Annotated in this window: 48 protein-coding genes (2 of these 48 running past the window's edge); 24 read left to right on the forward strand and 24 right to left on the reverse strand. The window is 69.3% G+C overall.

Annotated elements, in window-relative coordinates; all coding sequences use genetic code 11:
- The 5 genes from HRL51_RS00235 to HRL51_RS00255 form a co-directional block, all read left to right on the forward strand.
- A protein-coding gene (locus HRL51_RS00235) for a carbohydrate ABC transporter permease (protein WP_172192946.1) crosses the window boundary here: on the forward strand, positions 1-803 show its 3' portion. Its footprint begins 94 nt before the window's first position; only the last 803 of its 897 coding nucleotides appear in the window; its start codon lies off the left edge, out of view; the stop codon is at positions 801-803.
- A 14-nt stretch (positions 804-817) separates the two neighbouring features.
- Positions 818-2278, forward strand: coding sequence for an FGGY-family carbohydrate kinase (locus HRL51_RS00240; protein ID WP_218957639.1), 1461 nt, complete (start codon positions 818-820; stop codon positions 2276-2278).
- 133 nt (positions 2279-2411) lie between these two features.
- The gene (locus HRL51_RS00245) at positions 2412-3395 is read left to right on the forward strand and encodes a sugar phosphate isomerase/epimerase family protein (protein WP_172192942.1); all 984 of its coding nucleotides are present in this window, start codon (positions 2412-2414) and stop codon (positions 3393-3395) included.
- A 24-nt stretch (positions 3396-3419) separates the two neighbouring features.
- Positions 3420-4298, forward strand: coding sequence for a transketolase (locus HRL51_RS00250; RefSeq protein WP_172120641.1), 879 nt, complete (start codon positions 3420-3422; stop codon positions 4296-4298).
- A complete protein-coding gene (locus HRL51_RS00255; protein ID WP_172192940.1) occupies positions 4295-5224 on the forward strand; it encodes a transketolase family protein in 930 nt (309 codons plus the stop codon). The genes HRL51_RS00250 and HRL51_RS00255 overlap by 4 nt, the downstream gene beginning before the upstream one ends.
- A 90-nt stretch (positions 5225-5314) precedes the next feature.
- Here the strand turns inward: HRL51_RS00255 and HRL51_RS00260 are convergent, their stop codons facing one another.
- The 5 genes from HRL51_RS00260 to HRL51_RS00280 form a co-directional block, all read right to left on the reverse strand.
- Positions 5315-6310, reverse strand: a complete 996-nt coding sequence (locus HRL51_RS00260) for a nucleoside hydrolase (protein ID WP_172120623.1) — start codon at positions 6308-6310, stop codon at positions 5315-5317.
- 41 nt (positions 6311-6351) lie between these two features.
- Positions 6352-7785, reverse strand: coding sequence for an MFS transporter (locus HRL51_RS00265; protein WP_172192917.1), 1434 nt, complete (start codon positions 7783-7785; stop codon positions 6352-6354).
- 347 nt (positions 7786-8132) lie between these two features.
- Entirely contained in the window at positions 8133-8591 is a 459-nt protein-coding gene (locus HRL51_RS00270) for a fluoride efflux transporter FluC (protein ID WP_172120621.1), read from the reverse strand.
- The gene (locus tag HRL51_RS00275; RefSeq protein WP_172120620.1) at positions 8588-9085 is read right to left on the reverse strand and encodes a fluoride efflux transporter FluC; all 498 of its coding nucleotides are present in this window, start codon (positions 9083-9085) and stop codon (positions 8588-8590) included. Before HRL51_RS00275 ends, HRL51_RS00270 begins: the two co-directional genes overlap by 4 nt.
- Entirely contained in the window at positions 9033-10604 is a 1572-nt protein-coding gene (locus HRL51_RS00280) for a DUF2079 domain-containing protein (RefSeq protein ID WP_244960190.1), read from the reverse strand. Before HRL51_RS00280 ends, HRL51_RS00275 begins: the two co-directional genes overlap by 53 nt.
- 55 nt (positions 10605-10659) lie before the next feature.
- Between HRL51_RS00280 and HRL51_RS00285 the strand changes: the two genes are divergently transcribed.
- The gene (locus HRL51_RS00285; RefSeq protein WP_172120619.1) at positions 10660-12081 is read left to right on the forward strand and encodes an amino acid permease; all 1422 of its coding nucleotides are present in this window, start codon (positions 10660-10662) and stop codon (positions 12079-12081) included.
- Between the two features lie 171 nt (positions 12082-12252).
- Positions 12253-13095, forward strand: a complete 843-nt coding sequence (locus HRL51_RS00290; protein WP_172120618.1) for a hypothetical protein — start codon at positions 12253-12255, stop codon at positions 13093-13095.
- A gap of 94 nt (positions 13096-13189) precedes the next feature.
- Here the strand turns inward: HRL51_RS00290 and HRL51_RS00295 are convergent, their stop codons facing one another.
- The gene (locus HRL51_RS00295) at positions 13190-14377 is read right to left on the reverse strand and encodes a glycine C-acetyltransferase (protein WP_172192915.1); all 1188 of its coding nucleotides are present in this window, start codon (positions 14375-14377) and stop codon (positions 13190-13192) included.
- Positions 14378-14389: 12 nt separating this feature from the next.
- Positions 14390-15460: an L-threonine 3-dehydrogenase gene (gene tdh / locus HRL51_RS00300; protein ID WP_172192913.1), complete on the reverse strand. Its 1071-nt coding sequence runs from the start codon at positions 15458-15460 to the stop codon at positions 14390-14392.
- A gap of 126 nt (positions 15461-15586) precedes the next feature.
- Here tdh and HRL51_RS00305 point away from each other — a divergent pair, with 126 nt between their 5' ends.
- Positions 15587-16465 carry an inositol monophosphatase family protein gene (locus HRL51_RS00305; protein ID WP_172192911.1) on the forward strand — a complete coding sequence of 293 codons (879 nt, stop codon included), beginning with the start codon at positions 15587-15589 and terminating at the stop codon, positions 16463-16465.
- Positions 16466-16504: 39 nt separating this feature from the next.
- On the opposite strand, the gene HRL51_RS00310 is transcribed toward HRL51_RS00305, so the two are convergent.
- Together HRL51_RS00310 and HRL51_RS00315 are read right to left on the reverse strand one after the other, a co-directional pair.
- On the reverse strand, positions 16505-19249 hold the full coding sequence (locus tag HRL51_RS00310; RefSeq protein ID WP_172192909.1) for a lysylphosphatidylglycerol synthase transmembrane domain-containing protein: 2745 nt from the start codon (positions 19247-19249) through the stop codon (positions 16505-16507).
- A gap of 9 nt (positions 19250-19258) precedes the next feature.
- Positions 19259-20323 (reverse strand): LacI family DNA-binding transcriptional regulator, encoded by a 1065-nt coding sequence (locus tag HRL51_RS00315; RefSeq protein WP_172192907.1) that lies wholly within the window; start codon positions 20321-20323, stop codon positions 19259-19261.
- A 161-nt stretch (positions 20324-20484) separates the two neighbouring features.
- On the opposite strand from HRL51_RS00315, the gene HRL51_RS00320 reads away from it, so the two are divergent.
- The 3 genes from HRL51_RS00320 (at position 20485) to HRL51_RS00330 (ending at position 23553) form a co-directional block, all read left to right on the forward strand.
- Positions 20485-21360 (forward strand): carbohydrate ABC transporter permease, encoded by an 876-nt coding sequence (locus HRL51_RS00320; protein WP_172192935.1) that lies wholly within the window; start codon positions 20485-20487, stop codon positions 21358-21360.
- A gap of 1 nt (position 21361) precedes the next feature.
- Positions 21362-22159 (forward strand): carbohydrate ABC transporter permease, encoded by a 798-nt coding sequence (locus HRL51_RS00325; protein WP_172192905.1) that lies wholly within the window; start codon positions 21362-21364, stop codon positions 22157-22159.
- An 86-nt stretch (positions 22160-22245) separates the two neighbouring features.
- Positions 22246-23553, forward strand: a complete 1308-nt coding sequence (locus tag HRL51_RS00330; RefSeq protein ID WP_172192903.1) for an ABC transporter substrate-binding protein — start codon at positions 22246-22248, stop codon at positions 23551-23553.
- A 36-nt stretch (positions 23554-23589) separates the two neighbouring features.
- Here HRL51_RS00330 and HRL51_RS00335 read toward each other — a convergent pair whose 3' ends face one another.
- The 3 genes from HRL51_RS00335 to HRL51_RS00345 form a co-directional block, all read right to left on the reverse strand.
- On the reverse strand, positions 23590-26181 hold the full coding sequence (locus HRL51_RS00335) for a heavy metal translocating P-type ATPase (RefSeq protein WP_172192901.1): 2592 nt from the start codon (positions 26179-26181) through the stop codon (positions 23590-23592).
- Positions 26182-26346: 165 nt separating this feature from the next.
- On the reverse strand, positions 26347-26610 hold the full coding sequence (locus HRL51_RS00340; RefSeq protein WP_172192899.1) for a heavy-metal-associated domain-containing protein: 264 nt from the start codon (positions 26608-26610) through the stop codon (positions 26347-26349).
- 44 nt (positions 26611-26654) lie between these two features.
- Entirely contained in the window at positions 26655-26936 is a 282-nt protein-coding gene (locus HRL51_RS00345; protein WP_024034560.1) for a metal-sensitive transcriptional regulator, read from the reverse strand.
- A 563-nt stretch (positions 26937-27499) separates the two neighbouring features.
- Here HRL51_RS00345 and HRL51_RS00350 point away from each other — a divergent pair.
- Positions 27500-27712 carry a hypothetical protein gene (locus tag HRL51_RS00350; RefSeq protein ID WP_194256527.1) on the forward strand — a complete coding sequence of 71 codons (213 nt, stop codon included), beginning with the start codon at positions 27500-27502 and terminating at the stop codon, positions 27710-27712.
- 45 nt (positions 27713-27757) lie between these two features.
- Here the strand turns inward: HRL51_RS00350 and purB are convergent, their stop codons facing one another.
- From purB to HRL51_RS00365, 3 genes are all read right to left on the reverse strand, one after another.
- Entirely contained in the window at positions 27758-29185 is a 1428-nt protein-coding gene (gene purB / locus HRL51_RS00355; protein WP_172192895.1) for an adenylosuccinate lyase, read from the reverse strand.
- A gap of 464 nt (positions 29186-29649) precedes the next feature.
- The gene (locus HRL51_RS00360; protein WP_172120610.1) at positions 29650-30966 is read right to left on the reverse strand and encodes a C1 family peptidase; all 1317 of its coding nucleotides are present in this window, start codon (positions 30964-30966) and stop codon (positions 29650-29652) included.
- A gap of 45 nt (positions 30967-31011) precedes the next feature.
- Positions 31012-31419 (reverse strand): phage holin family protein, encoded by a 408-nt coding sequence (locus HRL51_RS00365; protein WP_172192893.1) that lies wholly within the window; start codon positions 31417-31419, stop codon positions 31012-31014.
- 112 nt (positions 31420-31531) lie between these two features.
- Between HRL51_RS00365 and HRL51_RS00370 the strand changes: the two genes are divergently transcribed.
- From HRL51_RS00370 to hisC, 4 genes are all read left to right on the forward strand, one after another.
- Entirely contained in the window at positions 31532-32221 is a 690-nt protein-coding gene (locus HRL51_RS00370; RefSeq protein ID WP_172192891.1) for a hypothetical protein, read from the forward strand.
- Positions 32222-32324: 103 nt separating this feature from the next.
- The gene (locus tag HRL51_RS00375; protein ID WP_172120607.1) at positions 32325-32549 is read left to right on the forward strand and encodes a hypothetical protein; all 225 of its coding nucleotides are present in this window, start codon (positions 32325-32327) and stop codon (positions 32547-32549) included.
- A gap of 47 nt (positions 32550-32596) precedes the next feature.
- Complete coding sequence (locus HRL51_RS00380) at positions 32597-34465, forward strand: hypothetical protein (protein ID WP_172192889.1); 1869 nt, start codon at positions 32597-32599, stop codon at positions 34463-34465.
- Between the two features lie 104 nt (positions 34466-34569).
- A complete protein-coding gene (gene hisC / locus HRL51_RS00385) occupies positions 34570-35694 on the forward strand; it encodes a histidinol-phosphate transaminase (RefSeq protein ID WP_172192887.1) in 1125 nt (374 codons plus the stop codon).
- 47 nt (positions 35695-35741) lie between these two features.
- Here hisC and HRL51_RS00390 read toward each other — a convergent pair whose 3' ends face one another.
- Both HRL51_RS00390 and pgm read right to left on the reverse strand, forming a co-directional pair.
- Positions 35742-36917: a YwiC-like family protein gene (locus HRL51_RS00390; protein ID WP_172192885.1), complete on the reverse strand. Its 1176-nt coding sequence runs from the start codon at positions 36915-36917 to the stop codon at positions 35742-35744.
- 176 nt (positions 36918-37093) lie between these two features.
- Positions 37094-38773: a phosphoglucomutase (alpha-D-glucose-1,6-bisphosphate-dependent) gene (gene pgm, locus HRL51_RS00395; RefSeq protein ID WP_172192883.1), complete on the reverse strand. Its 1680-nt coding sequence runs from the start codon at positions 38771-38773 to the stop codon at positions 37094-37096.
- A 259-nt stretch (positions 38774-39032) separates the two neighbouring features.
- Between pgm and HRL51_RS00400 the strand changes: the two genes are divergently transcribed.
- The 3 genes from HRL51_RS00400 to HRL51_RS00410 all read left to right on the forward strand — a co-directional run bounded on the left by HRL51_RS00400 (position 39033) and on the right by HRL51_RS00410 (position 41580).
- A complete protein-coding gene (locus tag HRL51_RS00400; protein ID WP_172192881.1) occupies positions 39033-39431 on the forward strand; it encodes a RidA family protein in 399 nt (132 codons plus the stop codon).
- Positions 39432-39493: 62 nt separating this feature from the next.
- Complete coding sequence (locus HRL51_RS00405; RefSeq protein ID WP_172120601.1) at positions 39494-40363, forward strand: DUF5926 family protein; 870 nt, start codon at positions 39494-39496, stop codon at positions 40361-40363.
- Between the two features lie 353 nt (positions 40364-40716).
- Complete coding sequence (locus tag HRL51_RS00410) at positions 40717-41580, forward strand: SMP-30/gluconolactonase/LRE family protein (protein WP_172192879.1); 864 nt, start codon at positions 40717-40719, stop codon at positions 41578-41580.
- On the opposite strand, the gene HRL51_RS00415 is transcribed toward HRL51_RS00410, so the two are convergent.
- Genes HRL51_RS00415 through HRL51_RS00425 form a run of 3 tightly spaced genes read right to left on the reverse strand, consistent with a single transcriptional unit; the run spans position 41570 to position 44837 of the window.
- Positions 41570-42082 carry a very short patch repair endonuclease gene (locus HRL51_RS00415; RefSeq protein WP_244960191.1) on the reverse strand — a complete coding sequence of 171 codons (513 nt, stop codon included), beginning with the start codon at positions 42080-42082 and terminating at the stop codon, positions 41570-41572. The genes HRL51_RS00410 and HRL51_RS00415 overlap by 11 nt on opposite strands.
- The gene (gene dcm / locus HRL51_RS00420; protein ID WP_172192877.1) at positions 42069-43427 is read right to left on the reverse strand and encodes a DNA (cytosine-5-)-methyltransferase; all 1359 of its coding nucleotides are present in this window, start codon (positions 43425-43427) and stop codon (positions 42069-42071) included. Before dcm ends, HRL51_RS00415 begins: the two co-directional genes overlap by 14 nt.
- Before the next feature lie 9 nt (positions 43428-43436).
- Positions 43437-44837, reverse strand: a complete 1401-nt coding sequence (locus tag HRL51_RS00425; protein ID WP_172192875.1) for a hypothetical protein — start codon at positions 44835-44837, stop codon at positions 43437-43439.
- Between the two features lie 1342 nt (positions 44838-46179).
- Between HRL51_RS00425 and HRL51_RS11845 the strand changes: the two genes are divergently transcribed.
- The 3 genes from HRL51_RS11845 (at position 46180) to HRL51_RS00440 (ending at position 49547) form a co-directional block, all read left to right on the forward strand.
- Entirely contained in the window at positions 46180-46452 is a 273-nt protein-coding gene (locus HRL51_RS11845; RefSeq protein WP_280528702.1) for a DapH/DapD/GlmU-related protein, read from the forward strand.
- A gap of 403 nt (positions 46453-46855) precedes the next feature.
- Positions 46856-48514, forward strand: a complete 1659-nt coding sequence (locus tag HRL51_RS00435) for an MFS transporter (RefSeq protein WP_172192873.1) — start codon at positions 46856-46858, stop codon at positions 48512-48514.
- A gap of 151 nt (positions 48515-48665) precedes the next feature.
- On the forward strand, positions 48666-49547 hold the full coding sequence (locus HRL51_RS00440; protein WP_172192933.1) for a glycosyltransferase family 2 protein: 882 nt from the start codon (positions 48666-48668) through the stop codon (positions 49545-49547).
- Between the two features lie 56 nt (positions 49548-49603).
- Here the strand turns inward: HRL51_RS00440 and HRL51_RS00445 are convergent, their stop codons facing one another.
- Together HRL51_RS00445 and HRL51_RS00450 are read right to left on the reverse strand one after the other, a co-directional pair.
- Complete coding sequence (locus HRL51_RS00445) at positions 49604-51940, reverse strand: hypothetical protein (protein WP_172192871.1); 2337 nt, start codon at positions 51938-51940, stop codon at positions 49604-49606.
- Between the two features lie 157 nt (positions 51941-52097).
- A complete protein-coding gene (locus HRL51_RS00450; protein WP_244960192.1) occupies positions 52098-52994 on the reverse strand; it encodes a fructosamine kinase family protein in 897 nt (298 codons plus the stop codon).
- 50 nt (positions 52995-53044) lie between these two features.
- Here HRL51_RS00450 and pheA point away from each other — a divergent pair, with 50 nt between their 5' ends.
- Positions 53045-54007 carry a prephenate dehydratase gene (gene pheA / locus HRL51_RS00455; protein ID WP_172120587.1) on the forward strand — a complete coding sequence of 321 codons (963 nt, stop codon included), beginning with the start codon at positions 53045-53047 and terminating at the stop codon, positions 54005-54007.
- A 28-nt stretch (positions 54008-54035) separates the two neighbouring features.
- Here the strand turns inward: pheA and HRL51_RS00460 are convergent, their stop codons facing one another.
- Both HRL51_RS00460 and HRL51_RS00465 read right to left on the reverse strand, forming a co-directional pair.
- A complete protein-coding gene (locus tag HRL51_RS00460; RefSeq protein WP_172120586.1) occupies positions 54036-55145 on the reverse strand; it encodes a diacylglycerol/lipid kinase family protein in 1110 nt (369 codons plus the stop codon).
- A 9-nt stretch (positions 55146-55154) separates the two neighbouring features.
- On the reverse strand, positions 55155-56099 hold the full coding sequence (locus HRL51_RS00465; RefSeq protein ID WP_172120585.1) for a LysR substrate-binding domain-containing protein: 945 nt from the start codon (positions 56097-56099) through the stop codon (positions 55155-55157).
- A gap of 219 nt (positions 56100-56318) precedes the next feature.
- Here HRL51_RS00465 and serS point away from each other — a divergent pair, with 219 nt between their 5' ends.
- Positions 56319-57120, forward strand: partial view of a serine--tRNA ligase gene (serS, locus tag HRL51_RS00470; RefSeq protein WP_172120584.1) — the 5' portion only. It continues 473 nt past the right edge of the window; 802 of the gene's 1275 nt are visible here — the first part of the coding sequence; its start codon is at positions 56319-56321; its stop codon lies beyond the right edge, outside the window.

The raw sequence follows: 57120 nt of genomic DNA on the forward strand, positions 1-57120 counted from the left end.
GGCTGTGGATCGCCCTGCTCGTCACGGCACTGTTCTGGCTCGTGCCCTTCTTGGTCATGGTGCTCACCTCCTTCAAGAGCCAGGCTGACCTTGCCAACGGCTCGACGCTGGGCCTGCCGGCCTCGTGGCTGTGGGAGAACTACGCCAGTGCCGCGCAGACCGGCGACCTGTGGATCACGGGGAGCAACTCGCTGCTCGTAGCCGTCATCAAGGTGCCGCTCGGCCTCTTCCTCGCGGCGCTGGCGGCCTATGCCCTGGCACGGATCCGCATGAAGAGGGCCAGGCTCGTCGTCGCCTTCTTCGCCGTCGGCTCGATGGTGCCTATCCAGGTCGCCCTGGGACCGATGTTCCAGCTGCTGCTCAAGGCGGGCATGCTGGACACCTACGTTGGTCTCATCATTCCCTACCTGGCCTTCGGCGTGCCCTACCAGATCTTCATGATGTACGGGTCGTTCCGGGCGATCCCGGACTCGGTGGAGGAGTCGGCCCGACTCGACGGTGCCTCGACCTTCCGCATCTTCTGGCAGATCTGTCTTCCGCTCGTCAAGCCGACGCTGGCGGCGCTCTTCGTCCTTGACTTCGTGGCGACATGGAACGAGTACGCGATGGCGTCCACGATCCTGCAGTCCAGCACGATGTCGACCATCCCGCTCGCGGTGCAGAGCTTCTCCTCCCAGCACGGCACGGACTACGGTCCGCTCAACGCCTTCATCATCATGACGGCGATCCCGGTGCTCATCGTCTACCTGCTCTTCCAGCGCTACTTCGTCTCCGGTGCCTTCACCGGTGCGGTGAAGGGCTGAGAAAGGACCTCATGATGACTGCCTCGCCCACCTCCTACGTCCTGGCTCTGGACGAGGGGACCACGAACGCCAAGGCCTTCGCGGTCGCTCCGGACGGGACGATCCTGTCCTCAGGCTCGGCCCCGGTGCCTGTGAGCTATCCCCAGCCCGGGTGGGTCGAGCAGGACGCCGAGGCCATCTGGGCGGCCCAGGCCCAGGCGATCCGTGACTGCCTGGCCGGAGTCAAGGGGGCGCCGTCGGGCATCACGATCTCCAACCAGCGGGAGTCGGTCGTGTGCTGGGACGCGCGTACGGGACAGGCGCTGGCGCCGGTGCTGGGCTGGCAGGACTCGAGGACCGCGGAGTTCTGTGACTGGCTGCGCTCGCCGGAGCGGGAGTTCGCCGTCGCCGCGACCACCGGCCTCAGCCTCGACCCGATGTTCTCCGCGCCCAAGATGCGTTACCTGCTCGATCGTGTCTCGGCGGCGGGGCAGGCGGACCGCGCCCGCATCGGCACGGTGGACTCCTGGCTCGTGGCGCGGCTGACCGGGCAGGACTCCTACGTCATCGAGGCCGGCAACGCCTCGCGTACGCTGCTGCTCGACCTGGCCACGCTGGGATGGTCGGAGCAGATGTGCGACCTCTTCGGCGTCGCCCGTGACGTGCTGCCGCGGGTGGTGGCCTCCAACGCGGACTTCGGCCGCACGCGCGGACTCGACCTCCTGCCCGACGGCGTGCCGGTCGTGGGCGTGCTCGGTGACTCCCACGCCGCGCTCTTCGGGCACGGCTGCCGTTCTCCCCAGGAGGGCAAGGCCACCTACGGCACGGGCTCGTCGGTCATGGTGCCCTCGGGTGCGGACCGCTCGGTGCGCCCCGGGGTCTCGACCACCCTGGCCTGGCTCACCGAGGAACCGATGTACGGCCACGAAGGCAATATCGTCGCCTCGGGCACGGCGATGGACTGGACGGCGCGCCTGCTGGGGATGGCCCCGGGACGCGAGCTCGACGACCTGGCTGCTACGGTTCCGGACAGCGGGGGAGTCACGCTGGTGCCGGCCTTCACGGGGCTTGGTGCGCCGTGGTGGGACCGCCAGGCCGTGGGCCTGGTCTCGGGAGTCACGGCGGGGACCGAGCGGGGTCACGTGGCGCGTGCCGCGCTGGAGGCGGTGGCGCACCAGATCGCGGACGTCCTGGAGGCCCTGGGGAGCGAGGACCTTGAGGTCCTGCACGCAGACGGCGGTGCGACGGCCTCGCGCCTGCTCATGCAGTGCCAGGCAGACCTGCTGGGTCGCAGCGTCGTCGTCTCCTCCAATGCCGAGGTCTCGGCTCTGGGGGCGGCGCTCATGGGATTCAGCCACCTGGGCTGGCCGCTGCCGGACCTGGAGTCCGACGGCGGGCATCGCTACGAGCCGGTGATGGAGCCTGCCGCTCGGGCGGCGGTTCGCTCGCAGTGGGCCAAGGCCCTGTCGCGCTCGCGGATGACCTCGGTCGGGTGAGCGTCGCGAGCCAGCTCTGAACCACGCGCCTAGCCGGGGCGCGAACCAGTCCGAGCCGTAGGCCTCGAGCCCTTGCGGACCGGCATCCCGGCGCATACCATCTGAGTGAATCAACGATCGGAGTTGAATAAACATGAGCAACGAACCAGTTTTCGGCGCAGGCCTGTGGAACTTCGCCACCTACGTGGACCGCTACGCCATCGACGGCTACGGTGAGCCGCGCTCCACCATCGAGCAGATCGAGCTGGCCGCCCAGGTCGGTGACATCTCCTACGTCGACCTCAACTTCCCCTGGACCGCCGGCCTGAGCACCCAGGACGTCAAGGCGGCGCTGGAGCGCACGGGCCTGAAGGCCATCGGCGTCACCCCGGACATCTACCTGCGCGAGCACCAGCTCGGCGCCTTCACCAACCCTGACCCGGCCAAGCGCGAGTCCGCCCGCGTCATCATGCAGGGCGCGGCCGACGCCGTGCGCGAGCTCGGTGCCCGCTACGTCAAGATCTGGCCCGGCCAGGACGGCTTCGACTACCCCTTCCAGGTCGACTACAAGGAGCTCAACCGCCTGGCGGTCGAGGGAATGCGGGAGCTGGCCAAGGCCAACCCCGACCTGAAGTTTGTCATTGAGTACAAGCCGCGCGAGCCTCGCACCCACATGTTCTGGTCCTCAGCGGCCAAGACGGTCCTGGGCATCCAGGAGATGGGTGTGGACAACGTCGGTGTCCTGCTCGACTTCGGTCACGCCCTCTTCGGTGGCGAGTCCCCGGCCGAGTCCGCCCAGTTGCTCATTGACCACGGTCTGCTGTGGGGCATGGACGTCAACGACAACTACCGCGGCTGGGACGACGACATGGTCGTGGGCACGGTCCACATCACCGAGGTCTTCGAGTTCTTCTACACGCTGAGGAAGAACGGCTGGGAGGGCGTGTGGCAGCTCGATCAGTTCCCCTTCCGTGAGGACGTCGTCGACAACGCCCGCACCTCCGTCCGCTTCCTCAAGGCCCTGCACAAGGCCCTCGACCGCCTCGACGAGGAGGCCCTGGCCGACGCCCAGCGCCGTCAGGACCCGCTGGCCGCCCAGCGTGTGGTCCAGGACGCCCTGCTGACCTGCATGGCCTGAGCCCTCGGTACCCAAGGAGCTGACATGACCGTCACGGTCGATCTCCCCGTCATCGGGCGCACGCGTCCTGGTGCCAGCCGCGAGGAGGTGGTGGCCCACCTCAAGGAGGCTGCGCGCCGCATCCGCATGAAGGACCTGGCTACCGTCATGCGGGCGGGTCAGGGACACATCGGTGGGGAGTTCTCCATCATCGACGTGCTGACCACCCTGTACCTGCACACCGCTAACGTCACCGTGGACAACCTTGATGACCCGGACCACGACCGTGTCATCCTGTCCAAGGGACACGCAGCCAATGCCCTGTACACCGTCTTCGCCGCTGCCGGCCTGCTGGAGCCGGCCGAGCTGGACACCTTCGTCCAACCGGACTCCCGGCTCAACGGGCACCCCGCGCGCACGAAGGTGCGTGGCGTGGAGGCCAATACCGGCCCGCTCGGGCACGGCCTGCCCGTCGCCGTCGGCGACGCCATCGCCGCCAAGATCGACGGCTCGCCCCGACGCGTCTTCGTCCTGACCGGCGACGGCGAGCTACAGGAGGGCTCGAACTGGGAGGCGCTCATGGCGGCCGCCCAGTTCAAGCTGGACAACCTCGTGGTCGTGGCGGACCGCAACCACCTTCAGCAGGGTGCCACGACGGAGGACACCAACGATCTCAGCCCGCTGGACGAGAAGGCGCGTGCCTTCGGTGCCCACGTGGTCGACGTCGACGCCCACGACTTCGACCAGCTCCTCGACGCCTTCGAGGCTGCCCCGGTCGAGCCCGGCAAGCCGACCTTCGTCATCGCCCACTCCCACAAGGGGCACCCGATCTCCTTCATGAGTGACAACGTGCCATGGCACCACAAGCTGCCCAGCCCTGAGCAGGCCGAGGCGGCATTAGCAGAGCTGGAGGCCCTTAAGTGAGCGAGAACCTGTACGACTGCCGCAACGCCTACGCTGAGACGCTGGCGGACATCGCCCGTCAGGACGGCCGGCTCGTCGTCGTCGTCAACGACTCGGTGGGCTCGTCCAACCTCGGCGGCTTTCGCGACGAGTTCCCCGCCCGCCTCATCAACGTCGGCATCGCCGAGCAGAACCAGGTGGGTGTGGCAGCGGGCCTGGAGAACGGCGGGAAGATCCCTGTGGTCTCCTGCGCCGGGTCCTTCCTCTCGGCACGTGCGACCGAGCAGGTCAAGATCGACGCCGGCTACTCCCACCGCCACATGCTGCTGTGCGCCCAGTCCCCGGGACTGGCCTACGGCGCGCTCGGCTCGACCCACCACAGCGCCGAGGACGTCACCATCATGAGGTCCTTCCCCGGCATGACCGTCATCGTCCCGGCCGATCCTGCCGAGACCGAGGGCGCGATCCGCTGGGCCTACTCCGAGCTGGACGGCCCCGCCTACATCCGCATCTCGCGGATGAAGGTGCCTGCGGTCCACGGTGAGGGCTACGCCTTCACTCCCAAGGCCACGGTGCTGCGCGAGGGTGAGGACCTGACGGTCATCGCCAACGGCGTGACCGTGCACCGGGCGCTGGAGGCGGTTGACCGCCTGGAGGCTGAGGGCGTGCACGCCCGGCTGCTGTCCATGCCCGTGGTCAAGCCCTTGGACGAGGAGGCTGTGCTGGCTGCTGCTCGTGAGACCGGGCGGATCATCACGGTCGAGGAGGGCACGGTCAACGGTGGGCTTGGTGGCGCCGTCGCCGAGCTGACCAGCGAGAAGTGCCCGGTGCCGGTCAAGAGGATCGGTGTGCCGGACCAGTGGGCCCCCACGGGCTCTGAGGCCTGGCTCATGGACCACTGGGGCATCAGTGCCGACGGTATCGTCTCCGCTGCCCTACATCGCTGAGATCGCGGAAACGGCGTCGTCACGGGCACCATGGTGCCCGTGACGACGCCGTTTCCGCGATCAGGTCCCCAGGACGCGATCTCAGCGTGCTCAGCTTTCCTGCCACTGGCTGAAGGCCTCGAAGGAGGCGAACATGTCCGCGAACAGCATGGTGTTGTCCACCTGCGTGTAGCGGCGCATGGGCCGGGTTCCCTCGGGGTAGCGGTACGTGCCGTCCTCGGCCAGCGACACCCGGGGGATGACGTCGTAGGACGAGGAGGCGGTGTCCGGCTCGAAGGTGGTCTGCAGGCTGGACAGAAGCACCAGCGGCTGGTCCCCGAGCACGTAGGTGGCCCCGGCGTGACCTGCGAAGGGCTGGATCATGCGCTGGACGTCCTCGAGCTGGGACAGCAGGAAGGCGCCCAGCCTGCCGGCCCGCTGGCAGCCGCGGCGGATGACGGACATCGGCACCAGGCTGGAGCGGTAGACGTCGCGCGGCATCTGCCACACGCGGGCGTTGGTGTCGTTGAAGACGTACATGGCGGCAGGCACGTCCAGCGCCATGTTGTACTCCAGCGTCGTCGCGCCGGCCGGCACGTAGGCCAGCCCCGCGTGCTCGGACCCGCCGATCCAGATGAGCGTGAGACGGTCGGCGATCGCCGGCTCCGCCTTGTAGGCGCGAGCGACGTCGCCTAAGGACCCGCCGGCCACGAGGTAGAGCGGCCGGTCGTCCTCGCGCATAGCCTCCTCGACGATGAAGCGCGAGGCGGCCGTCGGCCCGTCGTGATCGGCGAAGCCGTGGTCGTCGCCCTCGTAGAGGTCGACCCCGTCTACGCCCATGAGCTCAAGCAGGTGCTCGACCTTCTCGCGCCCGGCCTGGACCGAGTGGCCGGTACGGTTCCAGCCGTCGTCCTCACGCAGGCGGGAGACGACGACGCCGCGTACCTCCGTCCCCTCCACCAGCAGGTGGTGGGCGAGCTGGAAGAGGTCGTCCGGGTCCCCGGCGAAGTCGTTGTCGATGATGACCCGGGTGCGGCCCGGCACACCCGCGAGCGGGTGGTCCTGGCCGAGCCACGGCGTCGTGCCGTAGGTCCAGCGTGCTGTCATAGTCTGTCAGCCTTTCCCTCAGGTGCCTGGCGGCGCCGTCGTCACTTGATCTTGCGCACCGGGATGATGGCGAGGGCGGCGATGACCACGGAGACCACGCTCATGATGAACAGGGCGTCGTAGCCGGCGGTGATGGCCACGACCTGGCCTGCCACCACCGGGGCGAGCATCTGGCCGATGTTGGTGGCCACGTTGGCCACGCCGAGGTCACGGCCGGCAGCCTCGGGGTCGGGTAGGACGTCGATGAACAGGGCGGTGTCCACAGCCATGTACATGCCGTAGGCGGCAGCCATGCCGACGTAGAAGACGTAGAAGACCGGCAGGGTCGGGAAGAGCAGCGGTAGGGCCATGAGGGCCGCGATGACGATCGAGGAGCCGATGACGAAGGGCTTGCGGCGCCCCACCTTGTCCGACCAGCGACCGGCCACGAGCATCATGAGCAGCTGACCAGGCAGAGCGGCAGAGGACAGCGTGGCGAAGGTCGTGTTGGCCTGGGAGGCGGACAGGGCCGGCTGGAGGTGGGACTGGAGGATGTAGAGGACGAAGTTCGAGATAGCGGTGTAGCCGAAGAACATGAAGAAGCGAGCGATCCAGGTCCAGCGGAAGTCGTGGTCACGCAGCGGGATGGCGTAGCCCTTGAAGAAGGAGATCCAGTCAAGCTTCTCCACCTCCAGGTCCTTGGAGGAGCGGTCCTTGGCGAAGGTGACGAACAGGAGCGCACCGATGACCACACCCAGGGCGAAGACGAAGTAGGTGTCCAGGCCAAGGGTGTTGAACAGGGTGCCGGCGATAATGCTGCCGCCGGTGAAGCCGAGCATCATGCCGATGCCGGACAGGCCGGAGACCAGACCCACCTTGTCCTGGGGGACGCGGTCAGCCACGGTGGTGGACAGCGGGGCCTGCATGATGTTGAGGGAGACCTGACCCGCGGTCCAGAAGAGCGTGAGCATCGCGATGGTCGAGGAGTAGCGCAGGCCGACCATGAAGACCGCCCCGCCGATGGCGCCCATGACGATCCACATGGCGCGGCGGCCGAGCCGTGAGCGCCAGCGGTCAGAGATGACGCCGATGACGGGCTGGGCGAAGAGGGTGAACAGCGAGCCGATCGACATCATGAGGGAGATCGACTTGGCGCGGGCACCCTCGTACTGAGCCAGGAGGTCGAGCAGGTGCTGCTCCTCACCGGTTGCCGTCGCGTTCCCGGCGTCCACGGCCTGGCGCAGCTGGGTGAGCTGCTGGACGTCGTTGACGGACTGCATGGTGGTGCCGTCGAAGTAGTGCTGGAACTCGATGGTCTGGACCGAGTTCGGCAGGAGGATACCCGCCATCGCCGCGTAGCAGGCGAAGAGGAAGAGGGAGGAGATGATGAAGGAGATGACGTACTGGATGAAGGGGCGTCCACCCAGGTACTTGGCAGAGGTGCCAGGACGCGTCGGCTCTTCCAGCCGGGGATCCGTTGCGGCGGCGCTGGTCATGAGGCCTCCTTTGGCCGTGCGGACGGATTAACCGTCCGGTTATTTTCATTCGACGACGATTGAAGCAGCGTTGTGAGAGTTCGTCAATGACCGCTGGGTGACGGTATTCCAGGGTGTCCCGCAAGTCCTTCGATCTCGGCCCTGAACAGTCGATCCCTGCGGCCGCCGCAGCGAAACCGACTGTTCAGGGCCTCAAGCGATGATCCGCCGCCGCAGCACCTGCGTGAGCGGACGCGTGCTGCCGCACGGGCTGGCTCCAGGCTAGGAGGGGGTCTCAGGGACCTGGCTGGGTTGCACTATGTTGCCGGTCGGGGCAGGTGGGCGGCTGATGGCGCGAAGCCGGTGCCTCACGCCGTGGCTAGTGCGGCCCCCAGGGCCAGGCCGCCGGCCGCAGCCACCAGGCTGCTGCCTGCCATGGCTGTGGCGTGCACGATCCCCGCCCACGGCCGGCCGGCGAGCACGAGTCGCGCTGACTCGACGCAGGCGGTGGAGAAGGTGGAGTAGCCGCCGAGGAACCCGGTCCCCAGGGTCGCGATGAGGGCTGGCGCCAGCGATGGCGAGGCGCCTGTCAGGATGCCGAGCAGAAGGCACGCGCTGACGTTGACCACGACCGTCCCGAGCGGAACGGCCACGGTCAGCCGGCGGCCCGAGCCTGTGGCGGTGGCCGAGGCCGCGACAGCCGCTCGCCTTCGCTCTCGCTCACGTCGTGCCGCGACGGCGGCCCCTACGTGAGAGTCGACCTCGAAGCGCGTCACCGCGCCCACCCCGCCCGCCAGCGCCAGCAGGACCCAGGTTGCCGTGGTCACGACCGGCCTCCCGCTCGGCAGGACCTGCCGCGCACCTGCTGACCCGCTGCACGACCTCGTGCACCGAGCCCGGACAGCCACAGGCCGACGGCGGCCAGAGCGACCCCGGCCACCAGCGACCCGCCGAGGTAGACCATCGACCTGACGAGGTTGCCGCTGCCAGCCAGGTGCTCGACCTCCAGCAGGAAGGTGGAGTAGGTCGTGAGCCCGCCCATGAAGCCGGTCCCCAGCCCGAGGCGCAGTGTGCGTCGCCACCCGGCATCAGGGCGCAGGGCGAGACGGCCCAGGAGAAGACCGAGAGCGAGGGCGCCGACGAGGTTGACGAGCAGAGTCGCCGTCGGCAGGCCCCCAGCGGAGTGGGGCCAGGCGCGGGCCAGCCCGGCGCGAGCCAGCGTGCCCAGGGCCCCGCCGGCAAAGACGGCGGACAGGGTCCCGTACCTCCTAGCCCACGTGCTTGGCGACCTGGTAGCTGTCGCGGTCGAAGACGAGCTCATAGCGGGCTCCAGTCTGCTCCTCGGCCCACGCGGCCGCATCCTGTGGCGCGGTGGCACCCCAGCTGCCTGAGAGCGGGTCGATGACGACGTAGTCGGGAACCACGCCCTGCGCGGTACCTACCCAGTAGACGGTGTGCTCCGGCACGAGGTAGGGCAGCAGACCCAGGTCGCTCTCCACCGTGGCGCCAGAGGGGATCAGGTCCAGGACCTCGCGTGCGGAGGCTGCGCGCGCGCTCTCCTGACCCCAGCCCGGATCCGTCATCTGTGCCAGCGGGAGGCCCGGTGCGGCCCACAGGGTGGTGGCGGTCGAGATGACGACGGCGACCAGGGCCAGCCCCTGGAGCCACGCCGGGGTGCTGGGACGCCACAGAGAGAGGTCGGAGGCCGGGCCCCGTGGGCGAGTCTCCGGGCGGAGGCGGGCGACGTCGTCAGGTGACTGGGCGTGCTGCTGTAAGCGGATGAGCACCTCCAGCAGCGCTCCCAGGGCGATAGGCATGAGGACGGCGTTGTAGTGCCACTGCGACCACTCCCAGTAGGTGCTCTTGGTCGACAGGAAGCGCCAGGCCAGCGTGGGCAGCATGACCGCCGCCCAGGGTGAGGCCAGACCGATACCGCCTGCGGTCAGGGCCAGCAGGAGGAGGGTGACCAGCTTGACCGGGGGCCACAGGGCGCGTACCAGCGGGTTGGCGGCCGTGGGGCCCGAGAAGCCACCGCCGTCGGAGGTGTTGCCGCTCAGCCCGTACTCCCAGCCTCCCGAGGGGGAGAGCGCCGGAAGGACGAGCCCCACCGTCACCAGGAAGGCCACGACTCCGAAAGCCGCCAGACCCAGGCCCAGCTGCGTCGTCGTCGGTTCCAGGACCCGGCGGCCCAGCCGCAGCCGGGCACGGTCCGGGGCGCCAGCGGGGCCATCGTGACGGCCTCGCCAGACGACGGCCAGCCCGATCATGAGGACCGTGAGCCCCAGGTCCTCCTTGACGAGGACAAGAGGCGCGGACCATCCCGCCACTGCCCACCAGCGGCCCTCAGCAAAGGCGGCCGAGGCCCAGGCCAGCAGCGGTACTGCGAAGGCGATCTCGTGGAACTGGGCGGCGACCGCCGTCTGCAGGCCCCAGGACAGGACGTAGGACAGGCCGAGCACCGTGCCGCCGACCGCGCCGAGGTAGCGGGTGGCCAGGCGAGTCAGCGGCCAAGCGGACAGCGCCAGGAGCAGGTCCTGCACGATAAGCAGCGTCAGCGGGCTGGGGGCGAGCCGCCAGGCAGGGGCCAGCAGCACGAGGACCGGGTGGAAGTGGTCGCCCAGGAGGTTGAAGCCCTCGCCCTTGATCGGGACGATCGGGGCCTGGAGGCTGGCGTAGTCCTTGGCTAGCTGGGAGAAGATCGCCAGGTCCCAGCTGGGGACCTGGTAGGAGCGCCACTGGCCCACGGACAGGGCGATGAAGACGGCGGCGCCGACCACTGTCACGGCGGCTGCCGGCAGGATGCGGCCACGCTCAGGAAGACGGGCTGCACGCGTGAACATCGGTGCCGAGCCTATCGGGGGCTAAGATGCCCGGGACCCGCCCCTAGGAGAGACGATGGATGCGCAGCAGGAAGAGGCCCAGCTCCAGCGACGCCTGACGAACCGTCACGTCCAGCTCATCGCCATCGGCGGAGCGATCGGCACGGGCCTGTTCATGGGGTCGGGCAAGACGATCTCCCTGGCCGGGCCTGGCGTCCTCCTGGTGTACGCCGTCATCGGGGCCGTGCTGTTCCTCGTGATGCGGGCGCTGGGCGAGGTCATGCTCTCCAACCTGGAGTACCGATCCTTCGCGGACGTCGCTCATGATCTCATCGGGCCCTGGGCGGGCTACATGACCGGGTGGACCTACTACTTCTGCTGGCTGGTGACCGCAGTGGCCGAGGTCGTGGTCATCACCGGGTACGCACGCTTCTGGTGGCCCACCCTTCCGCTGTGGGTCCCGCCGGTCCTCGCCGTCGTCGTGCTGCTCGGGCTCAACCTGGCCACGGTCAAGGCCTTCGGCGAGATCGAGTTCTGGTTCTCCATCGTCAAGATCGTGGCGATCATCGCCCTGGTGGCCGTGGGCGCCTACATGGTGGTGATCGGTTTCCAGGCACCGAACGGCGCCCGGGCCGACCTGGCCAACCTGTGGAACGACGGCGGGCTGTTCCCCCACGGCTTCCACGGCTTCGCCGGGGCCTTCCAGATCGCTGTCTTCGCCTTCGTCGGCACTGAGCTCATCGGCACGGCCGCGGCCGAGGCCAAGGACCCCCACGTCACCCTGCCCAGGGCCATTAACGCCATCCCCCTGAGGATCGTCCTGTTCTACCTCGGTGCGCTCGCGGCCATCATGGCAGTGACCCCGTGGCGAGAGGTCTCACCCGATGACTCGCCCTTTGTCGCGATGTTCTCTCTGGCCGGCCTCGGCGTGGCTGCCAGCGTGGTCAATTTCGTGGTGCTGACGGCTGCGGCCTCCAGCGCGAACTCGGGCATCTACTCCACCTCCCGGATGCTCTACGGCCTGGCGATGGCTGACCAGGCGCCAGCGGTCTTCCGCAGGCTCACCGCACGCAGCGTGCCGGGTGCCTCGCTGCTGGTGACCTGTGGCGGGCTGCTGTGCGCGATCCCGCTGCTCTACCTGTCGGGCTCCATCATGGACGCCTTCACCCTGGTGACTACCGTGGCCAGCGTGCTGTTCATCCTCGTGTGGTGCGTCATCGTGGTCTCCTACCTGCGCTACCGCAGGATCTACCCCGACAGGCACGCGGCCAGCACCTTCACGGTGCCCGGGGGCCGGGTGGCGGCCTGGGCGAGCCTGGTCTTCTTCGTGTTCGTGACCTGGACGCTAACCCTGGCCCAGGACACGCGCATGGCCGTGGCGATCTCGCCGCTGTGGCTGGTGGCGCTGGGGGCAGCCTGGTGGCTGCGTGGACGACGGCTGGCGTCGCGGGAGGGCCAGAGCCCGAGGCAGTCCTTACCCGACCAAGCCAGGTATTGAGAACACGCGGATCTGGTACCGACCGCCTGCCGGTCGGATCTTCTTACCCTCCCAGCACGCCAACGGTTGGGGTCGCAGCCCGGGCTCCACAGGTTGGGCCGGCGACAAGGGAGGTGAGGTCCGTCCACAGGCGGACAACAGCCTGATGGACCGGTCTGTCAGCCTGGTCCCATGGGTTGGCACAGGCAGATCCTCGATGCGGTCTCACGTGTAGGTGCTGTCCGGCTCTCTGCTCTCGGGCTGGACACCTCGGGGCGACGTGCGCTGAGCAGCCTGGTGGCGCAGGGATACCTTGAGCGCAGCGGGAAGGTCGTCTGCTCCCCGGATGTGAGTGAACCTGTCAAGGCGGCTGTGCGTGTGGGAGGGCTTGTGACCTGCGGTGAGGCGATGAGCTTCTACGGCCTTCCCGACCTGGTTCACAATGACGTCCCCCATGTGGCGGTGCCTGCGAACCGTGGACGGACCTCCTTCGAGGGCGTGGTCGTCCACCGGGAGCAGGGCCTCGTGCCCGGGCAGGACCTGGTCGTGTCGCCGGCCCGGCTGGCAGCACGGCTTCTGCGGTGCGCTCCGGCGAAGGAGGCTATCGCCGTCGTCGACAGGATCCTTCACCAGGAGCTTGCCACTCGTGAGGAGATTGCCGTGCACCTGCGAGGGAACCGGTACTGCGCGAAGGCCCGGCGGCTCCTGGCTCGGTGCTCGGAGCGTTCGCGCTCGATCCTGGAGTCCTTCGCCAGGATCGAGCTGGAGGACGCAGGGATGCAGGCAGTGCCAGGTGTGGATGTGCCGGGCGTCGGCGAGATCGACCTGTTGGTTGAGGGGCGAGTTGACGTGGAGACGGACGGCTACGCCTTTCACTCCGAGAGGTCGGCATGGCGCAAGGACCGGTGGCGGGACCAGCAGCTGCTCGCCAGGGGACTGATCCCTCTGCGGCTGACCTATGACGACGTCATGACCGGGCAGACGGTGCCCATCGTGACGGCAGTGCTGGCGTCGTGGGAGGACAAGAGGCGCTAGCCCTCGGTAGAACGGGGAGAAGATCCGCGCTATCACGCGGATCTTCTCCCCGTCACTCCTGCTGGGAGGTCTTCTTGCCCTCCCGTCGCGCCGCTCAGGCTGCGAGCTCGTCCCTGGCCTGGACGAAGGCCTCCACGCACCGGCGGATGTCGTCGGTGGAGTGCGCGGCGGAGAGCTGGACCCGGATCCGGGCCCTGCCCTTGGGCACCACGGGGTAGGAGAAGGCGATGACGTACACGCCGAGCTCCAGCATCCTGTCAGCGATCTGCGCGGCGAGCCGGGCACCGTCCTCGCCCGGGAACATAACCGGCACGATCGCGTGGGACCCAGGTAGCAGCTCGAAGCCAGCCTGCGCCATCAGGGAGCGGAACAGCTCAGCGTTGCGTGCCAGCGCCGCCCGGGACTCGTCGGCGTGCCGGGCGATGCGCACGGCACGCAGGCTTCCGCCCACCACCGCAGGTGCCACGGTGTTGGAGAACAGGTACGGCCGGGCGCGCTGGCGCAGGATGTCGACAACGGCCTGCGGGCCGGCGATGTAGCCGCCGCTCGCCCCGCCCAGGGCCTTGCCCAGGGTCCCGGAGAGCACGTCGACCGTGACCCCGAGCAGCTCGGGCGTGCCAGCCCCCGTGGCACCGACGAAGCCGGTGGCGTGGGAGTCGTCCACCATGACCAGCGCGCCGAACTCCTCGGCGACCTCCACGATCTCGGGCAGCGGCGCGTAGCAGCCGTCCATGGAGAACACCCCGTCGGTCACGATCATGATCCGCTCCGACCCGGCCTCACGGGCCGCCTCCAGCTGGCGGCGCAGGTCGGTCACGTCCCCGTTGGCGTAGCGGTAGCGCGTGGCCTTGCACAGGCGCACACCGTCGATGATCGAGGCGTGGTTGAGGGCGTCGGAGACGATCGCGTCCCCAGCGCGCAGCAGCACGTCGAAGATCGCCCCGTTGGCGTCAAAGCAGCTGGAGAAGAGGATGGCGTCATCCGTACCCAGCCAGTCGGCCAGCTCCCGCTCCAGCTCACGGTGGGGGGACTGGGTGCCGCAGATGAAGCGCACCGAGCTCATCCCGAAGCCCCACTGCTCCAGGGCGTCCTGGGCCGCCTCGCGCACGCGCGAGTCGTCCGCCAACCCTAGGTAGTTGTTGGCGCAGAAGTTCAGCGCCGACCCGGACTCGGTCTCCACCTCGCTGCCCTGGGCGGAGGTGATGACGCGCTCGCGCTTGGTCAGGCCGGCCTCCTCGATGTCAGCCAGCTCCTGGATGATCTCGTCCTTGAAGGTGAACACGCTCAGCTCCTGTCAGTCTTCCCAGTTGATGATGACCTTGCCGCACTCGCCCGAGCGAGCGGCCTCGAAGGCCTCGCTCCACTGCTCAGGTGCGAAGCGGTGGGTGATGACGCCGCGGACATGGTCCCGCAGCTCGCGGGAGGACCCCAGCATGAAGCTCCCCTTGTACCAGGTGTCGTACATCTCGCGGCCGTAGACGCCCTGGATCGTGAGCATGTGGGTGATGACCTGGTTCCAGTCGACCTCGTAGCCGGCCTTGGGCAGGCCCAGCATCGCGATCTTCGCGCCGTGGTTGCACACCTGGATCATCTGACGAGTGGCTGCCGGAGCTCCCGACAGCTCCAGGCCGACGTCGAAGCCCTCGGTCATCCCCAGGCTCGCCATGACCTCACGCAGGTCCTGCGTCGCGGTGTTGACCGTCACGGCCCCCGTCTGGGCGGCCAGGGACAGGCGGTAGTCGGACAGGTCGGTGATGACGACGTTGCGTGCCCCGCAGTGGCGGGCGATCGCCGCGCACATGACGCCGATCGGCCCCGCGCCGGTGACCAGCACGTCCTCCCCGGCCAGCGGGAACTGCAGGGCGGTGTGGACGGCGTTGCCGAAGGGGTCGAACAACGCGCCCAGGTCCGGGTCGATCTCGTCAGCCTGAGGCCAGACGTTGCGCGCAGGCACCACGACGTAGTCAGCGAAGGCTCCGTCGCGGTTGACGCCGATGGAGTTGGTGCGGATGCACAGGTGACGGCGTCCCGCACGGCAGTTGCGGCACCGGCCGCAGGTGATGTGGCCCTCCACGCTGACGCGCTGGCCGATGGAGAGGTAGTCGGTGTCGTCGTCGGCTGTGGTGTCGTCCGTGGCGGTGCCGCGACCGATCTCGACGATCTCGCCGTAGAACTCGTGCCCGAGCGTCATGGGCGGGTTGAGCTGAGCCTCGGCGAACTCGTCCCACCCGGCCAGGTGAAGATCGGTGCCGCACAGTCCTGTACGCAGGACGCGGATCTTGACCTCACGGAACCCGGGACTGGGCTCCGGGACGTCCTGGAGCTCAAGCCCTGGCCCAGGGGCCGGCTTGCGTAGTGCGCGCATCGGGATCTCCTCATGCTGTGTGGGGCGCCTCGTCGCGCCGTGGTCTGGGCGGCGCGCGGGTAGCGTGCGCCCAGGTCCTAGGCTACTGAGGTCGAGGCCACTTCACCGACGTGAGAGGAAGCGATCATGGACGAGCTGCTGGCACAGGGACTTCAAGCCGTGCGTGCGGGGGCGCGTGTGGCGCTGGACCCGGGCGAGAGCCTGCGGATCGGCACCAAGCGCAACCGCAACGACGTCGTCACGCAGGTTGACCGCGAGGTCGAGGCGCTGGTCGCCGAGATGCTCGCCCCGACCGGCTACGCGTTCGTGGGCGAGGAGGCGCACGCCGCACGCTCCTGGGACGGTCGTGTGTGGGTGCTTGACCCCATCGACGGCACCCTCAACTACGTGGCCGTCCACCGTGGCTGGGCGATCTCCCTCGCCCTGGTCGAGGACGGGCGGCCGCTGCTGGGCATCGTGGCCGACCCGGTTGATGACAGGCTCTACGTCGCGCTCGCGGGCCGTGGTGCCTGGGAGGGTCGGCTCGGGGTGCGCGACGACGGCGCGGCCGGCTGCCCGTCCGTGGCTGGCAGCAAGGCTGGAGACGACGACGGCGTGGCTGGCCCAGGCGCTGGGGTGCCGGAGGTGGTGGCTCGTCTCGTTCCCGGAGCCCGGCCTCTGGTGGTCGAGGACGGCGAGCTGGCTGACGGCGTCGTCATCGCCCACCTCCACGCGCTGGCAGCGCTGCGTCACCTTCCGGAGATCATCGAGAGCTCGCGAGGACTGCGCGTCTACGGCGCTGCGGCGCTGGAGCTGGCGGAGGTCGCTGCCGGACGCGCTGGGTGCCTGGTGCACACACGGCTGCAGCCCTGGGACGTGGCTGCGGGCGTGCTGCTGTGCCAGGAGGCGGGCGCCGTCGTCACCCGCGTGGACGGTACGCACCTGGACGTGCGGGAGGCGGGGTCGGTGCTGGCAGGGCCGGCAAGCACGCACGCCACGATGGCGCGTCGGCTCGTGGAGGGCTGAGGACCGGAAGCGGTCCCTTGCCCGGCCACGGAGAGGGCGCTACAGGTCGCCCTTCTTCTGTAGACGCTGCAGGCTCAGCCAGCCCACCGGGATCGGGATCCAGAAGGTGACCAGACGGTAGACGATCGCCGTGGACAGGGCCACGCCGCTGGGTACGCCCGCGGCCACCAGGCCCGCTGTCAGTGCGATCTCGACCGGCCCGATACCACCGGGGGAGGGGACCACTGAGCCGACCGTGTTGGAGGCGAGGTAGGTGATAGCCAGGACCGAGAAGGGCAGCGTGTAGCCGAAGGCCCACAGGCTCGCCCCGAAGGCGAGGATGTAGCTGACGCTGAGCAGGAGGGTGCCCCCGATCCCCAGGGCCAGGCGCCCAGGGTTGGACATCACCCATACCAGGCGTGGCCACACCTGTCGGTAGGTCGGCTCGATCTTGGCCCACAGGAAGGTGCGGACCTGAGGGATGAACAGGGAGACGGCTACCAGGGCCACCAGCACCGCAGCGGCTAGCATGACCCAGCCGGAGGGCAGGGACAGGCCGGTGGACTGCCCTGTCGTGGCTGCCAGGACCACGAGCAGGACGACGGTGACGACGAACTGGACCACCTGGACCAGGGCCACTGTTGCCACGCCGATGGCGGTGGGCACCCCCTTGCGGGACAGGAAGCGCAGATTGATCGCCGCCCCACCCACGCCGGCCGGGGCCACGAGGGAGACCACGGAGGAGGCCAGGTGCACCTCGGTGGAGCGCCACACGCTCAGGCGCACCGGGGAGAAGGCCACCAGCGCCAGGCCCGCGCCCAGGTACGTGGCCAGCGAGAAGACCAGCGCCCCGATGATCCACCAGACATTGGCCTCGGCCACGGCCTGGCTGATCTGCTCGAAGTTCATCCGCGCCAGCAGCGTCCACAGCGCCACCAGGCCGATGACCGCCATGATGACGGTGCGCCAGGAGAAGCGGGTGACCTTGGCGGCCTCGGCGTGGGCGGTGGGGGTCAGCTCGACCAGCGCGTCTCGTAGCTCCTGGAGCAAGGTGCCGCGTCGGCCCATGACCTCGCGGGTCGAGGAGGGCAGGACCACCCGCTGCAGCATGGGGGCGATCGAGGCGAGCTGCTCGGTGGACAGCGTGCGTGAGGCGGACCTGATGGCGCGTTCCGCCCCGACGGTTGTGGCGACGAGGGCCAGTGTCTGGGCGAGGTCCACGCGGCGGGAGAGCTCGTTGGAGATCGTCTCACCGGAGTCCCAGTCCAGCAGCCAGACCTGGTTCTCGGCGTCGAGCACGACGCTGGAGGCGGCGATCTCGCGGTGGGCCAGGCCTGCGGCGTGACCCCGGCGGACCTGGTCCCACAGCTGCTCCAGCACGGAGTCGGACAGCGCGGAGGGATCGACCTCGTCGAAGGAGCGGGCGCCGACGACGTGCTCAGTCACCAGCAGCATCGACTCGCTCGCCTCGGCCAGGCCGAAGAGCGCGGGGGTACGCACTCCTGCGCGCGAGGCCTCCAGGGCCATGAGGGCGGCGTGCTCGGCGGCCGGTCGCACGGACATGTCGCGCGTGGGGGACAGGCCCTTGACGCGCAGGCGGTCCCAGACGGTGGAGAGGAACCCGGCGACCTGCCGGTCGGCGTCGAGCACGGTGACGTCACGGCGCACGCCGGAGGTGTCCCAGACCGCGTACAGGCGGTGGACAGCGGGACGGCCCTCGCTCAGGGCGGCAGAGCGGGCCTGTGCCATGACGGCGGCGAGGTCGACGTCGTCGGCCGGGGTGATCGTGTTGGCTCCGGGGGTCTCCTGGGCCTGGGAGGCAGGGGTGAGCTCCTCGAGGGCCTCCTCCTCAGCCTGCCCCTCCTCGGGAGAACCGGGAGCGGCCAGAGGAGTCTCTCGTACCTGCTCGGTGTAGCCCAGGGGGGCGTCGGTGGTGACGTTCCAGGCCGAGGCCTGCGGCGCTGAGTCCATACGCACCACGCGCACGGCGTCGACTCCGGCGCGGCGCAGCGCCCGCACGAGCGCGACCCCGTGGGCCCGTTGGTCCTCCACCCCGAAGGCGTAGCGCACGGCCAGGCCCACGACGCGTCCCAGGAGGACGGACAGCAGCGCGCCGGGCAGGGTCAGGGCACTGCGCAGCACGGCCAGGCCCACGACGACCCACACCGCGGCCCACCCGTAGCGCACCGCTGCGGTCGAGCGGCGCTCGCCGGCGCCGGTGAGCAGGCCAGCCAGGGCGGCGAAGGTCGCGGAGACGCCCAGCTGGGCCGAGCCTGACCCAGAGACCGTCAGCCCTGAGATCACGGAGCCCGGCCCCCAGGTCTCCAGCAGTGAGTAGGCCAGGAGCCCCAGGCCCCACCCTGCTACCGCGGCCAGGGCCGCCTGACCGGCGCTGCGCCACGAGCCTCGCAGGAGGCGCTCAAGGAGGACGGCCAGGGGGACGGCGAAGGTCACCAGTCCCTCCGCGGCCTGCAGGGGGAAGACGAGGACCTGACGGAGCACGACGGCCAGGGCGTTCTGGACGTCCTGGGTGACTCCGGTGGTCGTCTCGTGGGCGTAGGCCGCCAGGATGAGCATGCTCAGCGCTCCCAGGAGGCTGAGGCTGAGGTCCAGCAGGTCCTCGGCGCGGCGCAGGCGGGTAGGGGCTGAGTCGACGAGCAGCGTGCGGGAGCGGATGACCGGGGGCCGGGGCGGCGCGGGCTCGGTGGCAGGGGTGATGCCGATGCGGGGGATGCCGACCGGCGAGGTCGCCGGGGCGTCAGAGTCTGCGGGCTGCGTGGCTGGCCCGGGGACGGCGTCGGTCATAGGGGAAGTTTATGCGGAGGCTGTCTGGACGGGATCGGCCGAGAGGATGACGGCGGGCTCATCCGGACGCACTACGCGGCTGACGATTGTGGAGGGGATGATCGCCTGTGTCGTCGTACGGTCCTCGATGATGCGCAGGCACTGTGTGGCCAGCACAGTGGTTGACGGGTCGACCGTGTCGAAGGGGGGTATCGAGAACCGGCCCTCCTCGATGTTGTCGAAACCGATGAGACGGACGTCTGCCGGTACTGACAGGCCGTGGGTGGATAGCGCGTAGACGGCGCCGAAAGCCAGTGAGTCGGAGAAGCAGAACAGGCCGTCGAAGCGGCTCTGACGTGCCAGGATCTGAAGAACAGCACGGGACCCGGCTGCGCGTGTGAACACGTCCACGGTACCGACGAGCTGCTCGTCGAAGCTGATGCGTGCGGCGCGGAGGGCCTGGCGGTAGCCGGTGTACCGCTGGAGCGAGGTCTGGCGAGTCTGGTCCTCCTGGTAGCCGACCACGGCGATGGACCGGCAGCCCTGGTCGATGAGGTGCTGGGTGGCGGCCCGTGCGGCGGCCACGTTGTCGATGCCGACGTGGGAGGCGCCCGAGCCGTAGAGCTCGCCGCCGAACTCCCCGACTGTGACCACCGGGGTGGCGGACCGGCGCTCACGAATGTCCTGCGGCTGGAGAGCGAGTGGAGAGATGATGATGCCGTCGAGGTCAGGCAGGCCCAGGCCCTCGATCGCATCGATCTCTCGACTCCGGTCTCCTCGGGTCTGGGAGATGAGGGCGCGTTGGCCCCGACGCTCGGCCTCGTCGACGATCGCCGCGGCCATCTCCGCGAAGTAGGGTTCCTTGAGGTCGGGAACGGCGAGCGAGATTAGTCCGGAGGAGCCGGTGCGCAGCTGGCGGGCTGCGAGGTTGGGGCGGTAGCCGAGTTCCTCGATCGCCTGCAGGACCTTGGTGCGTACCTCGTCGCTGACCCATCCGCTGCCGTTGACGACGTTGGAGACGGTCTTGGCGCTGACGCCGACGGCGCGTCCGACGTCTGCCAGCGTCGTGCGTCGTCGGTGGGAAGGGGGTGCCATGCGGTGATCGGTCATCTGCGTCTTTCTCGGTGTGTTGGCGACATGCTACGCTGTACTTGCTTCCAACGTTCAACGTTGAATGTGAGCCGCGACGCATCCTTGTCACCGAGTGGGCCCGCCTTCGACGCACCTGCCCGCACGGCCTTGAGAGAGGAGCTGAGGTGAATCAGCTAGCACGAGGGATCCGCCCGTACCTGTACATCCTTCCGGTGGTACTGATCTCGGGTGTTCTCATCTACTACTTCATCGGCTTCACTGTTTACGCGAGCCTGACAGACTGGAACGGTCTGAAGCGCATGGACTTCGTCGGCTTGGACAACTACCGGAGACTGGTGCGCGACCCGGTGTTCTGGACGGCGCTGAAAAACAACATGGTCTTCATGGTCGTCGTCATCGCCGTTCAGGCGGCGCTCGGCCTGCTGGTCGCGGTGATCTGTGCGGACAGGCTGCCAGGATCCAGTTTTTTCAAAGCGGTATTCTTCCTGCCAATCTCCATGGCGCCCTCGATCGTGGCCACGGTGTTCAAGTACATGCTTGAGGCCAACTACGGCACGCTCAACGAGTCGTTACGGTCTCTGGGGCTGCTGGGCAAGGGCGAGGTCATCGAGTGGCTGGGGGCCGACCTCGGCGTGTGGTCGCTGGTGGCGATCAACGTGTTCCAGTGGATGGGTTTTTCGATGATGATCTACTTCGCCGGGATCATGTCCATTCCCCACGAGCTCTACGAGGCAGCCATGATCGATGGGGCTGGCTGGTGGCGTCGCCTGTTCTCTGTCACGATCCCCTCGCTCAGTGGCGTGACCAAGACCCTGATCATCCTGGGGATCGTCGGTAACCTCAAGACCTTCGACATCGTGTGGCTGACCACCCAGGGGGGACCGGGCAACGCCACCCACTTCCTGACCACGATGCTGTATCAGGAGCGTTCAAACCGCGAAGCCGGTTACGCCTCGGCAATCGGAACCGTTCTGCTGGTGCTGGCCTTTGTCCTCACCCTGGCGCAGACCGCGTGGAGCGCACGGAAGGACCGACGCTGACATGAAGGCAACTCATATCGCGTGGATCGCCAAGTATGCGACGCTGATCTTCCTGGTCTCTATCTGGCTCTATCCCATCGGTCTGGCGATCTGGAAGTCGACCGCCGTGGGTGGGTGGGGGAACTACAAGGAGGTCCTCACCCACGACCAGTTCAATTACTGGCAGGCGGTAGGTAACTCCTTCCTCATGGCTGGTGCCTCCACCATCCTGGTCATCGTGATCTCGTCCCTGGGCGGGTACGCCTTCTCCAAGATGCAGTTCCGGGGCCGCACGTTGATCTACAACATGCTCATGGCCTGCATGGCGGTGTCGATCGCCTCCGTGGTGACACCGTTGTTCGCCTCGGTCAACCGCCTCGGTCTTCGAGACACCCAGCTGGGCGTCATTATCCCGATGGTCGCCTTCAACACGCTGATGATGCTCATGATTATGAAGACCCACTTCGACTCCCTTCCTGACGAGCTCATTGAGGCGGCACTGATCGACGGGTGCGGCTCCTTCAAGATCTTCCGCTCCGTGCTGCTGCCTCTGTCGGGGTCTCCTATGGCGACCGTGGGCGTCCTGACCTTCGTCTACACCTGGAACGAGTACCTGCTGCCGCTGCTGCTGATGAAGAGCGAGAACATCTTCCCGGTCACGCGCGCAATCTCCCTGCTCCAGTTCGACAAGATGAGCCAGCATGACATCTCGGTGCTCTACGCCGGCCTCATCCTCATGACTCTGCCGACGCTTGTTGTCTACCTCTTCAGCCAGAAGTACCTGCAGGCTGGCATCACGGCAGGTGCAGTCAAGAGCTGAGCCTTCCATGCCTCTCACCATGACCATTCCTGGTGCCCTCATCGGCTGACTCGATCAACCCCAACCGTGTTCGAAGGAGATTACCCATGCCACTATCACGCAAGCAGTTCCTGACTGCCGCTGCCCTGTCCGTTCCCGCTGCGGTCGCTCTGGCTGCCTGCTCCGGGGACCAGCGGAAGGCGGAGGAGGACTCCTCGGAGAACGTGACGATCGCCGTCATGAGCTGGCTTCCGACCACCGTGCAGTGGGACGAGATCTACGCCGCCTTCCAGAAGGAGAACCCCGGCGTCACGATCGACTTCACCAACGGTGAGGACCAGGACCAGTTCGAGACCCTCCTGGGCAATGAGATCGTCGCCGGCACCATCCCTGAGGTCTATGGCATCCGGACGGGTGCGGTCTTCGAGGACTTCGCTCAGTACGCCATGCCGGTGGAGGAGTACGCCTCGGAGTGGATCGGCAAGGTCCGCGCCACCCCCAAGGAGGAGACGACTACCGCTGATGGTGTCCTGGCCGCAGTTCCAGTGCTCACTGCTGGCTCGGAGTACTACCTGTACAACAAGACTCTGATGGACGAGCTCGGGTTGTCGGTCCCTGCCACCTATGACCAGCTTGTCTCCGTGGCCAAGGCGGCGACGGAGGCGGGTTACTCGCCGTTCGCGATGGGAGGCTCTGACACCTGGCACGTGTCCGACTTCTTCGTGTGGATGTCCAACCAGTTCGGAGAGGGCGGTACGGTCTACAAGGCTGCTGCTGGTGAGGTTCCGTGGGACGACGACGCGCTTGTCGAGGCGGCGACTGCGTGGCAGAAGCTGTTTGGCGACGGCGTCTTCCAGCAGGCGTCTCTGACTACCACGACCTACCCCTCGGCGCGAGATGACTTCTTCCTCTCGCGCAAGGCCATTGCGATGCCGACGGGCTCGTGGCACGTGGGCATGACCCTCGTTGGTCCTGACAAGGAGCAGCCTGGAAGCGCTGCTGAGAACGATGAGATCGGCATGGCGGTCTTCCCGACGATCGGCCCGAAGGATGCTGGGGTCACCTCGGGGGTGGACTTCGCCCTGGCTGTGTCCGCCGAGGCTGAGGGAGCCAAGCTGGAGGCTGCGGCCAAGTTCGTTGAGTTCATGTCTACGGGCACGGGCCAGCAGATGTACGTCAACATGCTGCAGGGCTTCCCGGTGGCTGAGGGCGTCGAGGTGGAGGTCGCTGACGATGAGCCCGAGCTCGGCAAGGAGTCGGTCAAGCTCGTCACTGACACGCTGGCAGAGTCGGTCTACGCACGTAAGCTCCTCTCCCCGGGCAACGACTCCCTGGAGTCGGACCTGGGCGCGGTGCTCCAGGCGATCGCTGGCGGGGCTGACCCGAGGACCGAGCTGGCCAAGCTCAACAAGTAGCCTCGTCATCCTCGATGACGCGCAGGGGTATGAGCGCTACCGTCCCGCCCGGCGCAGCCGCAGGGAGTTGGTCACCACGATGACGCTGGAGGCGGCCATGGCGGCGCCGGCGATCATGGGGTTGAGCAGCCCGGCGGCCGCCAGCGGGATCGCGGCGACGTTGTAGGCGAAGGCCCAGAACAGGTTCTGCTTGATGATCGCGAGCGTGCGTCGCGAGACGCGGATCGCGTCCACGGCTGCCATCAGGTCCGCGCGCACGAGCGTGACGTCGGCGGCCTCGATGGCGACGTCCGTGCCCGTTCCCATCGCCAGGCCCAGTCCCTGGGTACCGGCCTGCGCCAGCGCAGCGGCGTCGTTGACGCCGTCGCCGACCATCGCCACGTTGTGCCCCTCGGCCTGCAGCTGAGCGACGACGTCGCGCTTGTCCCCGGGGAGGACCTCCGCGCGCACGTCCTCCTGCGGGATCCCGACCTGCGCGGCCACGTAGGCGGCCGCCCGGGCGTTGTCGCCGGTCAGCAGCACCGGGCGCACGCCGAGCTCGCGCAGCCGCGCGATCGCCTCGGCGGAGGAGGGACGCAGAGTGTCCCGCACAGCGAGGACCGCTACGACGGGCTGCACCTGCACGGCGCTGTGAGCGCCGTCAGCCACGGTCTCGATCGGCAGCGGCCTCGCGTGCAGGACGACGGCGGTGGCGCCGGAGTCCTGGAAGGAGGCGACGGCGTCGCTCACACGGGCGGGAAGCTCCAGCCCCTGCGCGGCGAGCCATACCGGCCGGCCGACGGCGACGGCGTAGGAGACGCCGTCCAGCGTGACGGTGCCGCTTACGCCGCGGCCGGAGTGGCTGGAGAAGCCAGTGACCGGGGGCAGGGAGCCCGTCTGCGCCGTCGCCGCCTCGACGATCGCCGTGGCCACCGGGTGCTCCGAGGCTGCCTCGACGGCGCCGGCCAGGGCCAGGGCCTGGGCCGGGGTGCCGGCCAGGGCAGCGAGGTCCGCGTCGGCGTCCAGGCTCATACGACCCTGCGTGACGGTGCCGGTCTTGTCCAGGACGATCGTGTCCAGGGAGCGCGTGGACTCCAGGACCTCCGGGCCCTTGATGACCACGCCCAGCTGGGCGGCGCGGCCCGAGCCCACGAGGATCGCCGTCGGTGTGGCCAGCCCCAGGGCGCAGGGGCAGGCGATGACGAGGACCGAGACCCCGGCCATGAAGGCCTGCTGCAGCGGGTGGCCGAGGGCGAGCCAGGTGAGCACCGTGCCCAGGGCCAGGGCGATGACCACCGGGACGAAGACGCTGGAGATCCTGTCTGCCAGCCGCTGGACCGGGGCCTTGCCGGCCTGGGCGGCGGTCACCATGGCGCCGATCCGGGCGAGGGTGGTGCCCTCCCCCACGCGGGTGGCGCGTACCAGCAGCACCCCGGAGGTGTTGACGGTGGCGCCGGTGACCTCGTCGCCCGCGCCGACCTCGACCGGCACGGACTCGCCGGTGAGCATCGAGGCGTCCACGGCCGAGCGGCCCTCGATGACGACGCCGTCGGTCGCGATCTTCTCGCCCGGCCGCACGGAGAACAGGTCACCGGCACGTAGGTCGTCGACGGCGATGGTGGCCTGGCTGCGTACGGCGCCCGGCCGCGGTGCGCCGGAGTCGTCCAGGACGTCGACGGCGTCCGTCGAGCCGGTCGGGGAGGTGAGGGTCACGCGGGTGACCTCCTTGGCGCCCAGCTCCAGCAGCGAGCGTAGCGCGTCTCCGGAACGGTACTTGGCGCGGGCCTCCGCCCAGCGGCCGAGCAGCAGGAAGGCGGTGACCCAGGCGGCGGACTCGAAGTACATGTGCGCCGTGTGCCCGGCTGAGCGGGGCAGCAGCTCCATCTCCATCCTCGTGCCCAGCTCGCCGGCCCCGCCCCAGACCAGGGCCCACAGGCTCCAGCCGGTAGCGGCGATGACACCGAGGGAGACGAGGGTGTCCATGGTGAACGCGCCGTGGCGAAGGGCCTGGAAGGCGGCCTTGTGGAAGGGCCAGGCGCCCCAGGTGGCCACGGGCAGCGCCATGGCGGCGACCGCCCACTGCCAGCCGGTGAGCTGGAGGGCGGGGGCCATGGACAAGGCCATGACAGGCACCGAGAGCACGAGGCTGACGACGAGCCGCTTCCTCAGGTCGGCGGCCCGAGCGACCTGGGAGGCGCCGATACGCGGCGCGGCGGATACCTGGGCATCCGGCCGTGCGGTAGCCGACGCCTGGGTCTCGTCGGCTACCGGGGCGACGGCGGGGCCTGGGTCTGCAGGCGCGGACGGGGCCGGGTCCTGGTCCTCAGCGGCTGGTACCCCTGCCCGGGGCGAGGCTGCGTCGTCGGTGCTGTCCGTGGCGGCACCTGCCTCCTGGCGGCCGGTGACCTGTGCTGTGTAGCCGGCGCGGGCGACGGCGGCGACCAGCTCGTCGTCGGAGACCTCCTTGGTCAGGGTGACGTGCGCGGACTCGGTGGCGAGGTTGACGGTTGCCTGGACTCCGTCGAGCTTGCTCAGCTTCTTCTCCACGCGCGCCACGCAGGAGGCGCAGGTCATCCCGCCGACGGCGAGGTCGACCGTCCCCAGTGGTGCGGTGGTGGTTCCGGTAAGCGGCGTGGGTGGCTGAGTCATATGGTGAGGTCCTGGTTGCAGGTGTGTCGGACTGGTGCCCGGCGGGCGCGCTGACGGCGGCGGACGGGTGTCCGCCGCCGTCAGGTACCGGGGAAGGAGACGAGGCTCCGGTTGCGCAGGTGGGGGCGTGGCGTCGCCAGTCCTGCTGACAGCGCCACGCCTCGCTCAGGCCTCGTCGCGCTCGATGGCGTCGACGGTGTAGGAGCCGGCCTCGTCAACGGCCTCCTTGAGGGCGTCGTCGTCCAGGACGACGTCGGAGACCACGGTGGCCACGGACTGGCCGCCCTTGTTGAGGATGACGGAGACGTTCTTGACGCCCTCCAGGGCCTCCAGCTCCTCGGTGACGTGGGCGACGCAGTGGCCGCAGGTCAGCCCGGAGAGCCTGAGGGTGGTGGTGCGGTCGATGCCGGTGGGGGTGAAGGTGGACATGGTGTGCTCCTTGGATACGTGCTTGCTGGGAGTGGTCGTGGGCGTCAGGACCGCACAAGGCGGGCGATGGCGTCTGAGGCCTCGCGGATCTTGGCCTGCCCCTCCTCGTCGGAGGACTGGGCGGCGTGGATGACGCAGTGGCTCATGTGGTCTTCCAGCAGCCCGAGGCTGACGGCCTGGAGGGCCTTGGTGGCGGCCGAGATCTGCGTGAGGACGTCGATGCAGTAGGTGTCCTCCTCCACCATGCGGGAGATGCCGCGGACCTGCCCCTCGATGCGGCGCAGGCGCTTGAGGTAGTCCTCCTTGGTGCCCGTGTATCCGGCCACGGCATGCCTCCCGGTGGGTGAGCCCTTGCTGGTAGAGGCGACGATACCCCTAGGGGGTAGGGGTGTCAAGTACCCCGAGGGGGTATCGGGGGAGCGAGGTGCTCGCTCGAGCATGGCGCGGGTGAGATGCTGAGGCTATGGCTGCCATGCGCGGGCCCGGTCCCGACCCCGCTCCTGCCCCTTCTCCGGCGTTGTCGGCGCGGGAGGGGGCCAGTTCGCTGTCCTGGGCACCGCTGGGCTGGGAGCCATCAGTGCCAAGCATGGACGATGCGCCCTTCGGTTCGGTCCTGGGGGACCCACTACCCGGTCCTTTCATGTTCGATGACTCGGGTCTGGAGCCAGGTGGTGCCGCCCAGGCTGCGGGTGAGGTGCGGAACGCAAGCCCGGGGGCGACGTCGTCCTACGGCCTGATACCCGGCTCGCCGCGGGCTCACGGTGGTCGGCGTTCTGTGGCTCCGGGAGCAACGAGGGGGCGTGTCAGCTCCCGCGAGGTGGTTGTGGGGCCTGCCCCAACCAGTGGCCAGCCGGCGGCATCCGGGCAGGCGCAAGGTACTTCGCGGCGGGTGGAGGGGATGCGCCTGGGTACTCAGGGGGCTACGCGCGAGAATGCGCAGGAGGTTGCGCATCAGGCACCTCAGGAGGACGTGCGCACGGTTGCGCAAGAGCCTGAGCACGAGGCGGCCGAGAAGGAACGCACGACGAAGCGAACCGGTGCCAGCTTCTGGTACTGGATCGCGTTGATGGCAGGCATCGTCCTGTTGCGTGGCTGTATCTGACGCCTCCCGCGCCAGGCGTACACGCTCGGCGCGGGAGGGTGAGGACTAGTCGTCCAGATGGGCGACCAGCTGCTCAGCCAGCCCCGTGTAGGAGGCGGGAGTGAGGGCGAGAAGGCGGGCCTCGACGTCGGCCGGCATCCCCAGGCCCCCGATGAACTCGCGCATCGCCTCAGGTGTGACCTTCTTACCGCGCGTCAGCTCCTTAAGACGCTCGTAGGGGTCGGCCATCCCGGTGGCACCGGCCACGGAGGCGGCGCGCATGGCCTGCTGGACGGGCTCGCCCAGCACCTCCCAGGTGGCGTCGAGGTCCTCGTCCAGGCGGCTGCGGTCCACGTCCAGACCGGCCAGGCCGCGGCGGATGTTGTCCAGCGCAAGCAGGGAGTGGCCGAAGGCGACTCCGATGTTGCGCTGGGTGGTGGAGTCGGTGAGGTCGCGCTGAAGACGGGAGGTCACCAGGGTCGCCGCCAGGGTGTCCAGCAGCGAGCAGGAGATCTCCAGGTTCGCCTCGCCGTTCTCGAAGCGGATGGGGTTGACCTTGTGCGGCATCGTTGACGAGCCCGTCGAGCCCTGGGCGCTGAGCCTCTGGTGGAAGTAGCCCAGTGAGATGTAGGTCCACACGTCAGTGGCCAGGTTGTGGGTGATCCGGTTGAAGCGGGCGATATCGGAGTAGAGCTCGGCCTGCCAGTCGTGGGACTCGATCTGCGTGGTCAGGGGGTTCCAGGTCAGGCCCAGGTCCTCGACGAAGCTGCGTGAGACAGCCTCCCAGTGCGCGCCGGGCACGGAGACCACGTGCGCACCATAGGTGCCGGTAGCGCCGTTGATCTTGCCCAGGTACTCGGTGGCCTCGATGCGGCGGACCTGACGGGACAGGCGCCAGGCGAGGACGGCCATCTCCTTGCCGAGCGTGGTCGGTGTCGCGGCCTGGCCGTGGGTGCGCGAGAGCATGGCGGCGTCGGCGTTGTCGCGGGCCAGGGCAGTGAGGTCGGCGACCAGCCCGCGCGCGGCCGGCAGCCAGACGTTCTGAACGGCGTCGCGGATGGTAAGTGCGTAGGACAGGTTGTTGATGTCCTCAGAGGTGCAGAAGATGTGGACGATCTCGTGGACGGTGGGCAGGACGGTGTCCTCACCCAGCGTGGCGGGGGCGGCGTCCAGACGACGCTTGAGCAGGTACTCCACAGCCTTGACGTCGTGGCGGGTCACTGCCTCGATCTCTGCCAGCTCGGTGATCTCCTCGGCACCGAAGGAGGCGACGACGTTGCGCAGGTAGGCCTTCTCGGCCTCGGACAGGACCGGGGCGCCGGGAAGGACGTGGCCGTCAGTGAGGTGGATGAGCCACTCGACCTCCACCTGGAGACGTGCCCGGTTGAGCGCGGCCTCGGACAGGTAGTTGGTCAGGGGGGCAGTGACCGAGCGGTAGCGGCCGTCGAGCGGACCGAGGGCGATGGGTGGGGCGAGCGAGGACAGATCGACCATAGGGCTGATTGTGCCAGGCCTGGGCAGTGTCAGCCTGACAGCCGACGCGCGTAGGTGGTGTACCGACTTCCCTGACCTCCTTCGACCATGACGTACCTCTCCTGTGTGAGCGGAGCCAGTGCATAGGAGACCTGGCGCCTGGTCAGGCCGGTTGCCTGTGCGAGCTCAGAGAGGGAGCACGGTCCTCGTCCGAGAGCGGCCCCGACCGGAGCAGTGTTTCGGCCAAGGGAGCGGATGATCTCTGACACGTCCTGTCTTGCTGTGGCAGGTGCTGGCGGGAGCGCTGTTCGTGGCAAGAGAGCGGTGAAGCGGACACCCGTGTCCTGGAAACGGACAGGTTCGAGATCAGCCTGTGCCAGTGCCTTTCTCACTGCACGGATCCCGGTGCCCAGACCCTCGATGACCCTGCGCCCCTCCTGGTCCGAGACGTCCGCCGGATTACTGGTTCGGGCGCTGCCTTCGCCTCAGAGCATCGGGTCCCAGTGTGGCAGCAGAGTCACCTCACCGGTGAGTGCTGCGGTGATCTCCTGCGGCAGGCCGGCGACGGGGACAACTGCCTCGTAGACGTACTCGTCGAACCAGGAGTCGTTCATGGTCCAGAAGCCCTTCTCCCCGAGCTTGTCACCCCAGGAGTTCTCCACGCGCCAGCGGCGCGGGACGCCGTCGACCAGGTCAACGCCGGTCAGGCACATGGCGTGGGTAAGCATGGACTCGCGGCTGACCAGGCGCTCAGCCTTGGTCATGCTCAGGTCGACGCCGTACAGGCCCTCGTAGTCGTGCAGAGCGGCGTCCCAGGTCCCGGTCTCCTTGTCCCGCTGCTTGGCGACGTCGCAGGCGAACCACACCGGGGTGCCCGCCTGGATCGTGGTGATGCACGCAGCCTTGATCTCATCGATGGTGGCGGTGACGTGCTCCTGGGTGGCCTCGCCGATCATGAGGTCCGTGCGCTCGATACCGTAGCGGTGATGGAGCCTGGTCTGCGGGCGTGGGTCATGGGCCAGGACCACGAAGTCCATGACGCCAGCCGCGTAACGGGATCCGAACTCCTGCGGAGTCATCTCGCCGACGCGGTGGAAGACCTTGTCCTTGTCCCGGTACTGCCACACGAAGCGCTCGGGCGGGGTGCCCAGGTGGATCGACAGCACGCGGTGCACGTCAGCCATGACGGACTGGTGGATGGCCTCGGTGTCCTCTCCCGCCGCCACCGCCGCCCGCAGACGCAGGCCCCCGCGGCGCAGGACCGTGGCCAGGGAGCCGTTCATGGCGTCCGAGGAGGTGGCGGAAAAGGAGTCCGGCATGGCGTAGTGCGGCACCGCACCGTACTTGGCCACCAGGCGTGCCAGCTCAGGCCAGTAGCCGCCGTCCCCGATAGGAGCCTCGAAGGAGGCGGTGACCTCACGGTCCATAAGGTCCGCTCCGGCCCGGGCGTCGGTGACAGCGTGGGCGAGGAAGGTGTTGGCCTTCTCCAGCTTGTCGTGGAAGTAGACGAAGGACTGGCTGAACTCGAAGGACTCCAGGTTCAGCTCCTTGATCACCGCGGCGCGCAGCACGTTGAGCCCGGCGAAGGCCCAGCAGCGGCCGGAGTGCTTCTGGTCCGTGACCGAGGCGTCCGGGATGAGGTCCGAGACCGAGGAATCGATGGAGGTCAGGACCTCGCGGTCCAGGCTCAGCCTCTCCACGTCCGTGGTGGCGACGGCGTTGCCGACCACGCGGGCGGCACGGTCTGATCGGAAGGCGGCGTTGCGCGCGGCGACCCAGGCGGGGCTGACAGGTGTGCTCATGGAGCCAGGTTAGACCTGGCCTGTGACACGAGCCGGCGTCGTTGGTCAGTACTCCTCGCGGGGGCCGAGAAGGCCCACGATAACGGCTGAGGCGATCGAGACGATGACGGAGCCCAGGACCGCGGAACCGAAACCCGCCACGTGCAGACCCAGCGGTGTGCCGGAGCTGACGACGTCGGCGACCCAGTCCGTCACGTGGGAGGTCAGGACGAGCATGAGGCCGTTGACCACCAGGGCGAAGAGCCCGAAGGTGACAATGTAGAGGGGGAAGGCGACGAATCGCGCCACCGGCTTGACCACGGAGTTGACCAGCGCGAGAACCAGACCGACGACGAGGAAGTTGACCACGGCCGTGCCGGTAGAGGGCGAGCCGGGGACGCTCAGGCCCCCGACGACAGCCACCGCCAGCCACAGGCCGGCTGCGTTTCCCAGGGTGCGTGCGACGAGCTCCATAAGGACAGTGTCCCATCGGCGCCTTGGAGCTCCCTGGGGAGCGTGCCGGCGGCGTCGTTACGCTCCTGAAGGTGGCTTGGTGGCTGCGTCAGGCAGGTGTGAGACTGAGGCTATGAACGAGCTCGCGCCCGAGGACGGCTCTTCCCGGGCTCATCCGGCAGGTGGGGAGGTCGAGGTCCCGCAGTGGGTTAACGACCTGGTGCCGGTGGCTGAACGCGCACGTCCCGTCCTCCTGGGCGAGCTGGTCTACCTGGTGATGGCTCTCGTCCTGCTCGCCCTCATCTGGGACGCTGACCCGCTCAGGCTCGGTCTCCCGCAGGTCGTGCTCCTGGCGCTGGTGGGATATGCCTACGCGCTGCGTCGCGGCAGTGCCCGCCGTGAGCTGGGAGGAGAGAAGGACGAGACGTCGGCCCGGCTTCGAGCGGGCGCCTACACCACCATGCTCGTGCTCGTGGCGGACCTGGTGTGCAGCGCCCTGGGTCTGGCCGTGTGGGCCATGGGTGCGATCAGGGGCTCCGAGCACCCCCTCCTGGCCGGTGCGCTGGCGGCGGCTGTCGCGATGACGACGGCGGTTACCGGGGTCCTGGCCTGCGAGGCGCCGTCCGGGGCGCCGCGGTCGCTGGTGCCGGCTGCCCAGCTGGCCGGCCTGCTCGCCGTCGTCTGCCTGACGCTGGCGGTCCTGCGGTCCGCAGCCTTCAGCCCGTGGTGGTGGGTGGTGGCTCTGGCGGTCGTGGCTGACGTCCTCGGTCTCATGGCGGTGAGGTCCGGTCGGCGGCGGGACCGGGCGGACTCGCCCACCTGAGCACGCTGTCCCCGGGCTCCACAGGAACCCCTCGTGACACCCTGAGGACTGTCCGTCCACAGGCGTTGAGCAGGCAGGGGCGAGGCCGTCCTAGCGTCGAGGCATGGACCTTCTCTCGCTGTCGCTGGCCGAGGAGCGTGTCGCCAGCGCAACCGCCTTCGTCCCCTCCACGGTGCCGGCCACCTGGGCCGGGCCGGCGGCTACGGCCTGCCAGGCGAGGCTGGACGCGCTGCGACTCGTCCTGGCCGGCCTGCCGGCGCGCCTGGAGGAAGCGCGTGCGGCTGCGGCCGTCGTCGACGACCCGCTGCTCCAGTGCGTCGTGCCATGAGGTCGGTCCTGCAGGCCGGTCACCGGCACAGCGGGAGCGGTGGGGCCGTGCCTCCTCCTCCGCTGCCTGATGACACCGCCTCGCGTGAGCTGCGCTGGGCCTCTCCCTCAGGTGGGCAGGTCCGCGCCCTGGTCTTCGGCGGCGCCTTCACCGTGGACCTTGACGAGCTGGACGTCCTGGCCGAGGGGCTGACGCGCGGTGCCGACCTCCTGCGCGAGGCTCTGGCTCACCTGGGGACGGCTCTCGCCCAGGTCGAGGCCACAGGCCACCCGCTGTCCTTCTCGACGGTCCCCTGGGAGCCCGTCGACCCCTTCGTGGCCGAGCAGAGGCGTGCCCAGGCGGTCCAGGCCATCGAGTCGCTGCAATCGGGGCCCGGCTCGCTACGCGAGGCAGCCGACCTGGTCCAGGCGCTGAGCGAGGACGTCACGACCAGCGCCCAGACCTATGCCGACGCCGAGGCCGGTAGCACGCGTGACTGGACGTCCTCGATCCACGTGCTCGGCCAGGTCTCGCTCCTCCATGCGCTCGGCAGGGGCTCTGGCCTTGCAGCCGCGCTGCTCAGGCTCCTGGAGACCAGCCCGAGTCTGAGTGGGTCGGCCAGGGCGACCGTGGGCCGAGGGATCCAGGACCTCATCGATCAGCTGCCTGAGGGAGCCGTCAAGGACGGGTTGGCAGACCTCCTCATCGTCATGTCGGACGCGGAGCTGGCGCACTGGGTCCGCACCGACCTCCTGGCTGTCCTGGTCCTGGGTGGCCAGGCCGTCCGCGCTGCCACGAGCCAGGAGGCCGCGCGCCTGGAGACCTACTTGTCCCAGGCGGCCAGACGGCTGGATCCGGTCATCACCCCACGGCTTCCGCGATCGCTGCCGGTAGGGAGCCGTACCGTGCCGACGGCGAGCCTGACGCCTATGCAGCGGGTGACCGCCTACCTCGCGATCCTCTCCTCACAGGCCGGTGCTGAACGTTATGGCTCTCGCAGGGCGCTCAGGCTGACGCCGCACGGAGCAGATCCCTTCACCGTGCCGACGGCGCTGGCCGACCCTCTAGGACTGGCGACGGCGATCAGCCCTCTCGCGGTCTCCTGGCCACATGCGGGCCCCGGCCTGGCGGGCCGTGAGACGGCGGCTGACCGGGCTTCCGCGGGCGCGGCGGCCTCCGACGCCGTGGTACCGGGAAGGTGCCTGGCGCCTCTGGCGACGCCCAGCGACGTCATGCGCTACTCCGACGGGCTCAAGCAGATGGACTCCGACGAGACCACCGGAGTCATCTCGCTGGTGCGTACGGACCACGCTGACGGCACCCGTTCCTGGCTTGTCGTCGTCCCAGGAACGACCAGCTGGGGCATGGGAGGGCCTAACCCGCAGGACATGCTGACCAACCTGGAGGCAGTGGCCGGCATGCCCACGGACATGGAGAGCGTGGTCGTCAGCGCCATGCGGGCTGCTGGGGTCGGTCCGCAGGAGCCGGTGGCCCTCTACGGCCACTCCCAGGGAGCGATCACGGCTACCAACATCGCAGCGGACCCGGCGGTGGCCGAGCGCTTCACGGTGACGACGCTGCTGACGGTCGGTGGACCGGTGGCTGGTGCCGTGGTCCCGGAGACGGTGAGCACCTTGCACGTGGAGAACGGTGCCGACGCCGTTCCTGCCCTTGACGCGAGAGCCAACCCGGTGGGCCCCACACGCCTGACCGTGCGTATCGACACGACGGACTCCGGCCTAGAGGGATACCCTCACGGCTCGCTCGTCTACGCCGACGCGCTGGAGGGAATGCCGTCGGCCCCCGCGACTGACCGCTGGGTCGCTCAGCTACGCGGCATCACCGGAGCCGGGGAGGAGGGGGCAGTCACCAGTGAGCTGGTCTTCGACGTCGAGCGCCTGCCGGACCCTGAGGCGCCAGGCCGTCCGGAGGGCTGAGACAGCGGCAGGAGCCTGGGTGTTCGGGGCGGTTGGCTGGCTGCTCTCCACCCACCAGGTGACCGCTGCGGACCTGCCGGGCTCACGAGTGCGAGGATGCGTGCATGAGCGCCTCACAGCCTGCACGGCCCGGTACCTCCCCGGGTGCCGCGGCCACCCGTGTCCACGTTCGTCAGGCTGTTGCCACCCTTCCGGCCTACGTCCCGGGAGCGCGCCCAGGCAGCGAGCAGGTCGCCAAGCTCTCCTCCAACGAGCTGCCCTATCCCGTTCAGGACTCAGTGCTCCGGGCCCTGACCCAGGCGGTTGGTGCTGCCAACCGCTACCCCGAGATGACGGGGGACTCTCTCATGGCTGCGCTGGCGCGCCGTTACGACGTCGATCCCGCCCAGGTCGTGGTCGGCAACGGCTCGGTGGCGCTCATCCAGCACCTCCTGGACACCGTGTGCGACGAGGGGGACGACGTCGTCCTGCCGTGGCGCTCCTTCGAGGCCTACCCCATCTGTATCGCCGTGGCCGGGGCACGCGCGGTCAAGGTGCCGCTGACCCTGGACGGGCGTCATGACGTCCACGCCATGATCAAGGCAGTCACTGAGCGGACTCGCGTGGTCATGGCCTGCACTCCCAACAACCCCACCGGCCCGGCCCTCACGCGCGAGGAGCTGCGCACCCTGCTTGACGGCGTGCCCTCGGGCGTCCTGGTCCTCGTGGACGAGGCCTACCTCGACTTCGTCACCGACCCTGCGGTAGGCGACGCGATGGAGCTGTTGGGCGCTTGTCCGAACCTGGTGGTCTCGCGGACCTTCTCCAAGGCGCACGCGCTGGCTGGCATGCGCGTGGGCTACCTCGTGGCGCAGGCGGAGGTCGCGAGTGCGGTGCGCAGCGTGGCCACGCCCTTCGGTGTCAGCCTCCCGGCCCAGGCCGCGGCGATCGCCGCCCTGGAGCCGAAGGCGCTGGTCGAGACAGCCCGGCGCGCAGGCCTGGTGGCCGCTGAGCGTGACCGGGTGGTGGACGCGCTGCGGGAGCAGGGGTGGAACGTCCCTGATGCTCAGGGCAACTTCTTCTGGCTGGGCGTCGGGGAGGGGACGTCGCGGCTCGCCGAGCACTTCAAGGCGGCCGGCATCCTCGTACGTCCCTTCGCGGGCGAGGGCGTGCGGGTGAGCCTCGGGCTCCCTGAGGACAATGACCGGGTCCTGGCGGCGGCCCGCACCTGGGACGGTCCGCGCGGCTGAGCCCTCCCGCCCGAGCCGGGTCCTCGATCGGTAGCGGGATCAGGGGGTCAGCTGGCGACCGTGACCAGGAAGGCCAGGCAGAAGACCAGCTCGACGACCCCCATCGTCCCCGGCCGCAGACCCTTGTGCGTCCGCCGCACCAGGCTCCACTGCCAGCACACCATGGCAAAGGACCTCACGGCGAGCAGCACCCACAGCGCTGCGTGGGCCCACGGCAGGTACCCGGCGCCAGCGCCGATGAGCGTGAGCGCCGCGACCCCGGTGTGCCAGGCCACCGTGCCGGCCAGCAGGCGGTTGTTGAAGCGCTCGCGGATCATAGCCTTGATATACGGCACGGTGCCGCAGAAGTAGGCGGCCGTCAGCGCCGTGACCACCCACATCCAGCCCCAGCCCACAAGCTCGCCGTTGGGGCTGGAACCGGGCAGCGGTGACGATGTGGCGCCGGTCCCGAGGAAACCGCCCGCGCCGCCGACGGCCAGCGAGTACGTGACCGCAGCCATGACGCTGGCGGCCGCTGTCGTCGCCAGCCCGGACAGGAGTGAGCGCTCCCGTCCTGCCCACACCTCCCACAGCGCGATCGCGAACAGTGGTGCCAGGGGGACGGCAAACTGCAGCAGGTAGGGAGCGGTGGCCAGCGTGATGAGTCCGAGCAGCGCCGTCGCCCCGGTATAGGCCGTGAGAGGGAGGAGGATAAGCGCCCGCTTGCGGGGCGAGCGTGTGCGCAGCCACTGGGACCAGGCCCAGTAGGTGAGGTAGGCCCCCCACCAGGCCGGCAGGAACAGGAGGTTCTTCCAGCTCACGCCACCGACCACCCAGCCCACCAGGGGCGGGAGGACCAGCATGGACCAGGCGCCGTGCTGGTTGGGGATCCAGGCCCGGCGACCGGGCTGACGACGGATCCGCTCCTGACGCTCTTTGGCGGCCTCGACCCGTTCGCGCACGGGGGTGGGCTCAGCTGCCCCGCGAGGCCGGCCGGTGGCCAGCATGATGTCGTCCTCGGGGCCGGGGCGCGACTGGTGGGAGGGGATCGGTGAGGGACGTCGGTCTGCTGCCCCACTGCCCTCACTGGTCGCCGACGACGGAGAGGCGGCCTGGGTGGGACCCTGAGCCTCCGTCGGGTTGCCGACCAGGACCTCGTCCACCGCTCCCGCGCCAGCCTCGTTCGGTGCAGGGGCGGTGGCACCGTCGTACTCGTGAGGCTTGGAGGGACGCTGCTGAGTCATGGAATTACCCTAACCGGGCCTGCGTGAGCACTTGGTGAGCGGAGGTCGGCCGCACCGTCTTGCGTCGCTTTCGCCCCTGAACAGTCGATTACCGTGCTGGGCGCATGGGAATCGACTGTTCAGGGGCGAAAGCGACGGGACGCCAACCGCGCCTGGGCTCAGCTGACGTACCGGGCTCAGTCAGCTAGCGCCGCGGCGACAACCTTCTTGGCCTCCTCCTGGACCTGGGCTAGGTGCTCAGCGCCCTTGAAGGACTCGGCGTAGATCTTGTACACGTCCTCGGTGCCGGAGGGGCGCGCGGCGAACCAGGCGTTCTGCGTGGTCACCTTCAGCCCGCCGATGGGCGCGTTGTTGCCGGGTGCCCGCACCAGGCGGTCCACGATGGGCTCGCCAGCCAGCTCGGTGGCCGTGACGTCCTCAGGGGACAGGGCGGCCAGCTTCGCCTTCTCAGCCTTGGTGGCTGCGGCGTCGATACGGGCGTAGGCCGAGGCGCCGAAGCGTGACACCTGCTCCTCGTGCAGCTGCGAGGGCGTCTTGCCGGTGACGGCGATGATCTCGCTGGCCAGCAGCGCCAGGATGATGCCGTCCTTGTCCGTGGACCACACGGTGCCGTCCTTGCGCAGGAAGGAGGCGCCTGCGCTCTCCTCGCCACCGAAGCCGACCGAGCCGTCGATGAGGCCGGGAACGAAGTGCTTGAACCCCACCGGGACCTCGACCAGCGCCCGCCCCGTGGCTGCCACGACACGGTCGATGAGGCTGGAGGAGACCAGGGTCTTGCCCACGGCAGCAGCGGCAGGCCACTGGGGGCGGTGGGTGAAGAGGTACTCGATGGCCACGGCTAGGTAGTGGTTGGGGTTCATCAGGCCGTCGGGGGTGACGATGCCGTGGCGGTCGGAGTCCGCGTCGTTGCCGGTGGCGACGTCGTAGGGCGTCTTGCCGTCAGCGTCCGGCGTCATGACGGCGCGCAGGGAGGCCATGGCGTTGGGGGAGGAGCAGTCCATGCGGATCTTGCCGTCCCAGTCCAGGGTCATGAAGCTCCACGCAGGGTCCACGGTGGGGTTGACCACCGTCAGGTCCAGGCCGTAGCGCTCAGCGATAGCGCCCCAGTAGTCCACGGAGGCGCCGCCCAGCGGGTCTGCCCCGATCCGGACCCCGGCCTCACGGATCGCCTCGACGTCGATGACGTTCTCCAGGTCCGCGACGTAGGACTCCAGGTAGTCGTGCTTGATGACGTAGTTGGAGTCCAGCGCCTCGGCGATGGGGAGACGCGTGACACGGTCCCAGCCGTCAGCGAGCAGCTCGTTGGCCCGGGTCGCGATCCAGCTGGTCGCGTCAGAGTCGGCAGGTCCGCCGTGCGGGGGGTTGTACTTGAAGCCGCCGTCACGAGGCGGGTTGTGCGAGGGGGTGACGACGATGCCGTCGGCCAGGCCTGGACCGCTGGTGCGCACACCGGACTCGGTGCCGGCTCCGTTGGCCAGCAGGATGGAGTGGGAGACGGCCGGGGTCGGGGTGTAGGCGCCGCGGGCGTCGACGGCGGTGGTCACGCCCGCACCGGCGAGCACCTCGATCGCGGTGCGCCAGGCCGGCTCGGACAGGGCGTGGGTGTCGCGTCCGATGTAGAGCACACCGTCGGTCCCCTGGGCGCGGCGGTACTCTACGATTGCCGCCGTCGTGGCGATGATGTGGGCCTCGTTGAAGGCGGTGTCCAGGGAGGAGCCGCGGTGGCCGGAGGTGCCGAAGACGACGCGCTGCTCAGGGACAGCCGGGTCAGGGACGAGGTCGTAGTAGGCGTTGATGACCTCGTCGACGTCGATCAGGTCCTCGGGACGTGCAGGTTGTCCAGCTCGTGCGTGCATGGCTCCGAGTCTGTCACGCTGGCTCGTCGCTGTCCGCCGATCATCCCGAAAGGTGGACGACGCCGACTCAGCCCATGGAGGAAAACGCGCGGGCCTGCCGGACGGCAGGGACGATACTGGCGGTGGCACATCTGGTCAGGGTCTGGCGTGGAGCGATGGCGGGGCGTCGTACGGCACTCCAGCCAGGGCGCACATCTATCGTGGTGCTCTCACAGTAACGAGGCGGTGCGCTGGTGCCGCCCGCCAGGAAGGACTGCCCATGAGCGCAACCGCCATCTCCACGCCCAAGGCGCCGGCTGCCGTCGGCCCCTACTCCCAGGCGGTCTCGGCCGGAGAGGGCGCCGGCTCCACCGTCTACGTCTCCGGCCAGATCCCGCTGGATCCTGCCACCGGAACGCTTGTGGACGGGGACGTCCAGGCTCAGGCTGAGCGCGTGCTCACCAGCATCGGTGAGATCCTCTCGGCCGCAGGGCTGGGCTACGAGCACGTCGTCAAGACCACCGTGCTGCTGGCTGACATCAACGACTTTGTCCCGGTCAACGAGGTCTACGCCCGCTTCTTCACCGGACCGGTGCTGCCGGCACGCGCGGCCTTCCAGGTCGCAGCCTTGCCCAAGGGAGCTAGCGTCGAGATCGAGGCGATCGCCGTCCGCCCCTGACGGAGCCTGCGGCCCCGTCGCGTCGGCCTAGTCCGGTGCGGTGGGGCCGCTACCCTGACGCCATGTCGAAGAAGAAGCGCCAGGCGCGCAAGGCCGCCGACGCGGCGCCGAAGAAGCAGAAGATCGCCTACGTCGCCCGTCCCTTCGAGGGGCTGCCCGGCGAGGAGGACCTCGTCGCCATGATGCAGATCCTCCCGGCGGCAACCGCCACCGTGAGGCTCAATGAGGCCCACGGCGGCCGCACGGTCCAGCTGGTCACCCTCCTGCCCGAGCTGGCTCAGGCGCTCAAGCGTGCTGACGGTGAGGTCCTCGTCGCGCTGCAGACGACCCTCCACTCGGGCGACGCCAGCCGCGACGTGGCTGCCGCTCTCCTGGAGGCCCTGGACCTGGAGGAGGGGCACGGGCTGGCCGTCAACGGGCTGCCCGAGCCGGGTGAGCGTCTGCAGGATGTCCTGGACCTGGAGGTCGCCCCGCAGGTCAGCGTGCGCGAGACCTTTGACTTCTGGCTCGACGCCGAGGCCGCCAAGGACCCGCAGGCCCAGCGTCAGCTGGAGGAGGCCAAGGGTGAGATCGCCGAGGCCAAGGCGGTGCCGGGTGTGGAGCACGCCTACTGGTTCCGCATGGGTGGCAAGGAGTTCGTGCGCTGGGTGCGTGGGGAGGATGAGGACGACTTCTTCAACGCCTTCGCCCGCGTGCACGCCGCGCGTCAGTCTGACCTGGAGGAGGGAGCCCGCTTCATCGGTGCCTTCCGGGCCTGCGGCCTGGCCATCCCCGTGTGGGAGCTCGTGCCCGGGACCGAGGCTGAGGAGCTGACCGGTCCGATGCAGGCGATGGCCACGCGCCTGGAGGAGGCGCTGGCCGCCGAGGGGCCGCTGGACTCCGCGGCCCGCCGTGCCAAGGCCGGCATCATCTCCCGTCAGGTCAATCTCTGACCTCTGTACCTCTTCGGTGCGTGGCGCCGTCGCGTGCGCTGATCCTGTGCATGCGACGGCGTCGTCGTCTGCGCGACAGCATCGTCGCTGACCGGGGCGCGCCTTCGCCCTGGCGGCGTGCATCCCACCTGTAGGAGCGTGTTTACCTTGTGAAGGCGTGCCCTACGACGTCTCCACGCACGTTCTCATTCGCGGAGCACGCCGCCTGCAGGTGGAAGCACGCCGTCATGACATGGAGGTACGCCTCCAGACCAAGCCCGCACCCACCTCGCACGACCTGCCTCACACGTGATGAGGCGCAGGGGCCTCACCTGCCATGAGACGTGACAGGTGCCCACAGGTACGGTGGAGCCATGAAGGCACAGCGCGTCACGGACTCGATCTCCTACCACGGCGAGGGACCGGTGTGGTGGCCGGCCACGGGACGGCTGCGCTTTGTGGACATGCTGGCCGGCAGCGTCATCGAGCTGGACGAGGCCGCCGAGGGCGGCTACCGCCGTCTGGAGGTGCCCTCGAAGGTGGCCAGCGTCATCCGTCCGCGTACGGGCGGGGGTGCGATTGTGGCCACGGAGCGGGGTATCGCCGTCGGGCGCGCCGAGGACCTGAGCGACCTGACGCAGGCCGTTGAGCTGTACTCAGACCCGACTATCCGCACGAACGAGGGCAGCTGCGACCCGGACGGGCGCTTCTGGATCGGGACCATGTCCTACGAGCGCGTCGAAGGAGCCGCGGAGGTCTACCGCTGGGACGGCGCCAGCGAGCCGGTGCGCGCCTGGGGCGGGGCCACGATCGCCAACGGCCTGGGCTTCAGTCCGGACGGCTCGCGGGGCTACTGGATCGACACCCCCACCGGGCGGGTCACCGTTTGTGACTACGACGCCGCAGCCGGCCTGGTCGAGCCACGCACCTTCGTGGAGATCCCGCCTGAGCAGGGGCACCCGGACGGGCTGACCGTGGACTGTGAGGGCGGGGTGTGGGTGGCCATGCACCGCGGCGGCGCCGTGCGACGGTTCGATGAGGACGGTCGTCTCAGCGAGGTGGTCGAGGTGCCGGTGTCGAAGGTGACAGCCTGCGCCTTCGGCGGGGAGGACCTGGGGACGCTGTTCATCACGACCTCGCGCGAGAACCTGCCCGACGACGTCGAGCCGGCCTCCGGCAGCGTCTACGCCGTGGAGCCCGGGGTGCGAGGCCTGGAGCCGCTGGCGTTCAGGGGGTGACGAGGCGGGAGCCGTTCTCGTCACGGTCGGTCCGTGGCAGGGGGGTCTGGCTCAGAAGGGTGCCGACTCTGGCGGCGGCCTCGGCGACGTCGTCGTGCTCCCACACGTGGATGACGGTCCAGCCTAGTGCTGTCAGCTTGTCGTCAGTGTCGCGGTCGCGAGCCTGGTTCCTGGCGATCTTCCACTGCCACCACTCGGAGTTGCGTCCGGGGACCGTGCCGTGCTCCGGGCACCCGTGCCAGAAGCAGCCGTCCACCTGGACAGCGACCTTGCGGCGGGTGAAGGCGATGTCGACCTTGCGACGTGGAAGGCCGGGAACCTTGTACTGGACCCGGTAGCGGTACCCCGCCCGCCACAGCGCCTGTCTCAGCTCTACCTCAGGGGTGGTGTCGCGGCGGGCCAGTCCGGCGTAGCGAGCGGAGGTCCGCTGGTCCTGTGGTGCGAGCCGAGGCGGCTCAGGACTGTGGAGGGGGTCGGCCCCCTCCGGCTCAGGCGCTGTCACGAGCGTGCTGGGCCAGTGCGTCGGCCACGGCGGAGTCCGGGCTGGCCGGGGCGGCATCGACCGCCTCCAGGATCCGGCGTCCCGAGGCCGTGGTCGACAGGACATCACGGTCGCGCTCGCAGTGCAGCTTCAGGACGTTCCACACGGCCCCGACGTTGACGCCGTTGCCGAGCTGCTTGTAGGTCCTGGCGTCGGGCTGGCCGGCGAAGGAGAACTCCTTCGGCAGGCCCTGGAGCGTGGCGGCCTCGTGCGGTGTGAGGCGGCGTCGACGAGGACCGATGATGCTGGTCTGCGTGATGGCGACCAGCGCCGGGACGTAGGTGGGTGCCTTAGCGCGCAGGCCGGAGGGCCGGAAGTGCATGAGGCAGTCCCACAGTGAGCCGAGGTCCTGGGCCTGCCACTCCAGCTTACGGCGCGAGGGCGGGAAGGACCGGACGCCGGAGGTGGTCAGCCAGGCCCTGATCCAGGGCTCGTTCCTCGTGTACAGCTCGGCGTTCTTGCGCAGGAAGCCCATCTTCCAGGCAGGGACGTCGTCAAGGTCTCCCGAGTCGATCTGTGCCTCGAGGTCCTCAGTGGTCTGCCAGGCGTCCACCCAGATCGGGAAGCCGGGGAGCCTGGCGCCGGGATTGTGTCGGCGGAAGCGCTGGATCCAGTCGTCCCAGGCGTCGATCCACTCGACCTCGCTGGGGGTGAGGTCGTAGCCGGTGACGTCGTCGTCGAGATAGTCCTCGATGCTCCACTCCACCGCGTCGCCGTAGTGCTGCCGTGCACGGGTGACGGGCTGAGGGTCGGCGTCACCGATGCCCTCAGGGTTGTAGGTAGCGGTGATGAACACGCGCTCGCGGACCTGGGGACGCCCGCCGATCTCAGGAGAGAGCTGGTGAGGGGAGAGGATGGCGGGTTGGTCGGCTACCCGGTAGCCCTCCTCCCGCAGGGTTCGGACGATGACCTCCCACTCGTGCCTGTGCCGGGGGCCTGCGAGGTTGCGGACGTTCTCCAGCAGCAGCACGGTCGGGTGGTGGTGGCGGACGACCTGGAGGATGTTGAAGTACAGGGTGCCGCGCGTCTCCTCCATGCCGCGCTGTGCGCCGGACTTGGAGAAGGGCTGGCACGGGAAGCCTGCGGCGAGCAGGTCGTGAGCCGGGATCCTCTCGGAGACCCCGGCCTCGCCGGCGTCCTCAGTGATGTCCCCGAGGACGTCCATGCCCCAGTTCTGCTGGTAGACGCGCGCAGCGTCCTTGTCGATCTCGACGGCGTAGGCACAGCTGCCACCCATGCCTGACAGCGCGGCGTGGAAGCCGCCGATGCCGGCGAAGAGATCGGAGTAGGTGAAGGCTGAGGGCATGGCGACAGCTTAGCCATGAGTGGTGGCTAAAGGAAGCTGTTCACCTGCCGGCGCACTGAGCTCTCGGTCACGCAGGGCAGGCGCCTGGGAGGCGGCGACGTAGCCCTCCTCCTGAGCCCTCTCAAGGTTCAGGAGGAGCTTGGGTCTGCGTGCGGCCCCGCTCTGCTGACGACCCTGCCTGAAGCCCATGAGGACTCGCTGCCCGAGTGCCTCCTCGACTGCCTCGCTCCCCTCGAAGAGGTAGGCGTCCACGGTCACGGGGCGGAACGCCTTCTTCAGGGTCCGGGAGGTGGCGGAACGGGTCGTGGTGCTGCCGCGCATGGCGCGGTGCCAGGTGTCAAAGGACCCGTCCGCGTCCGTCTCAGCCTGTCCGGACAGGACGAGGAAGCCGAGGGACCCTGTCTCCTCGACGCAGGTCAGTATCGCCTCGCGGTCGTTGAGCGGGGCGCTGCCAGAGACGTCCTGCGGCCGCTTCATCCGGGGCTGGGCGTGGGCCTTGAGGTCCCAGACGAAGGAGCGTGCGTAGTCGAACTCCGTGGCTCCGATCCTTCGTGGGCCGCCGCCGTAGGCGTTGATCAGGGCTGGCAGGCCGATGAACTCGTAGTACCAGCCGATCCACTCGGTCTGGCGGGCCTTGGGGTAGCCAGCGGTGAGCATCTGTCCGACGCAGCTGCGTCCCTCCCAGAGGGAGGTGCATGAGTGGGCGAGGGCGGCGACGAGGAGCCGGGCCTCCTGAAGGAGCATGTCGTGCCGGCCTCTGCGGCCTCGCAGCGTGAGGGCCTCAGCCCCGGCGAGGACGGCGTTGAGCCCGTCAAGGGTCACGGTCTGTCCTGATGACCAGCACGAGTCGGTCCAGGGCATGCTGAGGTACCTGGCGATGGCGCCGGCCAGGTCGTCCTTCTTCAGGCTGGTGTCGATCGGAAGAGAGAGGCTGGTGACAAGGTCAGTGAAGACGGACTTGCGCTCCTTGCTGCCTGGACCGAGATCCTGGGGACGTCCGCCCGTCAGCGACGAGATCCTGCGGACGGCCTCCAGCTTGTCGCGCGCGGGGACGAACCAGTCAGGAAGATGCGGCGAGGCTGCCCGCAGCTCGTGCTCCGCCCGTCGTCGCAGCTCGGCCTCGGCTGCCGCCAGGAGCGCGTTGAGACCGGACAGCGTGATGGTCTGGCCGGACGAGGTGAAGGACGGGGCGACTGGTGCACCGAGCGCGGTGAGGATCTGCAGCGCAAGGACGTCCTTGGCGGCGGTGACGTCAACACCCAGGTCGAGGCGGGCGGCCACGGAGGTCAGGACGCTCTTGCGTTCCTTGCTGCCCGGGCCGAGCCCTTCGCCAGGGACGCCGGCGAGGGCGTAGAGGCGAGCGACTGCCTCGATCTTCGACTTGGCGGGGACGAAGGCACCGGGATGCATGGTCTCGATCGTACTGAGGTGGGACAAGGGGGACGGGCTGGCATCCCGCTGCCGAGGTCCACGAGCGTGACTTGGCCCGTGGGCCCGGGTTGTCTCCCCGGACCCACGGGCCCAAGCCTCGTGAGGGCTCCGCACCCGGCATCCCAACTCCGGGGGAGCGTCCTCCTTCGCCGGAGCGACTGCCTCGGGCTCCCTAAGACCCGTGGCCGTCTCGGAAGTGGATCGGTCATCAGGCTCCCCAACCCTCGCGACCCGTTCCGTCCGGCGGTGACTCGTATATAACTCGCTGACCCTGAAGGAATACGGGGTAGCTGGCTGGAAAGTCGCTAGGAACTGTGATGCGGCAGAGGTCGACGGCGGTGCATGCCTCGTGTAAGGGGCGTTGTGGACTTCCTTTCACGTCGCTTGAGGTCCTCAACAGTCGATCCCGGTGCCGGGAGCATGGGATGCGACTGTTCACGACCTTAAGCGACACCATCACACGCCACGACCCCAGGTCCTCAGACGGCAGGAACGAAGGCGACTGCAGAGCCGGTGAGGACGGGGCCCGAGGCGATGGGGAGCATGACGAAGCCCCCGGCTCCCGGGTTGTCTCTCCCGGGCCCGAGGGCCTTCGTCAACGAGCGGCTCGACCTGTCGGCGGGCTTCCCAAACCCCGCCCGGGAACCACTCCCTTACCGAAACGACGACCTCGGGCTCCCTAAGACCCTCGGCCGTCTCGGAAGTGGATCGGTCATCGGGTTCCCCAACCCTCGCGACCCGTTCCGTCCGGCGGCAACGACTATGTAACCCGCTCATCCTGAAGGGATACCCCATAAGAATCTGGGAAATACCTCAATGCCTCAGCAGGCACGCTGCGACGGGGCGGGGCGCTGACGACGTCGGTGCTTGTGTCTGCGGTCTTTGGCAGGATCGCCCCCATGGACGAGAACACCCTCAACGGCTCTGCCGCAGCGGCTGACTCTGCGCCGGAGGCCTACAGTGCCCCGGTCAACCCTTATGTCTTTGACGAGGCGGAGACCCGTCGTCGGTTGGACACCGGCGAGCTCTACACCGACTTCGGCCCGGCCGCGAGGCTCTGGAGGAGGAGCGTCACCGGGGCAAGGAGCTGGTCGAGCGCTATAACGCAACGTCGATCCGTGACCCTGAGGGTCGCGCTGCCACTGCCCGTGAGCTCTTTGCGTCCTTCGGGGACGGAGCCTGGCTGGAGACGCCGATCTACTGCGCCTACGGCTCCCACACCACGATCGGGGAGGGATGCTGGTTCAACACAGGCACCACCCTGATTGACGACGCCGCGATCCGTATCGGCAAGCGTGTCCTGTTCGGCCCCCATGTCACCGTGGCTACTGCCGGGCACGCGATCGACCCGGCGCTGCGCAGTACCGGCGCCCAGTTCTCTGCCGTCGTCACGATCGAGGACGATGTCTGGGTCGGGGCGAACGCCACCATCCTGCCTGGCGTGCACATCGGTTACGGGGCGGTGATTGCGGCCGGAGCGGTTGTCAGCGCTCACGTGCCGCCGATGACCGTGGTCGCCGGGGTGCCGGCTCGCGTCATCCGCAGGATCACCCCGGGGGAGGAGACGGCCTACAAGCCGCCGCGCAGCCTGTAGGGACCCGCTGCAGGTACTGGTGCGGCCGTGTCGGCAGGGAGGGAGGCGGAACCCGGCGTCGTTGACGGGCTCCGTTTCGTAAGGCTCTCGCACGTGACACCTCGATGTCTTCCGTCATGGCGCCTGCGGGAGCCTGTCATCTTTTTCTGTCGCCCCTTGCATGAGTAAGGCGGGACAGAAGTCCTCTGGTGATCGATAGGCAGAAGTGGTTCGTGGCGGAAGCGGTTTGCGTGACCTGTGCTGCATCGCTATTGACCATCACACACTCCTTCTCGCTTACGAGGCTCGGAGCGTTCCGGCTACGGTCACGTTCTGCGATCACACACCGACGTATGACGTGCGGTGAGTGTGACGCTTCCGCGCGGGCAAGCGCTGGTCGGTGTGTCACTGAAAGGTACCCCGCGTGTCCCACGCCTCCTCCCTCCCGGGCGTCTCTGTGCCTGACGCACAGGACGCCACCGCCCTCCGCGACCCTCGTGACGCTGACAAGGTCAGCCCGGCCCTCGCTGGCTCGATCTTCGCCACCGCTGTCCTGGCCTTCCTCGGCCTGTTCCTGGAGACCGTCGCCTCCGTCCTCTTCCCCGCCCTCATGGAGGCCTTCGACGTGGGGACCTCGGACGTGCAGTGGCTGACCAGTGGATACCTGCTGGTCGTCTCGATCATCATGCCGCTGTCGAGCTATCTCCAGCGTCGCTTCACGGCTCGCGCCCTGTTCTTCACCGCCGTGGCGGCCGTGGCCTGCGGCTCCGTCATCGCCCTGGCCGCCCCTACCTTCCAGGTGCTGCTGGCAGGGCGCCTGCTCCAGGGTGTGGGCACCGGCATCATCACCCCGCTGATGTTCACGATCATCCTCACCCAGGCGCCTCGAACCAAGCTCGGTGCCCTTATGGGGGTCGGTGGCCTGACCCTGGGCGTGGCACCCGCCGTCGGCCCGATCGTGGGCGGTGTCATCGGTGAGGTCGCCAGCTGGCGTGTCGTCTTCGCGATCACGCTGCCGCTCGTCCTCGCCTCCTTCGTCGTCGGGGCCCGCTCCATCCAGCAGGCGCGTCCCACCGAGAAGATCTCCCTGTCCTGGGGGCAGGTCGTCCTCCTTGCGCTCGCCTTCGTCGGACTCATCCTCGGGCTGGAGCGTGGTGGTGCCCTTCTGGCCGCCAGCGCCGACGGCGCAGCCGCCTCCGTCTCCCAGGTCGCCCTCGTGGCCGGTCTGCTCGCCATGGGCGTGCTGGCCGGGCTGGGCATGGCGGTGACCTCGCGTCGCTCGTCCAACCCGGTCCTGCACCTGTCCGTCCTGCGCTCACCGATCTACCGCAACGCCCTGGCGGCCTTCTGCCTCTTTCAGTTCGCCGCGCTCGGTCTGGGCTACCTCGTCCCGAACCTCTCCCAGCTGGCCCTGGGCACCGGGACCATGACCGCCGGACTGCTGGTGCTGCCCGGAGCGGTGGTCGGCGCGCTCCTGGCCCCAGTGGCCGGCAACCTCTATGACCGCTTCGGGCCTGCGGTCCCGATTCTCGTGGGCTCGGTCATCGCCCTGATCGGCACGCTCGCCCTCGCCCTCGTGGGTGCCAGGTTGACCACGATGATGATGGCGGCGTTCTACCTGGTCTTCATGCTCGGTTTCGGACTTGCCTACACCAACAGCCAGACCCTGGGAATGAGTGGTGTGGAGCGCTCCCTGACCGCGGACGGCACAGGCCTGATGAACACGGTGCAGCAGTTCTTCGGCGCCATGTCGATGACCGTGCTGTCCACCGTCCTCACTCTCCACCAGGCTGGCACTGCCCCGGGAACCTCCGCCTATGCCAGCGCCAGCGCACGCGGTGGCGCGGTCAGCTTCACGGTGGTCGCCGTCGTCGTCCTGATCGCCCTGGTGATGGAGTGGCGTGCCACGCTCGCCTCGCGACGCCGTGCCGAGACCGCTGCCGCGGCCGACGCCGAGCTTGGTATCAACGCCTCGGTCACTCGGCTCCTGGACGATCCGGAGGACGAGCGCACCCGCGCTCAGGTACGTGAGGTGGAGGCGGTGGCGGTCGAGGTCGCTGCTCCGGGCAGCGTCCTGGACTGACCTGTACCGCGGCCTCACGCCGTCCGGCAGCCGTAACACAGCCTCCCGCCGGCTCCGCGACCTCCAGCCGGAGGCACCTCGTCCCCCTCACCACGCCGTGGTTGCGTCGTGAGGGGGACGATGTCGTTACTCTTGTGCTGTGACTACGTCGATGCCTCAGCAGCCGCATCCGGACCAGAGCGCCGAGCAGAGGGTCGCCGTCGTCATCCCGGCCAAGGACGAGGCTGAGCGCATCGCCGCCACCGTCCGCGCCTGCCGGGCGATTCCGCGCGTTGACCTCGTGGTGGTCGTGGATGACGGCTCGACCGACTCCACGCAGGACCACGCACGGGCGGCCGGTGCGGTCACGGTGCGTCACTCCGTGACCCGCGGCAAGGCATCAGCCCTGGAGACCGGCGCCTCGATCGTGGGCATGCGTGACTACGTCGACGGTCCCTCTCGTCTCCTTCTCTTTATCGATGCGGACCTCGGGGACTCGGCGGCCTGCTGCGCCGACCTCGTGGCCCCCGTGATCGACGGCGTGGCCGACATGTCCATCGCGGTTCCGCCCAGGCAGGCGGGCGCAGGTGGGCGTGGCCGCGTGGTGCGGGCTGCCCGCACGGCGATCGCCGCCGCCACCGGCTGGGCTCCTGTTGCGCCGTTGTCCGGACAGCGTTGCCTGAGCCGCCGGGCCTACGAGGCGGCGGCCCCCCTGGCCGAGGGCTGGGGCGTCGAGGTGGGGCTGAGTATCGACGTGCTGGTGGCGGGCCTGACGGTGATCGAGGTCCCCTGCGACATCACCCACCGGGTCACCGGCAACGACCGGGCCGGCACGCTGCATCGCGCGGCCCAGTACAAGGACGTCCTACGCACGATCGCTGTCCGCAAGGTCCGCCGACGCCGGGTGCCCGGCAAGGCGCTGGACGAGGACTCGATCCGGTCTCAGTCCCCCTTCCACGCCTACCGGGCCTGGGACGGGAGGGGGGAGCCGGTCAGCGGGTCCCAGGGCGAGGACGGCGCCGACGGCGCCTCGCGGTCTCACTCAGAGGGCTAGGAGCACAGCGCACAGAGGTCCGGGGCCGCGACGTTCCAGAGGGGCGCGGCTGACCTTCAGCGCACGCGCGCCTGGAGCTCAGCCGTGACCAGGGCCAGCAGGAGCGGAGCCGCGCAGGCCAGGGACAGGCACGCCATCGAGAGCCCGGAGTCGTTGACGAGTACCTCTACCACGATGAGGGTGCCCAGGCCCTTGAGCGCTGGCGTCAACCATCGAGGGATCTCGCCAGCGGCCACCTCACCATCGGTGTCCGTCCGGGACTCGTGGGCCTCCAGCGTCTGCCGGCCGCTCTGCGGCTCGGGGAGGAGAAGGTTCGCGTAGCCGCTGGTGCCCTGGCGCCAGGCCACGACCTCCTGTCGCAGCCACCAGCCGGCTGCGCACGCGGCTACCACGCCGACGACCAGTGCGAGGACCGCTGCTCGGCTGGAGAGGAAGGGGGCCACGAGGGCCGTCAGCTTGCGCAGGATCGTCGTCGAGGCGGTGCCGTCCTGGAGCTGGTCGATGAAGTGGCCCATGTGCGTGTGCGACCCCAGCGAGCGGTCGACCAGCCCGAACAGGCCGGCGGCAGCCAGGGCGCCGACGCCGATCGACAACCACCGCTTCCAGCTGATCCTGCCGCCCACAAGGCTGGCGGTCAGGGCGGCGAGCGCCGCAGCCAGGGCGATCACTCCGCCCACGTCCGCCCCGGCCTGGGGCAGACCGTCCAGGGCCAGCGCCACGACCCCGGGCACCCCGACCCCCAGGTAGGCGGCGGTGCGTCGTAGACGGTGGGTCGGCTGGGCCTCGACGAAGGGGCTGACCCCCGCCGCCACGGCGATGACGAGGGCCGCGGCAGCCAGTGCGAAGGCCGTGTTCGACATCCCGTAGAAGCGTCCGGCGACGACGGCGTCCATGCCCAGCATCCCGTTGAACCCGAGCCTGACCCCGGTGGCGCCGTCGGAGAGGATGAGGACGGCTACCCCCGCTGTCAGGACGAAGGCCGTCAAGAACAGCGGGGTCGGTACGCGGCTGGAGGGCGGCAGGCGCAGGCCGTGGACACCGAGGGGGCCAGGGCCGTGGCCCGGCTCGCGCGGGACCCGGGGTGGGCGGGGGCGGGCGGCCAGGAGCCGGTCCCGTACCGAGATGACGATGCTGCCCAGACCGTGAAGGAAGGCCACGGCGACCATGGCGGTCAGTGTCATGGTCAGCAGTGCGGCCGGGACAGCCGCCCGTCCTGGCGTGTCACCGTCGGCCCCGAGGCGCCACCACGGCACCACCATGCCCAACCAGGCGCCCAGGGGCAGGGCGCCGACGACCGTGGCCGCGACCCCGACCCCGTGGAGGTGCCGGCGACCGGCAGGGCCGCGCAGGCTGCGTGCGGCCAGAACGACCAGCACGGCTGCCGCGGCGATGATCGTGACGGATGCTGGCAGCGTGGTCCTCTGAGAGGCCTTGGCACGCAGGGCGCCGTCGACGAGCTCACGCACGCTCGCTGGCGCCTCAGGGGCGGGGCGTGCGGTCGGTCCGAGGGGCTCCAGGCTCGTGGCCCCGTCAGGCAGGGTGAGGGCCTGCCCGGTCATGGAGGTGGGGGCGGAGGCTCCGAGGGCAGCCAGCAGGGTCGGGGCGAGGTCGGTGAGCTGGACGAGACCGGCCTGGTGGGTGGAGGGGCTGGTGACCAGCCCCGTGCTACGGCCCGGGTGGCCGTGGGAGCCGGAGGGCAGGAGCAGCGCCTGCGGCTCGCCGTCGGCAGAGGTGAGAGAGACGACGACGAGGCGCGCTGGCTGGTCGGAGGCTGCCAGGGCCCGCAGGTCCGAGGACAGGGTCTGGGCCGCAGCAGCTGCTCCGTGACGGGTGGCGTCGACGACCGTCAGGTCGGCCAGGCCCTTGAGCTCATCGAGGGAGTCGGCCGCGTGCGGGGCCTCTCTGGTGGGAGAGGTCAGGGCGAGGACCGCGCCGTCTCCGACTGCGGCTGTCGTGAGCCCGGCGGAGGCGAGGGAGTCAGCCAGGGCGCCGGGTACGGCACCGTAGCCAGCGGCCTGGGAGGAGCGGACGGCCTGGTGCCAGGTGGCAGGCCAGGTGCAGTCCGGTCCCGGCTCGACGGCGCGTGTTCGCGCACCGGCCCCCAGGGACAGCCAGGCGTCCGCCTCACAGGTTCCCGCGGTGCGCGTGACGAGGTTGGCGGGGGCGCCGGATGCCGCCAGGCGCATGAGGTCCTGGGAGGCCTCGTCCTCACCCCGGACGATGGTGGCCCAGCTCAGGTCCGTGGTGGCCAGTACGACCAGGGGGGTGCGCTGGCGCTCCTGGCCAGAGGCGGAACCTGCCATCGCCCCCACCATGCCGATGACGGTCAGGAGCACGATCGCGTAGACGACGCTACGGGTGAAGCGCTGTCGCGGAGACGGGTTCGGACTCACGTGAGACAGCATAGGAGGGCCTTCGTACGGCGCTGCCGGAGGGCAAGGGAAGCAGGAACCGCAGGTTCACTGCTACTAGTCCCCGCAACGGCGCGGAAAGACTGGGCCGCCTGGTGGTCCAGCCAGGTCCTTGTCCTCCCGGCGCGCCACGCTCGCCTCAGGCGTAGCGCCGGGCGACCTGCTCGGCCTGGACTCCGTAGCCGCCACCGAAGAGGAAGACGTGGATCATCAGCATGTGAAGCTGGTGGAGCCCCACACGCTCCCGCCACCCCGCCGCCAGCGGCGAGACCTCGTCATAGGCCGCCACGATCCGCTCCAGGTAGGGCTGGCCGAAGACCCCGAGAGCCGCCAGGTCCGTCTCGGCGTGCGCGCCGTGGGCCATGGGGTCGATGAGGACCCCGACGACGTCGACGCGGCCGTCTCCCGCTACCTCCGTGGCTGGCACCCACAGGACGTTACCCGTCCACAGGTCACCGTGCGTGCGGGCGACGGCGGTCCTTGCGCCGCGCTCGCGCGCCGCCTGGACCGTGAGCGCCGGCTGGTCGGAGTCAAGGTCGCCGTCGACCAGGCGAGAGCACACCCGCTCCAGCAGGGTGGCTCCGGAGCGAGTCAGTGAGCCGTTGTCCCGGCCTGGCTGGATGTAGGGAACGATCCGGTCCTCGGCGTAGAAGCGTCCCCACGACCGCGAGGGGGCGTCACCGGGTTCGGGGGCGTGCGGGCGCAGCCGGATGTCGGAGCGGCCCATCCTGGTGCGACCGTCCCACCCGGGAGGAGCGGCGCCGAAGGCGGGCGCACCGGCCGCGTGGGTGAGGGCCAGGCGTCGCCCGAACGCCTCCGCGGCGCGAGCGGTGACCCCGACGTCAGTCAGTCGCGGCTCCTCCAGCCAGCCCGGGCCCGTGCGTACCGGCACGACCGCTGCTCCGCCGTCGTCCATCGCCTCGGCCAGCCAGTGCAGTCCCTGAGCCTCCAGGGCTGTGGCGCCGGGGCTCTCGTCGTGCTTGCGGACCAGGGGGCCGGTCCAGGCCTGGGACGGTGACGGTGCCGAGGTGCTCACCCTGCAATCCTGGCACGGCCCGGGCTGCAACGGCCGATACCCTTCACGCTATGACGACCTCGACCACCGCCCCGACCTGGTCCTTCCTCGGTCCCACCGGAACCTTCTGCGAGATGGCCCTGCGCCAGGTGGCCCCGGGAGAGATCGCCCTGGACCCGTGCCAGGACGTGCCTACGGCGCTGGACCGCGTCCGTGACCGCACGGTCGAGGCTGCCGTGGTACCGATCGAGAACAGCGTCGAGGGTGGGGTCAACGCCACCCTGGACAACCTCGTGGCCGGGGCTCCCCTCGTGATCGCCGCCGAGGTCGCGGTACCCATCACCTTCGTGCTGGCCGGGCTGGAGGGGACGAGGCTGGAGGAGGTACGTGGCATCTCCACCCACCCCCACGCCTGGGCCCAGTGCCGTGGCTGGGTCCACACCCACCTGCCCGAGGCGGTGTACGTGGCCGGGACGTCGACCTCGGCGCCGGCCAAGGCCCTGGCGGCAGCCGGCCCTGAGCAGGCGGCCGCGCTCGGCTACCAGGCCGTGCTGTGCAACCCCCTGGCGGCCGAGCAGTACGGGCTGACGGTGCTGGCCGGGGGCGTGGCGGACAATCCTGGCGCGGTCACCCGCTTCGTCAAGGTCGCCCGGCCCGGACGCGTGGGGGAACCGACCGGCGCGGACAAGACCACCCTCCAGGTCCAGCTGCCCCACAACCGTTCCGGTGCGCTGCTGGACATGCTGGAGCAGTTCTCCGCCCGAGGCATCAACCTCTCGCGCATCGAGTCCCGCCCGGTGGGTGACGCGCTGGGGCGCTACCGCTTCTCGATCGACGTCGAGGGCCACATCCGTGAGGAGAGGGTGCAGGCCGCCCTGATCGGCCTGCACCGTACCTGTCCCCAGGTGCGCTTCCTGGGCTCCTACCCCCGTCTGGACGCCCGTCCCGTCGTGGTCCCGGCGGGCACGAGCGACAAGGACTTCGTGGTGGCTCGTTCCTGGGTCGCTGACGTGCTGGAGGGACGCACCCTCTGAGACCCGGCCGGCTCGCAGCCGGTGACGCTCAGCGGCGGATGAGGACGGCCCCGGCCTCCAGCCGCACCCGGACCTGACGGGTGGGCGGCAGGAGCTCGCCGTCCACCTCCACCATCGCCGGCTGGCTCAGGTGAACGACGACGTCGTTCCCGCGCCCTAGGACCACGCGCCCGAGCGCGCGACGCGGGTCGGAGTAGCGCGCGGCGAAGGGTGGCAGCACCTGGCGGGCCAGGGAGGTCCAGCCGGCCAGCCCGCCGACGGTGTCGATAGCGGCCACGTCCAGGACGCCGTCGTCCATCGCGGCTTGGGGCAGAAGCGTGATACCGGCAGGAAGGCGACCGCCGTTGCTGATGAGCAGGCAGCGGGCGGTCAGACGCTCCAGGTGGCGCGCGGAGCCGACCCCGTGATGGCGTCGGCTCTGAGAGGGACGGCGTCCGCCGTGAGAGGTGGTCTGATCATGAGGTGCGCTGGTCTCCTCCAGGCTCAGCAGCATGTCGAGGCGTGGCGACCACAGGTTCTTGAAGGCGGCTAGCACGTAGGCGCCCCACTTCAGGCGTGACTTGAGCGCGGGGCGGGTCGAGGCGACCAGGCCGGCGTCGAAGCCGATGCCCGTGACCACGAGGCAGGCGTGCTCGGAACCGAGCGTCGGGCGCGCCCAGCCGTGCGGCGGGGCGGGCTGGTCGTGGTCTGGCGCGGGGTCGGTGCTCACCCACGCCAGGTCGGTGGGCGCGGCCCCTCCGGAGACGGCTGCGGTCATGAGTGCCGGCAGGTTCCCGACCGGCAGGCCGAGGTTGCGGGCGGCGAGGTTGGCGGTGCCCAGGGGCATGATCCCGAGCTCGGTCGGCGTGCCTGCCAGCCCCGCGGCGACGGCGCGCACGGTGCCGTCGCCGCCGACGGCGACCACGAGCCTGGCTCCGGAGGCGACTGCCAGGCGTGCCTGCGTGGCCCCGGGCTCGCGGGGTGTGGTCTCCAGCCACAAGGGCTCGTGGTAGCCGGCCGCCTGCAGGGCCTGGTCGAGGGCGGTGCGCAGGCCTGGGGTGACGGCTGGTTTGGAGGGATTGACGACGACGCAGGCCAGCCCGGCGCGGGAGGGCGCCGGGCTGGTGGAGGCGGGAGGTAGCCCGCCGGGCTGCGTCATGGAGTGAGGCTACCGGGCCCCGCCGGGCGTGACCGGGGTCAGTGGCAGGCCGGCGTCACGGGCCAGGCCCGTGATGGTACGTGCGAGCTGGGTGAAGTCGGCGCCGCGAGAGGAGGAGGTGCGATAGACCAGGCCCATCCGGCGCACGGCGTTGACGTCGCCGAAGCGGGCCACGCCGTGCGGGACGCCTCCCAGCATCTGCAACGCGCCCTCGGGAAGGACGGTGACGCCGACGTTGTGGGAGACCATCTGGACCACGGTCAGCAGTGTCGTGGCGACGGCGATAGGCGGGTTGGAGCCGTAACGCTGGCACAGGGCCAGGGTCTGGTCGCGCAGGCAGTTGCCCTCGTCCAGCAGGAGCAGCTGCTGGTTGTCGAGCTCGACGGGGGAGACGTCGTGACGTCCGTCCCAGGAGTGGCTGGGCGGGACGAGGATGACGAGCGGCTCGTCATACATCGGGATGACGGAAGTGCGGTGGGTGTCGATATCGACGTCGATGGCGAGGACAGCGGCGTCAAGGCGGCCCTGACCCAGCAGGTCGAGCAGGTCTCCGGTGACCATCTCACGTAGCTCGGGCTGGAGCTGGGGGATCTCCTGAGGCAGGTCGTCGATGACGACGGGGGCCAGGTAGGGGGCGAGGGTCGGGATCATGCCCAGGCGCATCGCGCCGCTCAGGGCTGCACCCTGGGTGGTGACGGCCTCGCTGAAGGACTCGGCGGCGAGGACGGCCTCGCGGGCGTAGGGCAGGAGCGTCTCGCCCAGGGGGGTGACCAGGACCCTGCGTGTCGTGCGCTCGACCAGCTCGCCGCCCACGCGCCGCTCCAGCGCCGTGATGGCCTGGGAGAGGCTGGGCTGGCTGACGCCGAGCGTGACTGCAGCCTCACCGAAGTGCTGGTGGTCGCACAGGGCGACGAAGGCGCGCAGCTGCGAGAAGGAGGGGAGAGAAGTGGTCATGGCTGTCCTGGTGCTGAGGGTGACCGGGTCTGACGAGACCGAGGGGTTCTGCTTGTCGATCGCGATTAATAGATCGCTATTAATTATATGGCATCGATTGGCGCACGCCAAAGCCGCTCACTATCAGTGACGATGATCTCGTGCCGGCTCGGCGCCTGGCTCGTCTGCCGGTACGGGCGCCTCGGCGCCCTGAGAGGGCCGCTGGCTACACTCGGACTCATGATCGACCTGCGCGACCTCCGCGAGAACCCAGAGCGTTACCGTGACAGCCAGCGAGCACGAGGCGCCGACGTCGACCTTGTCGACCGCATCATCGTCGCTGACGAGGCCCGTCGTAGCACGCTCGCCACCTTCGAGTCGCTGCGGGCGGAGCAGAAGGTCGTCTCTCGGTCCGTCGGTCAGGCCTCCTCCCCCGAGGAGCGCGAGGCCGCTCTGGCTAGCGCTAAGGACCTTGCGGAGCGCGTGCGTGGCGCGCAGGCCCAGTCCGAGGAGGCCGCCTCCACCCTGGACGAGCTGGCCCACCAGTTCCAGAACGTCATCGAGGGCGCGCCCTGCGGGGGTGAGGAGGACTACGTGGTGCTGCGCCACGAGGGTCCGACCCCGCGCGACTTCACGGCCGAGGGCTTTGAGCCGGCTGACCACCTGGCCCTGGGCGAGGGCCTGGACGTCATTGACACCACGCGGGGTGCCAAGGTCTCCGGATCGCGCTTCTACTACCTCAAGGGTGCGGGCATGCGCCTGGAGCTGGCGCTGATGACCGCGGCGCTGGACAAGGCGACCGAGCACGGCTTCGTGCCGATGACGACGCCGACCCTCGTCTCCCCGCAGGTCATGGGCGGCACCGGCTTCCTCGGTCTGCACTCGGACGAGATCTACTACCTGCCTGCCGACGACCTCTACCTCACTGGGACCTCCGAGGTAGCGCTGGCCGGCTACCACACCGACGAGATCCTGGACCTGGAGGACGGTCCCAAGCGTTACCTGGGCTGGTCCACCTGCTACCGACGTGAGGCGGGAGCCG

The sequence above is a fragment of the Actinomyces faecalis genome (assembly GCF_013184985.2).
In the GTDB taxonomy this organism is placed as follows: domain Bacteria; phylum Actinomycetota; class Actinomycetes; order Actinomycetales; family Actinomycetaceae; genus Actinomyces; species Actinomyces faecalis.

Coding starts and splice junctions, on each gene's coding strand:
- HRL51_RS00360 (WP_172120610.1), bottom strand. CDS start 30,966: ATGAGCACACCTGTCAGCCCCGCCTGGGTCGCCGCGCGCAACGCCGCC.
- HRL51_RS00290 (WP_172120618.1), top strand. CDS start 12,253: ATGGGTTGGCACAGGCAGATCCTCGATGCGGTCTCACGTGTAGGTGCT.
- HRL51_RS00390 (WP_172192885.1), bottom strand. CDS start 36,917: ATGACTCAGCAGCGTCCCTCCAAGCCTCACGAGTACGACGGTGCCACC.
- HRL51_RS00340 (WP_172192899.1), bottom strand. CDS start 26,610: ATGTCCACCTTCACCCCCACCGGCATCGACCGCACCACCACCCTCAGG.
- HRL51_RS00375 (WP_172120607.1), top strand. CDS start 32,325: ATGGACCTTCTCTCGCTGTCGCTGGCCGAGGAGCGTGTCGCCAGCGCA.
- HRL51_RS00410 (WP_172192879.1), top strand. CDS start 40,717: ATGAAGGCACAGCGCGTCACGGACTCGATCTCCTACCACGGCGAGGGA.
- pgm (WP_172192883.1), bottom strand. CDS start 38,773: ATGCACGCACGAGCTGGACAACCTGCACGTCCCGAGGACCTGATCGAC.
- HRL51_RS00465 (WP_172120585.1), bottom strand. CDS start 56,099: ATGACCACTTCTCTCCCCTCCTTCTCGCAGCTGCGCGCCTTCGTCGCC.
- HRL51_RS00310 (WP_172192909.1), bottom strand. CDS start 19,249: ATGACCGACGCCGTCCCCGGGCCAGCCACGCAGCCCGCAGACTCTGAC.
- HRL51_RS00280 (WP_244960190.1), bottom strand. CDS start 10,604: ATGTTCACGCGTGCAGCCCGTCTTCCTGAGCGTGGCCGCATCCTGCCG.
- HRL51_RS00440 (WP_172192933.1), top strand. CDS start 48,666: ATGCCTCAGCAGCCGCATCCGGACCAGAGCGCCGAGCAGAGGGTCGCC.
- tdh (WP_172192913.1), bottom strand. CDS start 15,460: ATGCGCGCACTACGCAAGCCGGCCCCTGGGCCAGGGCTTGAGCTCCAG.
- HRL51_RS00405 (WP_172120601.1), top strand. CDS start 39,494: ATGTCGAAGAAGAAGCGCCAGGCGCGCAAGGCCGCCGACGCGGCGCCG.
- HRL51_RS00260 (WP_172120623.1), bottom strand. CDS start 6,310: ATGACAGCACGCTGGACCTACGGCACGACGCCGTGGCTCGGCCAGGAC.
- HRL51_RS00250 (WP_172120641.1), top strand. CDS start 3,420: ATGACCGTCACGGTCGATCTCCCCGTCATCGGGCGCACGCGTCCTGGT.
- HRL51_RS00460 (WP_172120586.1), bottom strand. CDS start 55,145: ATGACGCAGCCCGGCGGGCTACCTCCCGCCTCCACCAGCCCGGCGCCC.
- HRL51_RS00325 (WP_172192905.1), top strand. CDS start 21,362: ATGAAGGCAACTCATATCGCGTGGATCGCCAAGTATGCGACGCTGATC.
- HRL51_RS00335 (WP_172192901.1), bottom strand. CDS start 26,181: ATGACTCAGCCACCCACGCCGCTTACCGGAACCACCACCGCACCACTG.
- HRL51_RS00365 (WP_172192893.1), bottom strand. CDS start 31,419: ATGGAGCTCGTCGCACGCACCCTGGGAAACGCAGCCGGCCTGTGGCTG.
- HRL51_RS00400 (WP_172192881.1), top strand. CDS start 39,033: ATGAGCGCAACCGCCATCTCCACGCCCAAGGCGCCGGCTGCCGTCGGC.
- HRL51_RS00275 (WP_172120620.1), bottom strand. CDS start 9,085: ATGAGCTCGTCTTCGACCGCGACAGCTACCAGGTCGCCAAGCACGTGG.
- HRL51_RS00330 (WP_172192903.1), top strand. CDS start 22,246: ATGCCACTATCACGCAAGCAGTTCCTGACTGCCGCTGCCCTGTCCGTT.
- HRL51_RS00370 (WP_172192891.1), top strand. CDS start 31,532: ATGAACGAGCTCGCGCCCGAGGACGGCTCTTCCCGGGCTCATCCGGCA.
- hisC (WP_172192887.1), top strand. CDS start 34,570: ATGAGCGCCTCACAGCCTGCACGGCCCGGTACCTCCCCGGGTGCCGCG.
- purB (WP_172192895.1), bottom strand. CDS start 29,185: ATGGTCGATCTGTCCTCGCTCGCCCCACCCATCGCCCTCGGTCCGCTC.
- dcm (WP_172192877.1), bottom strand. CDS start 43,427: ATGCCCTCAGCCTTCACCTACTCCGATCTCTTCGCCGGCATCGGCGGC.
- HRL51_RS00245 (WP_172192942.1), top strand. CDS start 2,412: ATGAGCAACGAACCAGTTTTCGGCGCAGGCCTGTGGAACTTCGCCACC.
- HRL51_RS00265 (WP_172192917.1), bottom strand. CDS start 7,785: ATGACCAGCGCCGCCGCAACGGATCCCCGGCTGGAAGAGCCGACGCGT.
- HRL51_RS00240 (WP_218957639.1), top strand. CDS start 818: ATGACTGCCTCGCCCACCTCCTACGTCCTGGCTCTGGACGAGGGGACC.
- HRL51_RS00285 (WP_172120619.1), top strand. CDS start 10,660: ATGGATGCGCAGCAGGAAGAGGCCCAGCTCCAGCGACGCCTGACGAAC.
- HRL51_RS00425 (WP_172192875.1), bottom strand. CDS start 44,837: ATGCATCCCGGTGCCTTCGTCCCCGCCAAGTCGAAGATCGAGGCAGTC.
- pheA (WP_172120587.1), top strand. CDS start 53,045: ATGACGACCTCGACCACCGCCCCGACCTGGTCCTTCCTCGGTCCCACC.
- HRL51_RS00315 (WP_172192907.1), bottom strand. CDS start 20,323: ATGGCACCCCCTTCCCACCGACGACGCACGACGCTGGCAGACGTCGGA.
- HRL51_RS00305 (WP_172192911.1), top strand. CDS start 15,587: ATGGACGAGCTGCTGGCACAGGGACTTCAAGCCGTGCGTGCGGGGGCG.